This window comes from Gemmatimonadota bacterium, assembly GCA_022560615.1.
Classification (GTDB): Bacteria; Gemmatimonadota; Gemmatimonadetes; order Longimicrobiales; family Gaopeijiaceae; genus UBA1138.
Genome location: JADFSR010000026.1, coordinates 1 through 57,164, shown reverse-complemented (window position 1 = coordinate 57,164; position 57,164 = coordinate 1). Strand labels below are relative to the sequence as shown.

The 57,164-nt window shown below is 65.1% G+C and carries 54 protein-coding genes and 2 pseudogenes; 32 read left to right on the top strand and 24 right to left on the bottom strand.

The genetic code is table 11. The features are described from left to right. The first annotated feature begins 95 nt into the window (after nt 1-95). Entirely contained in the window at nt 96-677 is a 582-nt protein-coding gene (locus tag IIB36_14290) for a hypothetical protein (protein MCH7532908.1), read from the top strand. A gap of 41 nt (nt 678-718) precedes the next feature. On the opposite strand, the gene IIB36_14285 is transcribed toward IIB36_14290, so the two are convergent. Beyond that, the gene (locus IIB36_14285) at nt 719-3,325 is read right to left on the bottom strand and encodes a hypothetical protein (GenBank protein ID MCH7532907.1); all 2,607 of its coding nucleotides are present in this window, start codon (nt 3,323-3,325) and stop codon (nt 719-721) included. An 87-nt stretch (nt 3,326-3,412) separates the two neighbouring features. Here IIB36_14285 and IIB36_14280 point away from each other — a divergent pair, with 87 nt between their 5' ends. The 8 genes and pseudogenes from IIB36_14280 (at nt 3,413) to IIB36_14245 (ending at nt 12,636) form a co-directional block, all read left to right on the top strand. Beyond that, nucleotides 3,413-3,586, top strand: coding sequence for a DUF4396 domain-containing protein (locus IIB36_14280; protein MCH7532906.1), 174 nt, complete (start codon nt 3,413-3,415; stop codon nt 3,584-3,586). Nucleotides 3,587-3,691: 105 nt separating this feature from the next. After that, nucleotides 3,692-6,097, top strand: coding sequence for a GAF domain-containing protein (locus tag IIB36_14275; GenBank protein ID MCH7532905.1), 2,406 nt, complete (start codon nt 3,692-3,694; stop codon nt 6,095-6,097). 394 nt (nt 6,098-6,491) lie between these two features. Then, a pseudogene (locus IIB36_14270) lies at nt 6,492-6,773 on the top strand (hypothetical protein). A gap of 126 nt (nt 6,774-6,899) precedes the next feature. Continuing rightward, nucleotides 6,900-8,267: a hypothetical protein gene (locus IIB36_14265; GenBank protein ID MCH7532904.1), complete on the top strand. Its 1,368-nt coding sequence runs from the start codon at nt 6,900-6,902 to the stop codon at nt 8,265-8,267. 81 nt (nt 8,268-8,348) lie between these two features. After that, the gene (locus IIB36_14260) at nt 8,349-11,660 is read left to right on the top strand and encodes a glycosyl hydrolase (protein ID MCH7532903.1); all 3,312 of its coding nucleotides are present in this window, start codon (nt 8,349-8,351) and stop codon (nt 11,658-11,660) included. Nucleotides 11,661-11,728: 68 nt separating this feature from the next. Further along, nucleotides 11,729-11,947, top strand: a complete 219-nt coding sequence (locus IIB36_14255; GenBank protein ID MCH7532902.1) for a hypothetical protein — start codon at nt 11,729-11,731, stop codon at nt 11,945-11,947. Between the two features lie 57 nt (nt 11,948-12,004). Beyond that, nucleotides 12,005-12,232, top strand: a complete 228-nt coding sequence (locus IIB36_14250) for a hypothetical protein (GenBank protein MCH7532901.1) — start codon at nt 12,005-12,007, stop codon at nt 12,230-12,232. Then, nucleotides 12,229-12,636, top strand: coding sequence for a type II toxin-antitoxin system VapC family toxin (locus IIB36_14245; GenBank protein ID MCH7532900.1), 408 nt, complete (start codon nt 12,229-12,231; stop codon nt 12,634-12,636). Before IIB36_14250 ends, IIB36_14245 begins: the two co-directional genes overlap by 4 nt. 32 nt (nt 12,637-12,668) lie before the next feature. On the opposite strand, the gene IIB36_14240 is transcribed toward IIB36_14245, so the two are convergent. Further along, on the bottom strand, nt 12,669-14,927 hold the full coding sequence (locus IIB36_14240) for a M28 family peptidase (protein ID MCH7532899.1): 2,259 nt from the start codon (nt 14,925-14,927) through the stop codon (nt 12,669-12,671). Between IIB36_14240 and IIB36_14235 the strand changes: the two genes are divergently transcribed. The 8 genes from IIB36_14235 to IIB36_14200 all read left to right on the top strand — a co-directional run bounded on the left by IIB36_14235 (nt 14,926) and on the right by IIB36_14200 (nt 21,086). Continuing rightward, nucleotides 14,926-15,057 (top strand): DUF1905 domain-containing protein, encoded by a 132-nt coding sequence (locus tag IIB36_14235; protein ID MCH7532898.1) that lies wholly within the window; start codon nt 14,926-14,928, stop codon nt 15,055-15,057. The two genes, IIB36_14240 and IIB36_14235, sit on opposite strands and share 2 nt — an antisense overlap. 16 nt (nt 15,058-15,073) lie before the next feature. After that, the gene (locus IIB36_14230; GenBank protein ID MCH7532897.1) at nt 15,074-15,400 is read left to right on the top strand and encodes a hypothetical protein; all 327 of its coding nucleotides are present in this window, start codon (nt 15,074-15,076) and stop codon (nt 15,398-15,400) included. Continuing rightward, the gene (locus IIB36_14225) at nt 15,397-15,810 is read left to right on the top strand and encodes a PIN domain-containing protein (protein ID MCH7532896.1); all 414 of its coding nucleotides are present in this window, start codon (nt 15,397-15,399) and stop codon (nt 15,808-15,810) included. Before IIB36_14230 ends, IIB36_14225 begins: the two co-directional genes overlap by 4 nt. 111 nt (nt 15,811-15,921) lie before the next feature. Next, a complete protein-coding gene (locus tag IIB36_14220) occupies nt 15,922-17,556 on the top strand; it encodes a sodium-dependent transporter (GenBank protein MCH7532895.1) in 1,635 nt (544 codons plus the stop codon). 244 nt (nt 17,557-17,800) lie between these two features. Beyond that, a complete protein-coding gene (locus tag IIB36_14215) occupies nt 17,801-19,591 on the top strand; it encodes a creatininase family protein (protein MCH7532894.1) in 1,791 nt (596 codons plus the stop codon). 91 nt (nt 19,592-19,682) lie between these two features. Continuing rightward, nucleotides 19,683-20,339, top strand: coding sequence for a hypothetical protein (locus tag IIB36_14210; GenBank protein ID MCH7532893.1), 657 nt, complete (start codon nt 19,683-19,685; stop codon nt 20,337-20,339). A 32-nt stretch (nt 20,340-20,371) separates the two neighbouring features. Continuing rightward, on the top strand, nt 20,372-20,914 hold the full coding sequence (locus tag IIB36_14205) for an RNA polymerase sigma factor (protein MCH7532892.1): 543 nt from the start codon (nt 20,372-20,374) through the stop codon (nt 20,912-20,914). Nucleotides 20,915-20,921: 7 nt separating this feature from the next. Beyond that, nucleotides 20,922-21,086: a hypothetical protein gene (locus IIB36_14200; GenBank protein ID MCH7532891.1), complete on the top strand. Its 165-nt coding sequence runs from the start codon at nt 20,922-20,924 to the stop codon at nt 21,084-21,086. Here the strand turns inward: IIB36_14200 and IIB36_14195 are convergent. The 10 genes from IIB36_14195 to IIB36_14150 all read right to left on the bottom strand — a co-directional run bounded on the left by IIB36_14195 (nt 21,079) and on the right by IIB36_14150 (nt 32,394). After that, nucleotides 21,079-24,222 carry a glycosyl hydrolase gene (locus IIB36_14195; protein ID MCH7532890.1) on the bottom strand — a complete coding sequence of 1,048 codons (3,144 nt, stop codon included), beginning with the start codon at nt 24,220-24,222 and terminating at the stop codon, nt 21,079-21,081. The genes IIB36_14200 and IIB36_14195 overlap by 8 nt on opposite strands. Before the next feature lie 99 nt (nt 24,223-24,321). Continuing rightward, a complete protein-coding gene (locus tag IIB36_14190) occupies nt 24,322-25,524 on the bottom strand; it encodes a DegT/DnrJ/EryC1/StrS family aminotransferase (GenBank protein ID MCH7532889.1) in 1,203 nt (400 codons plus the stop codon). A gap of 23 nt (nt 25,525-25,547) precedes the next feature. Beyond that, the gene (locus tag IIB36_14185; protein MCH7532888.1) at nt 25,548-26,303 is read right to left on the bottom strand and encodes a 1-acyl-sn-glycerol-3-phosphate acyltransferase; all 756 of its coding nucleotides are present in this window, start codon (nt 26,301-26,303) and stop codon (nt 25,548-25,550) included. An 8-nt stretch (nt 26,304-26,311) separates the two neighbouring features. After that, nucleotides 26,312-26,557: an acyl carrier protein gene (locus IIB36_14180; protein ID MCH7532887.1), complete on the bottom strand. Its 246-nt coding sequence runs from the start codon at nt 26,555-26,557 to the stop codon at nt 26,312-26,314. Between the two features lie 49 nt (nt 26,558-26,606). Beyond that, entirely contained in the window at nt 26,607-27,884 is a 1,278-nt protein-coding gene (locus tag IIB36_14175; protein MCH7532886.1) for a beta-ketoacyl-[acyl-carrier-protein] synthase family protein, read from the bottom strand. After that, entirely contained in the window at nt 27,884-28,357 is a 474-nt protein-coding gene (locus IIB36_14170; protein MCH7532885.1) for a beta-hydroxyacyl-ACP dehydratase, read from the bottom strand. The genes IIB36_14175 and IIB36_14170 overlap by 1 nt, the downstream gene beginning before the upstream one ends. After that, entirely contained in the window at nt 28,354-28,947 is a 594-nt protein-coding gene (gene fabA, locus IIB36_14165) for a bifunctional 3-hydroxydecanoyl-ACP dehydratase/trans-2-decenoyl-ACP isomerase (protein ID MCH7532884.1), read from the bottom strand. Before fabA ends, IIB36_14170 begins: the two co-directional genes overlap by 4 nt. Further along, nucleotides 28,944-29,933, bottom strand: a complete 990-nt coding sequence (locus IIB36_14160; GenBank protein MCH7532883.1) for a ketoacyl-ACP synthase III — start codon at nt 29,931-29,933, stop codon at nt 28,944-28,946. The genes fabA and IIB36_14160 overlap by 4 nt, the downstream gene beginning before the upstream one ends. Before the next feature lie 2 nt (nt 29,934-29,935). Next, complete coding sequence (locus tag IIB36_14155; GenBank protein ID MCH7532882.1) at nt 29,936-30,886, bottom strand: SDR family oxidoreductase; 951 nt, start codon at nt 30,884-30,886, stop codon at nt 29,936-29,938. 98 nt (nt 30,887-30,984) lie between these two features. After that, nucleotides 30,985-32,394: an amidase gene (locus IIB36_14150; GenBank protein MCH7532881.1), complete on the bottom strand. Its 1,410-nt coding sequence runs from the start codon at nt 32,392-32,394 to the stop codon at nt 30,985-30,987. Between the two features lie 90 nt (nt 32,395-32,484). On the opposite strand from IIB36_14150, the gene IIB36_14145 reads away from it, so the two are divergent. Together IIB36_14145 and IIB36_14140 are read left to right on the top strand one after the other, a co-directional pair. Further along, nucleotides 32,485-35,715: a TonB-dependent receptor gene (locus IIB36_14145; protein MCH7532880.1), complete on the top strand. Its 3,231-nt coding sequence runs from the start codon at nt 32,485-32,487 to the stop codon at nt 35,713-35,715. A 1-nt stretch (nt 35,716) separates the two neighbouring features. After that, nucleotides 35,717-36,385 carry a hypothetical protein gene (locus tag IIB36_14140; GenBank protein ID MCH7532879.1) on the top strand — a complete coding sequence of 223 codons (669 nt, stop codon included), beginning with the start codon at nt 35,717-35,719 and terminating at the stop codon, nt 36,383-36,385. A 63-nt stretch (nt 36,386-36,448) separates the two neighbouring features. On the opposite strand, the gene IIB36_14135 is transcribed toward IIB36_14140, so the two are convergent. From IIB36_14135 to IIB36_14120, 4 genes are all read right to left on the bottom strand, one after another. Then, nucleotides 36,449-36,706: a DUF1028 domain-containing protein gene (locus IIB36_14135; protein MCH7532878.1), complete on the bottom strand. Its 258-nt coding sequence runs from the start codon at nt 36,704-36,706 to the stop codon at nt 36,449-36,451. Continuing rightward, nucleotides 36,707-37,207 (bottom strand): DUF411 domain-containing protein, encoded by a 501-nt coding sequence (locus tag IIB36_14130; GenBank protein MCH7532877.1) that lies wholly within the window; start codon nt 37,205-37,207, stop codon nt 36,707-36,709. Nucleotides 37,208-37,343: 136 nt separating this feature from the next. Then, nucleotides 37,344-38,738, bottom strand: a complete 1,395-nt coding sequence (locus tag IIB36_14125) for an amidohydrolase family protein (protein MCH7532876.1) — start codon at nt 38,736-38,738, stop codon at nt 37,344-37,346. 155 nt (nt 38,739-38,893) lie between these two features. Then, nucleotides 38,894-39,112: a hypothetical protein gene (locus tag IIB36_14120; GenBank protein ID MCH7532875.1), complete on the bottom strand. Its 219-nt coding sequence runs from the start codon at nt 39,110-39,112 to the stop codon at nt 38,894-38,896. A gap of 122 nt (nt 39,113-39,234) precedes the next feature. On the opposite strand from IIB36_14120, the gene IIB36_14115 reads away from it, so the two are divergent. Further along, nucleotides 39,235-40,344, top strand: coding sequence for a membrane dipeptidase (locus tag IIB36_14115; protein MCH7532874.1), 1,110 nt, complete (start codon nt 39,235-39,237; stop codon nt 40,342-40,344). A gap of 20 nt (nt 40,345-40,364) precedes the next feature. Beyond that, on the top strand, nt 40,365-41,276 hold the full coding sequence (locus tag IIB36_14110; GenBank protein MCH7532873.1) for a PD40 domain-containing protein: 912 nt from the start codon (nt 40,365-40,367) through the stop codon (nt 41,274-41,276). Here the strand turns inward: IIB36_14110 and IIB36_14105 are convergent. Next, nucleotides 41,273-42,298: a DUF72 domain-containing protein gene (locus tag IIB36_14105; protein MCH7532872.1), complete on the bottom strand. Its 1,026-nt coding sequence runs from the start codon at nt 42,296-42,298 to the stop codon at nt 41,273-41,275. The genes IIB36_14110 and IIB36_14105 overlap by 4 nt on opposite strands. Before the next feature lie 153 nt (nt 42,299-42,451). On the opposite strand from IIB36_14105, the gene IIB36_14100 reads away from it, so the two are divergent. The 3 genes and pseudogenes from IIB36_14100 (at nt 42,452) to IIB36_14090 (ending at nt 43,505) form a co-directional block, all read left to right on the top strand. Continuing rightward, nucleotides 42,452-42,799 (top strand): arsenate reductase, encoded by a 348-nt coding sequence (locus IIB36_14100; GenBank protein ID MCH7532871.1) that lies wholly within the window; start codon nt 42,452-42,454, stop codon nt 42,797-42,799. A gap of 97 nt (nt 42,800-42,896) precedes the next feature. Continuing rightward, a pseudogene (locus IIB36_14095) lies at nt 42,897-43,224 on the top strand (helix-turn-helix transcriptional regulator). A gap of 29 nt (nt 43,225-43,253) precedes the next feature. Next, on the top strand, nt 43,254-43,505 hold the full coding sequence (locus tag IIB36_14090; protein MCH7532870.1) for an SRPBCC domain-containing protein: 252 nt from the start codon (nt 43,254-43,256) through the stop codon (nt 43,503-43,505). Here IIB36_14090 and IIB36_14085 read toward each other — a convergent pair. The 7 genes from IIB36_14085 to IIB36_14055 form a co-directional block, all read right to left on the bottom strand. Then, entirely contained in the window at nt 43,502-43,912 is a 411-nt protein-coding gene (locus tag IIB36_14085) for a hypothetical protein (protein ID MCH7532869.1), read from the bottom strand. The two genes, IIB36_14090 and IIB36_14085, sit on opposite strands and share 4 nt — an antisense overlap. 42 nt (nt 43,913-43,954) lie before the next feature. Further along, a complete protein-coding gene (locus IIB36_14080) occupies nt 43,955-44,359 on the bottom strand; it encodes a MotA/TolQ/ExbB proton channel family protein (protein MCH7532868.1) in 405 nt (134 codons plus the stop codon). Beyond that, entirely contained in the window at nt 44,352-45,137 is a 786-nt protein-coding gene (locus IIB36_14075; GenBank protein MCH7532867.1) for a hypothetical protein, read from the bottom strand. Before IIB36_14075 ends, IIB36_14080 begins: the two co-directional genes overlap by 8 nt. Next, complete coding sequence (locus IIB36_14070; GenBank protein MCH7532866.1) at nt 45,134-45,487, bottom strand: helix-turn-helix transcriptional regulator; 354 nt, start codon at nt 45,485-45,487, stop codon at nt 45,134-45,136. Before IIB36_14070 ends, IIB36_14075 begins: the two co-directional genes overlap by 4 nt. A gap of 189 nt (nt 45,488-45,676) precedes the next feature. Then, nucleotides 45,677-46,393: a hypothetical protein gene (locus IIB36_14065; protein ID MCH7532865.1), complete on the bottom strand. Its 717-nt coding sequence runs from the start codon at nt 46,391-46,393 to the stop codon at nt 45,677-45,679. 148 nt (nt 46,394-46,541) lie between these two features. After that, nucleotides 46,542-48,590 carry an Ig-like domain-containing protein gene (locus IIB36_14060; GenBank protein ID MCH7532864.1) on the bottom strand — a complete coding sequence of 683 codons (2,049 nt, stop codon included), beginning with the start codon at nt 48,588-48,590 and terminating at the stop codon, nt 46,542-46,544. A gap of 28 nt (nt 48,591-48,618) precedes the next feature. After that, nucleotides 48,619-49,386, bottom strand: a complete 768-nt coding sequence (locus IIB36_14055) for a hypothetical protein (protein MCH7532863.1) — start codon at nt 49,384-49,386, stop codon at nt 48,619-48,621. 414 nt (nt 49,387-49,800) lie between these two features. On the opposite strand from IIB36_14055, the gene IIB36_14050 reads away from it, so the two are divergent. From IIB36_14050 to IIB36_14015, 8 genes are all read left to right on the top strand, one after another. Beyond that, on the top strand, nt 49,801-50,016 hold the full coding sequence (locus IIB36_14050) for a hypothetical protein (GenBank protein MCH7532862.1): 216 nt from the start codon (nt 49,801-49,803) through the stop codon (nt 50,014-50,016). Then, nucleotides 50,013-50,504: a hypothetical protein gene (locus IIB36_14045; GenBank protein MCH7532861.1), complete on the top strand. Its 492-nt coding sequence runs from the start codon at nt 50,013-50,015 to the stop codon at nt 50,502-50,504. The genes IIB36_14050 and IIB36_14045 overlap by 4 nt, the downstream gene beginning before the upstream one ends. A gap of 83 nt (nt 50,505-50,587) precedes the next feature. Further along, nucleotides 50,588-50,983 (top strand): BlaI/MecI/CopY family transcriptional regulator, encoded by a 396-nt coding sequence (locus IIB36_14040; protein ID MCH7532860.1) that lies wholly within the window; start codon nt 50,588-50,590, stop codon nt 50,981-50,983. Next, nucleotides 50,976-52,286, top strand: coding sequence for a M56 family metallopeptidase (locus IIB36_14035; GenBank protein MCH7532859.1), 1,311 nt, complete (start codon nt 50,976-50,978; stop codon nt 52,284-52,286). Before IIB36_14040 ends, IIB36_14035 begins: the two co-directional genes overlap by 8 nt. 67 nt (nt 52,287-52,353) lie before the next feature. Beyond that, a complete protein-coding gene (locus IIB36_14030; GenBank protein MCH7532858.1) occupies nt 52,354-53,772 on the top strand; it encodes an isochorismate synthase in 1,419 nt (472 codons plus the stop codon). Beyond that, on the top strand, nt 53,765-55,546 hold the full coding sequence (menD, locus tag IIB36_14025) for a 2-succinyl-5-enolpyruvyl-6-hydroxy-3-cyclohexene-1-carboxylic-acid synthase (GenBank protein MCH7532857.1): 1,782 nt from the start codon (nt 53,765-53,767) through the stop codon (nt 55,544-55,546). Before IIB36_14030 ends, menD begins: the two co-directional genes overlap by 8 nt. After that, nucleotides 55,543-56,382, top strand: coding sequence for a 1,4-dihydroxy-2-naphthoyl-CoA synthase (gene menB / locus IIB36_14020; protein ID MCH7532856.1), 840 nt, complete (start codon nt 55,543-55,545; stop codon nt 56,380-56,382). Before menD ends, menB begins: the two co-directional genes overlap by 4 nt. Further along, a partial coding sequence (locus tag IIB36_14015; protein ID MCH7532855.1) for a 1,4-dihydroxy-2-naphthoate polyprenyltransferase occupies nt 56,376-57,164 on the top strand: 789 nt, incomplete at its 3' end. The genes menB and IIB36_14015, both read left to right, overlap by 7 nt.

The window sequence follows — 57,164 nt, the reverse complement described above, 5'->3', positions numbered from 1 at the left end:
GAGTGCCTCTCAGCGTTGCGCCACTCTTGGCATTCGGCCCCACATCACTCGGGTCGGCATCTCGCCGAGGACGCCAATCCCGGAGCTAGCTGATCATGGATCCATACGAGTATCTGACCGTCTTCGTCTCAGTGATACTTGGCCTCGCCGTCGTTCACCTCCTTAGCGGCGTCTCGCTGATCCTGGACACGAGGGTCCGCGAACGAGTCGATTGGATTCATGCTGTGTGGACGGCCAACGTGTTCATTACGACGCTCTTGGTCTGGTGGTTCAACTTCAGCCTCACCGACGTCCAAGTGTGGACGCTGCTCCACTTCCTGGACCTCGTGGCGTACTCCGTGGTCCTGTACCTGATGAGCGGACTGCTCTACCCAGTGAGAGGTGCGGAGATCATCGACTTCCGCGCTCACTTCGAGAGTAATCGATCTCGGTTCTTCATGGTATGGCTGGTGTTTCAGGCGGTCGATTTCGCGAACGCTGTGTTGCAGCAGCGGGCGCTCGGCTCCGATTGGGACCCGCTCCGCCTGGCTTCTCTCGTGGTGTTTGCCGTGGCGTTTGCCATCGGGAGACGCAGCGACGATCGGGCGTTCCACGGCGCGTTGGCCATCGCTTGGCTATTAGTCTGCCTTTGGTGGGGCGTCGGGGGACTTCGGGAACCCATATTCGCTCCGTCATAGCCCCGGTCAACACGCGTCGCCCTGCTATGTCTCGTCGCTGTCTAGTACGGCAGCCCGAGAATGACGAAGAACTTCGTGGATTCGTCACTGACTCCGATTCCCGCGCGAACGATGTAGGGCTGACGGACTGGTTGAAACCAGAGACCTCCGCCAAGGCTGGTATGCCATCCTCCGGGTGAGGACCCAGCAAGGGACACGCGTCCCGCGTCGGCAAAGCCGAACACCCCTGTCCCGACGGGCACCAGGACCTGCGGACGCCAGAACCGGAGCCGGAGCTCGGCGCTGGCGAATGCGGCGGCATCTCCGGCGAAGCGCTGGTCGGCCCATCCGCGGATCGTCGAATTACCCCCGAGGAAGGCTGCTTCATACCACGGGAATCGACCCCAGACCTGCTCACCACCCGCCCGCAGAGCGAGCGAAATCCAGGGGTCGAGAGAGGGCGCCAACAGAGTGGATACCTCGGCGCCGGCCCTGCCGAACGTCCGCTCGACGTCGAGCAGGTCCGGGAAGGCCGTGCCGATGAGCGAGACGCGGATACGGTTGCCGGTGGTCTCGGAATCGATGAACGGGTCTATGACGAGGCTAGCCGTGGCACCGAGCTGGATGAACTGGCCGTTCCCGTAGATCGAGTCCAAAGTATTGTAGAAGCGCCCGGTGTTCTCGCCTGTGCTGAACCGCTCGAGCGCCAGGCCACCCGACAACACGAACCGGGAGCTCGGCGAGACCCCGAGCCCGAGCGCGAAAGAGGCTGCTGTCTGGTCGACCTTATGGAACGACTGTGCACCGGTGGGCGTCGTGTTACCAAGCCCGAAATAGTGGAGGACGTCCAGCCGTGAGATACGGCCCCCCAACGTCCAGAAGAGGCGGGAGTTCTCTTGGTTCAGGCGTCCCTCGATCTCGACCCGTCCTTTACGGAGGGTTGGCGTGTACCCGCCTCGGACGTCGAACGCCGATGCGTACGGTGGCTTCCGGAAGCCGTAGCGCTCGAAGTGGGCTCCACCCCCCAGGAAGAGTCCGAGATCGGACGAGTACAACGACCAGAAGATCGGCAGCGTACTGCTGCCCCAATCGCGGGGCTGATCTCGGTCCTCTTCCGTCCAGACCCACTCGTCGAACTCCTTGTCGTCGATCGGCTGAGATCCGCTGCCCGATACCTGGTTGACGCCCTCGTGATCGTAGAGTCGCACTCGCTGTCCATCCGACCCGAATTCATAGCGGTCGTCTCCTGCCCCGCCGATGATCCGGATCGTGATATTCGACCAGGCGCCTCCCCGCACCACTACCTGGTCATCGCCGCCCCCTAAGTAGATCCTGATCTCGTCCGTTTCCGTGGCGTCGAAGCGACGCTGAAAATACGCTGCTTCCAGATGATCGGGCGCGGTGATCGTCACTCCGACGCGACCCGACTCCGAGCGATCGACCACGACTACTTCGTCGGCGTTGGTGGCGTGGATGTCGACCTTGTCGGCGAGCAGTCGGTAGAACTCGTCCCACGCCTCATTGAGCAGGTCCCTCCTCACTCGCAGCGTGCGGGCGAGTTCCTCACCGCCGAGCGCGTGGATCTCGGGCGGCAGCTGTCGCACGGCTTCCTCGATCACCTCGTCCGTGAGTCGCGCCTGCAGTGCGGTCCCCACTGAGTCCCACACCTGTCGCTCGAGCCCGGACAAGAACCACCGGTCCAAGGCCCGCGCGTTCCAGTGCAATCGCGTGATGTTCGGGTAGCTTTCCTCGAAGCGAACGAACTGCGGCATGTACAAGCTCACGATTCGAGTCGCAGCGCCGTCGAACTTGGAGAACGCCTGGTCGCGATCGGTCGGCACGGGTAGCCATGTCCTGGGCTCCGCCTCGCTGTAGGTCGCCCACCGCCACTGTCCCCGGTGCCTATCCCAGTCGCCGAGAAAGACATCGACGAGTCGAGCAGTGAGAAACGCTCCGCTGTCGACCAGGTCACTGGGGCCCCGATCGAGGCGCTCGGTCAACGTCTCACTGGCGATCACGCGGGCAGTCCCTGCAAACGATGTGCGGTCACCCTGATTCTCGTCGGGACGTTCCTCGATGAGTCCCAGAACGCCGGCGAACTCCTCCCTGAACTCTCCGAGCGCAGGATCGTCCGGCATGAGCCTGAGCTGGGGCTCCACGTGCAGGACTCCCGCCGCTTCCAGGAGTGGCGCAGCGACCAGCGCGCCATAGGGGTGGGCCGCGCTGATCCCGTCCTGAACGAGCTCGTTGACGACCGTCCCACGAAGAAGTGGGTCGAGCACGGCCGAGGGATCCTTGTCGACGGAGCGGAAGCTGTACTCCCGGCCGTCCGCGCCCATGAACCTCAAGGATCTCGTCTGTAGCCCTCCCCCCGTCCGAAGTGGCTCGAGTCCCCCGGCGAACGACGACAGGTCGAGCAGCTCCACCTGGATGATCTGGGTCCACACATCGCGGTAGTGCCGACCCAGGATCCACCGATGGAGGGGCCCGGCGCGATAGCGCTCGCCTGCGGCCACCACTTCTCCATGGTCGGCGGCCTGTGCAAGCAACGAGTGTGCGAAGCACGTGACTAGGCCGATGACCGCAAGCAGTGTCCGTACCGTCCCAGCCGCCCGTGGTGGCACGGCGCGTCGCTTCCCATCTGCACTCATGCGAGAGGTGTCGAGCATGGACGTCCCTCCTGCGTTTTCAGATATGCGAAGGTCAACGTTGCCCAGGCGGGTCGCAAGCTCCCTGCGGAGGGGCTGAGCATCGCCGTGATGGAGGCGACCGAAGTGCTGGTGGAGCTCTATACGCCCGGAGTGATGGGCGCAGGATTGAGCAGCCCCATCTTCTGGCTGGGCATGGGTCTGGCCCTCTTGGCCGGCTTCATCGCGGCTTGGCCTGTGAACTATTGGCTGGTGGGGAAGGGCATCCGGCATATACACTAGTGGATCGCGAGCGGGGGTGGAGTCGCGGGATCCTCGGGCTCCGTCGGGGTATTGGGTTGTTCGCGGTGAAACCCGCGGCCCCACGCTGGGAGGTATCGGCCGATCATGTCCAGCCCTTCGCTGATCGAGGAGTTTCCGTTCGGGACACGCCTGAGCTTGTCGCACCTGATCGACTTCTGGGAGCGACAGGCTGGGGACCCGAGTTCCCTCCATGCGCCCTCGGCTCGCGTGATCGTAGAGAGGCTCAGCGAGGCTCCCGAGCTGCGGCAGATCATTGACGATCGCTCGGTGCTGGAGACGCACCGGGAGCTTATCGACCTCCTAATGACCGCCATGGTCCCGGCCGGTCGGGACGACGATTACTACGCCATAGCCGTCGAGCCCTTTGGGACCGTCCCCTTCTACGAGTCACCGGGTTGGCGACGACTCGGGTTCGGCGAGAGTGAGCGCTTCCACGAGCACCTGAACATCCCGCCGGACCAATTGCTCTTCGGGAAGCTCATGTGGGCCTACGAATTCCTGCTCGAGGAGTGGGTCGGAGTCGAGGCAGACCTCCAATACGCGATGGTCATGACCGTCCGCGATGAGGAGGTTGGGCTGGACAGGCACTTCTCGTTGAGCATCGATCCACGGTTCGTTTCGGTCCGGCTCGTTCGGGATATCGAAAAGCCGTCTTCGGAGGTCATAGCACGCCTGCTGGCCGAGCCGACCGACGTCGACCTGTGGACTGAGACTCTCCCTCCAGACGCCTTCGAGTTCGATGGGATGACGGTGATCACCGCCGTGGACGTGACACCGCACGAGGTGATTTCGCGACTCAAGAACGACCTCATCGAGAAGGATTCGATGGCGTCGCCCGAAAAGGTCGATCGGCTCCAGCGTCGCATTCGCAACCTCCTGGGTCGCCCGGAGCTCAGCCTCGGTCTTATCGCCTTCGACCGGCGAGCGGACGTTGATGCCATCGACGGTGCGAGGGCGGTGGGCAGGAGCCTGCTCCTCTGTGACGAGTGCGCCCCCACGTGCCCAAACCGGGCCAGTTCCCATTATGCAGCCGTCTTTCGCGGTACCGACCCGGTCATCGTGCAGGATCTGAAGAAGTCGAGAGTACGCACCGGCTACGAGCACCACCTTCGGAAGCATGGACACCGTAGCCTGCTCATCTATCCGCTTCACGTCGAGGGCAAGCTGGTCGGCCTCATGGAGCTCGCCTCCCCGAGGCCGGGAGACCTCAACGCCTTCAACGCTCGAAGACTGGTGGACGTCGTTCCCCTTTTCGCCACCACGCTCAAGCGCAACCTGGACGAGCTCGACGATCGTGTGCAGGCCCTGATCAAGCGGAAGTACACGGCGATCCACCCGGCCGTTGAATGGCGTTTCCGGGAAGCCGCGCTGAACTACCTGGAGCAAGGGGAGCGCGGGGAGGTGAGCCCCGAGCTCGATCAGATCGTATTCAACGACGTGTATCCACTCTACGGTCTGGCCGACATTCGCGGCTCGTCGCGGATACGCAACGAGGCCATTCGGGAAGACTTGAGGGAGCAGCTCCAGCTGGCGTTGGACGTAATCAATGCGGCGGGGCAGATCCAACCGCTGCCCGCACTCGAGGAAGTCGGATACTTACTGACGCAGCATCTCGACCAGATCGAATCCGACCTCCGGTCGGACGACGAATCGGGCGTCTTGGAGCTCCTCCGGCGTGATGTAGAGCCGCTCTTTGGAGAAATCGAGACCTACGGGAGTGATGTGGCCGAGCGCGTCGCCGCCTATCGCGAGGCGCTGGACGATGACCTGAACATCGTCTACCGGCGTCGCAAGGATTTCGAGCTGAGCGTGGCGGCCATAAACGACGCTATCTCGGCAACGCTCGATGCGGAGGAGGAACGTGCCCAGGCCATGTTCCCTCACTTCTTCGAGAAGTTCAGGACGGACGGAGTGGACCACAACATCTACGTCGGCGCCCAGCTCCGCGAGGACGGACTCTTCGATGAGCTCTATCTGCGCAATCTCCGGATCTGGCAGCTCATGACGACATGCCGGATCGAGTGGGAGCTTGCCCGTATGAAGGGCGACTTGCCCGTGCCTCTCGAGGCGACCCACCTCGTCCTCGTGCAGCATCAGCCGCTCTCGATCCGGTTCCGCGTCGATGAGAAGCGCTTCGACGTAGACGGGGCGCACGACATCCGATACGAGATCGTCAAGAAGAGGATCGACAAGGCCCTCGTGCGAGGGACAAAGGAGCGCGTAACCCAGCCGGGCCGGCTCACCATCGTGTATTCCACGGCCAGTGAGGGCGCCGAGTACAGGCGGTACGTCGATTTCCTCCAGAATAAGGGCTACTTCGCCCCGGGGCTGGACGAGCTTGAACTGGAGGACCTGCCCGGCATCTCCGGGCTCAAGGCGCTGCGAGTCACCATCGCCAGCGAGAGCACAAGCGAGAGCGGTGAGCCGGTCCCGCGGGCTCGACCCTCGGCCAGGGAGATCGAGAGGGTTCTTGCCGCGGACCAGGCTTAGCCGGGCTGGTCGCCGAACAGGCGGCAGTCGTTGCTGCGCACGTTCCCGCGATCGACTCGGATCGAGATCGGCTCCCGGTTCGTACCTCCCTCGACCGGAACGAGAACGCTGTAGGAGGACGTAGCGACGCATTATCTCTCAGTCGTGCGAGGCTCGTATCGATTCACGGCTGATACTCTCCGTCCAGCCGAAGTGCAGATCGGAAAGTTCGTCGGCGTTTGGCGCCGTCGAGACGGAGATTGGCGCCTGCACACGAATATCTCGAATAGCGACCAGCCGCCCCCGAGGCGGTCGCGCTGACGGCGTGCGTCATTGCCGGCACGGGCGCACAGGGTCCTGGCGACCGAGGCTGCGGCCGACGCCCTCCACGACGAAGGCCCGATACACGATGGCCTTCACGCAGCCGATGGCAGGGCTGTGGGGGCCGAAGGTGATGATCATCAACGAGAGGGCGGGGTCGGGGGGAGACCTGATGCCTTACCTGTTCCGCTTCAAGGAAGTCGGTCCGCTGGTGGGGACTAGGACCTGGGGAGGCCTCGTTGGCACTTGGGATACGCCACCGCTGATCGATGGTGGGGGGTTCGTGGCTCCCCGGGGCGGCTTCTTCGACGTGAACGGCGAGTGGGCCGTCGAGGGCGAGGGCATCGCGCCGGACATCGAGGTGAGAGGGAGGTAAGGCGGGCGAACACGCGGCACTCACCGACCTTCGACACCTCTTCGGGTTGCCCGCCACCGGGACAGCGCGTATCCTATCTGCTCTGCCCCCTGGGGGCCAGTCGCGCTATTCTAGATGGGAAATCTCATGGCCCAGCTGCAACCCCCCGTCGTCGTCGTGCCCGGTATTACCGCGACCAGCTTGCGCGATGAGTATCCGGTGGGTACCGAGGGGGTCTGGGGAATGCTCCGGAAGTCTTGGGAGCGTGTGGAACTACACCCGGACGACACCCGCTACGAGTTGAGGGAGCCCGCGCGCGTCGTAGTCGACAAAGTGTTCGGCTTTCCTTACGGCGACTTCATCGAGGATCTCCGGCACGACCTCTCGCCTACCGCGGACCGGCCCGTCCCAGTGTTCGCTTTTCCGTACGACTGGCGGCAGTCGCTGTCCGTGACCGAACAGGAGCTGGGCGACTTCGTTACTGAGGTCGTCGCTCGCACAGCCCTGCTTCGGCACTACCACGCGGCAGGGTACACGCGCGCAAACGGGACGGTCGATCTCGTGGGTCACTCGATGGGCGGAGTCTTGATCGCCGGCTACGTCGAAGCCACTCGAGGTGCACGGGTCAGAAGAGTTTCGACGCTCGGGGCGCCGTTTCGGGGTTCCTTCGAAGCGGTCATGAAGATGGCGACGGGGCTGAGCGAGCTGGGGAGCTCGGCAAGCCGTGAGCGAGAGGTCGCCAGGCTTACGCCCGCCTTGCACTACCTACTCCCCCGCTTCCGCCAGGCCGTCACCGCGGATCCCGGCCTGATCCGAGATCTCTTCCGTCACCGAGCTTGGCAGCCGTCGGTTGTCCAGACGATCTCCGAGTACATCCGGCTGCATGGACTTCAGGGTCAGGACCGAGCCGCGGACGAGCTGACCGCCATGGCCACGGACTTGTTCCAACGGTTGCTGTCGGAGGCGTCGGCCCATCGCGCCCGCGTGGGTCGACTGAGTCTGGCTCGGTGCGGGATGACGCGAAGCGACTGGATGGCGGTCGTGGGTGTGGGAGAGAAGACCCGGGTCAACCTCCATATCGAGAGTGACGACGGCGTTCCGCGATTCGATCTGGGCTCGGTGGGGCGGAAGCAGGGCTACCCCAATGGCTCCAAGGACGACAATGGCTTCATTACAGCGAGACCAGTCGACACCGGCGACGGAACCGTGCCCTATGAGTCGGCGCTTCCGTCGTTCCTTCGTGCCGAGGACCTGGTGTGCGTCACCGATGACGACTTCGGCTATTGGGAGCTCAGAGATCGACTACTTGAGCGAGGTGCCTTCGGCAAGAGCGTGAGCCTTCATTCGATGCTGCCCGCCATGAACGTCGTCGAGAAGCTCGTCGTGTGTCACCTGAAGGGAGAGGCCGGTCAGCCGGGGCCCAGTCACAGTGGGGTCTGGGGTCGCCGTGGTCCCGGCGTTCCCGAAGGCGATTGGCGGCCACCGTTGCAAGGACTGAGGGAGAAGAAGCCCTAGCGCTTCGGGCCCTTGCCGACCCGCGTAGCGCTGAGCATGGTCCCTGGGATCCACGCCTCCCTGTCCAGAAGTAGGTAGCCCATGCGTTTCCTCGCCCAGACCGTCGTCCTCGGCGCGCTGGCCGCCACGGCGATCGTCCCGGCCGCTGCCGCGGCTCAGGCCACCGCCCAGATTGCGGACGCCCTCGATTCTCTGAAACTCCGTGAGGTTGGCCCCGCCGTCGCCGGAGGCCGCATCGCCGACATCAAGGTCGACCCGGAGAACACGTCCGTCTGGTACGTCGCCGTTGGCTCCGGAGGTCTCTGGAAGACCACCAACGCTGGCACGACGTGGACCCCCGTCTTCGACGATCAGCCGAGCTATTCGATCGGCACCGTTGCGATCGACCCCACGAACCCTGAGGTGGTCTGGGTCGGCACGGGCGAGAACGTCAGCGGTCGCCACGTGGGCTGGGGATCAGGTGTCTACAGAAGTAGAGATGGCGGCGCGACCTGGCAGAACGTCGGCCTGGAATCCTCCGAGCACATCGGCAAGATCCTCATCCACCCGGGTGATGGGAGTACCGTGCTGGTCGCCGCCGAGGGCCCGCTGTGGGCATCCGGAGGAGAGCGGGGCGTCTTCAAGACGAGCGATGGCGGGGAGACGTGGAGCCACGTGCTCGACATCGACGAGAACACGGGGGTCACGGACCTCGAGTTCGACCCGAGCGATCCCGCCGTCGTGTACGCCGCGGCATACCAGCGGCGCAGGCACGTCTGGGGCCTGATGTCCGGGGGCGAGAGCTCGGGCATCTACAAGTCGACCGATGGCGGGGACAGTTGGCGAGAGGTGACAACCGGACTCCCGAAGGGTGATATGGGTAAGATCGGCCTTGCCGTGACGCTGGCCGACCCGGACCTCGTGTACGCCACCATCGAGGCGGACGACGCCGAGCGCGGCTTCTATCGCTCGACGGACAAGGGTGAGAGCTGGCAGCGCCGGAACGGCTACATCTCCGGAGGCACGGGCCCCCACTACTACCAGGAGATCGAGGCGTCGCCCACCGACCCCGACCTCGTGATCCAGATGGACGTCTTCTTCCAGATCACGCGCGACGGCGGGACGACCTTCGACAACCTGGGCACGGGGCGCGAGAAGCACTCGGACAACCACGCGCTCTGGATCGATCCGGACAACACGCAGCACATGCTTGCGGGCACCGACGCGGGGCTCTACGAGACCTTCGATCAGGGCACGACCTGGCGGCACTTCCCGAACATGCCCATCTCGCAGTTCTACAAGGTCGCTCTCTCCAACTCGGAGCCGTTTTACGAGATCCTGGGTGGGGCGCAGGACCTGGGCACGCTCTGGGGCCCGGCGCGCACGATGAACACCGAGGGCGTGCGCAACTCGGACTGGCACTTCCCCATGGGCGCCGACGGCTACGGCGTCCAGATCGATCCGTCGGATCCGGACGTCCTCTATCTCATGACGCAGCAGGGGAACCTGTACCGCACCGATCGCAGAAGTGAGGAGTCGATCCGGATCCAGCCGCAGCCAGCCCCTGGCGATCCGCCGGAGCGTTGGAATTGGGATTCGCCGATCATGATCAGCCCGCATGACTCCGACCGGCTCTACTTCGCCTCGCAGCGACTCTGGCGCAGCTCCGATCGGGGCGACTCATGGACTGCTGTCAGCGGTGACCTGACCACGAACACCAATCGATACGAGCTACCGTATATGGGCCGCGTCTGGGAGCTGGACGCGATGCACGACAACGGCGCGATGTCGCAGTACGCCACGGTGACGACGATCTCGGAGTCGCCCATCACAGAGGGTCTGCTCTATACGGGCTCGGACGACGGCCTGATCCACGCCTCCACTGACGGTGGGCAGACGTGGACCCGCGCTGCGCCGCTTCCCGGGGTGCCCGAGCGCTCGTTCATCAACAAGGTCGAGGCGGACCTGCATTCGTCGGGCACGGTCTTCGCGCTTGCCGACGCGCACAAACAGGGCGACTACAGCCCCTACGTGTTCGAGAGCACGGACAACGGGGCGAGCTGGACGTCGATCCGGGGGGATTTGCCGGACGGCACGATCCTCTGGGCCATCCAGCAGGATCATGTGATCCCCGATCTGCTCTTTCTGGCGGCTGAATACGGCATCTACTTCTCACCGAACCGGGGTGAGAATTGGCACATGCTGTCGGCCGGAGCCCCGACGATCGCGTTCCGCGATATCAAGATTCACCGCCGCGACGACGACCTGGTCGGCGCCACCTTCGGGCGTGGCTTCTATATCCTGGACGACTACAGCCCGCTTCGGGAGATCGCGAACGGCGCGCTCGAGGGCGAAGGTGGCGTCATGCCCGTGCGCGATGCCTGGTGGTACGTGCCGTATGCGACCAACCAGGCCCAGGGGCGACCCACGCTGGGCAGTACCGCCTACGCCGCGCCTAACCCCGACTTCGGGGCGACCTTCACGTACTACCTGAAGGAGGCAAGCCAGAACCCGAGCGACATGCGGGAGACCACGGAGCGCGAGCTGAGGGAACGGGGCGGCGATGCGCCGTTCCCTGGCTACGAAGTGCTCCGTGCGGAGGCGGCGGAGAGCGGGGCCAGGGTGCTGCTTCAAGTTTCCGATGCGGCAGGCGATCCCGTGCGTTGGGTCGAAGGCCCTGCCCGCGCCGGCTTGCACCGTGTCACGTGGGACCTCAGGCGTCCCGCGCCGAATCCGATCGACCTCTCCACACCGAGCTTCACGCCGCCGTGGGTGACCGACCCCTTTGGTCCCCTAACAGCTCCAGGCACGTACTCGGTGCAAATGGTGTTGGTTTCCGCCGATGGCGTCGAGGAGATCGGTGGCGTGCAGAGCTTCGAGGTGAAGCCCGTGCCAAACGCGCCTCCGGGCACGGACTTCGTGGCCGTAGCGGACTTCCAATACCAGACGAGCGAGCTGTCCCGTCGGGTGAGTGCGGCAGGCGGTGAGATTACACGCGTGCGGGAGCGCCTGCGCTACATGCGGGCCGCGCTGGTTCAGACCCCGCGCGCGGATCCCGCACTGTTCGGTCGCATGGACGAGATCGGGCGGACGCTGGATGGTCTGTCGCTGCGGCTCCAGGACGACCCGATTCGCGGATCGCTCAACGAGTCGAGCGTGCCTACGATCTCCAACCGGGTCGGAAACGTGATCGGAGGGCACTGGTCGACGCGCCAGAACCCCACCGCGACGCAACGGATGAACATCGAGATCGCCCAGCGGGACTTCGCGGTGCTGGAGCTGGAGCTCATCGAGCTCATCGACGGGAGGTTGTTGGCAGTGGAAGAGGCGTTGGCGGAGTCGGGAGCGCCTTGGACGCCGGGGGCTCATTTAGCCATCCGCTCGCTCCCCCGACCGCGTATCATTCTTCCTTGACCACGCCCGGAGGCTGCGGCGGGCCGACCGCCCTAGTCACCGGTGCCGGGAGAGAAGGGGAGACGCTCGTGACCGTTCGTTGGAGGAACGTGAAGATCCAGGAGTTCAAGCTCGATCGCCTCAAGGAGGTCGTCGAAATGGAGAGCGACTGGGAGGCGGTAGACGAGGCCATCAACCGCGTCCTCTTCACGGAGGAGATCCGTTCCATGCTCGACGAGTCCGACGAGACCGGCGACGAGCCTGTCTCCGCGGCTGACGATGACACGGGACTGCCGTGGGACGCCTAACGCTAGCCGGCGGCTTGCACATGTGTCGCGCATGTGCAAGCCTCGAGCATGTCTGTGATGATCCAGGTTAGAAATGTCCCTGAGCCTCTCCACCGCGAGTTGGTGCGCAGGGCGAGCCTACGCGGTCAGAGCTTGACCGCGTACGTCCAGCAGATTCTGGAACGCGAAGTCCGTCGGCCGCCTCGCGCGGAAGTCGTGCGGCGAATCATGGAGCTGGAGCCCGTCAAGCTCGATCTGCCGATCTCGGACCTGATCCGGGAAGAACGTGACGCGCGCTCGGGATGATGCAGGCGGTCGTCTTCGATGCCTCAGCCATCGTCGGATTCATCTTGGACCCACCCAGTCACCCGCTGGTGGTGGAGATGGTCGAGAACGAGGCTTGCGAGATTCTCGTACCGCATGTCTGTGATCTCGAGATTGTTTTGGCCCTACGCAGTGTCGTCCGCCGTCGGCTAGCGGATGCCGACCGGGCACGAGCCGCCCTTCGTCATTATATGGAGCTCCCGATCGAGCGCCTCTCTCACCTCCCGTTTCTCGACCGCGTGTTCGAGATGCGCGACAACTTCTCCGCATATGATGCCGTGTACGTGGCGCTGGCGGACGCCTTCGAGGCGCCGTTCCACACGGCCGATGCACAGCTCGCCCGCGCCGTCCGCGAACACACGGGGGTCCAGGTCGCAGAGGTGTGAGTTCCGCTCGCGATCCACCCCGTAGTTGAGCCCTAGCCGAGCACCTCCACCGCCTCCTCCAGCCCATCGCTCACCCGGTCCAACGCCGCGGCGATCTCCCGTACGAAGAGCCGCACCTCCTCCCACTCCCGCTCCTCGATGCCCTCCCGCACGCCAGGAAGCGTCTTCACGCCATACCCGGTCCAGAAGCCCGGCGCGTAGATCATGTGGCGGTACCAGGGGCGCCGCGGCAGCCCCTCGCGGCGCGTCATGCGCTGCTCCATTCCCTGCAGGATGTCATTCAACCGGTCGGCCACGTCCCTGTCCACGCCGCTTTGGCCCCAGTGGCCCATCGTCGAAGCGAGTCGTTCGTCGTACTGGGCGGCCGCCCCTTCCAGACGCGTGATGGCGTTCTGGAGGGGAGCGAAGTTCAGGTAAGGTACGGGCTCCTTCCTGTCGGGGGGCACGTAGGTCTTGGTGGGGTCGGCGGCCAGGACGAAGGCCCCTTCGTCTACCAGGCGGTTATGGCGTACCGTTTCGGTCCGCATGGTCTCGGCCAACTGCTCCACTTCGTTCAGGTACGTGCGCACGTTGTCGGCGAAGTTGCCGAATCGCAGCGGGATCACGTCCGCGTTGGCCAGGCGCAGTGTGGCCCGCCCGGCCGTCTCGGCGAGCGCGACTCCATACTCGAACGTGGGATCGCCGAAGCGCGTGTAGTGATCGAAGGAGTCGAAGATGGAATGGTACGATCCGCCTCCGTTCTCACCGCCGTACCCGATGTTCAACGATGCGATACCCAGGTGCTGGAGGAATGGAGTGTAGTCCGACCCCGACCCGAGCGGAGAGATAGGAAGGTCGGTGCGAGCGGCCGCTTCGCTGTCATCGCTCACCAGAATCCGGGCCCTCAGCCGCTCTCGCACCGAGACGCCAGTCTGTGGGTCCTGCACGTCGGGGCCGATCTGGTTTACGAAGCGTTCCAGTGTGTGAGACCCACCGACGCCCAAGAAGCCGCGGCCGTTCCCGTCAGTATTGATGTACGCCACGGCCTTGTCCTGCAACTCGTCCCGGTGGTGCTCGGCCCATTCGGTCGACCCCAGAAGTCCGGGCTCCTCAGCATCCCACGCTGTGTACACGATGGTTCGCTTCGGCCTCCATCCCGATCGCGCCAGCTCTCCGACCACGCGGGCTTCCTCCAGGAGGGCGACCATGCCGCTCAAGGGATCCCCAGCGCCGAACACCCATCCGTCGAAGTGGTTTCCACGGATGACCCACTGATCGGGGTACTCCGACCCACGTAGGACGGCGATCACGTCATAGGCGGGCGTCAGGTCCCAGTTGAACGCCACCCTCATGTGAACCCGTGCGGGGCCTGGACCGAGGTGATAGGTGAGGGGCAGAGCCCCCCGCCACGACGCGGGCGCGACCGGACCCTCCAAGGCCTCCAGGATTGGCTTGGCGTCGCCGTAGGAGATGGGGAGCACCGGGATCTTCATGATCGTGGGGGACTCCTCCACGGTGTACCGCTCGGCATCGGCAGTGGCGCCTACGCCGGGGGTGAGCGGATCCCCGGGATATTGGGGCATGTCCTCGACCGAGCCTCGCTGGACACCGTGCTCCATGCGATAGGGGCCGTCGGGATACACATCGCCCTGGAAGTATCCGTCATCGCGGGGGTCGGAGTAGATGAGCGTGGCGATGGCGCCCCGATCTGCCGCCACCTTCGGCTTGATGCCGCGCCATGATCCGCCGTAGCGCGCGAGTACGATCTTGCCGCGAACGTCGATCCCGCGGCGCTCGAGCTCCTCGTAGTCGCCGGGAATTCCGTAGTTCACGTAGACCACTTCCGCCTCGACGTCGCCATCCGCGGAATAAGCGTTGTACGGGGGCAGCCGGTCCTGGGTCACACCCGACGTGGCGTCGGCTTCCAGCACGGGCTCGGCGAGCCTGAGCATGTAGCGTGTGGGAGCCACAAGCTCCACCATACGCTCCCGGGGCGTGGGGAAGAGGACCTGATACTCGTCGATCCGTGTGTCGAAGCCCCAGGACCGGAACTGCTCGGCGATCCACTCGGCGTTGGCTTTTGCGCCCGGCGACCCGACGTGGGTGGGATGGCGGCTGAGCTGCCGCATCCAGTCTCGAAGGTTGTCGGCGTCGAGTTGCGCGTCGAAGCGCGCCTCGAGATCGCGCTGCACGCGTGTGCTCTCGGCGGTGAAGCCCAGTAGCGTGTCGTCGGCGCTCTGGGTGGGAGTGAACGCGAGCGTGGCGACGCCGGTCAGGACAGCCAGGCTGAGACGTACGTGAACGCGGGGCATCGATTCCTCCACACAGGGTGGTCCAGCAAGTGGTCCCTCCGTCACGGAAGGCTGGGGCCGCACACCCGTCGTCGCAACGGTTGACGGGCACACGTGGAAGACCAGCGCTGGCCTTGACTGGATACACTGATCACGTATCATGATTCATGAAGCACTATCATGATTCCAAGTCCCGTCCTCCACGGGCGGCCGAACCGGTGCAGGTGTACTTGCGTTCGGAGGAACGGGAGCGCCTCGCCCGGCTCACCAAGGAGTTGGACACGACGAAGTCCGATGTGCTGCGCCGTGGGCTCGAGGCGCTCGAGCGACAGATGACCGATCCGGAACAACATCCCGCGCTCTGCGTCATCGGAATCGTCGGACCCTCCTCGGCAGTCCGGGCAGGTGGAGTAGATGAGGCTCGAGAGCACGACCGCGTGCTGGCGGACGATGAGGAGGCATCCTGGCGTTCGGCTGGAGCCGAGGATCAATGAGGGGCCCACTTTTCGTCGACACGAGCGCTTGGTATCCCTTGGCCGACTCCTTGCACTCGGACCATGAACTGCTCGCGGCCGCTCTGCGGGCGCGGGTGCATGCGGGGGCACGGATCGTGACAACGAACCTGGTGCTCGCGGAGACGCACGCGCTGCTCTTGCGCCGGGCTGGTCGGGACATAGCGCTCACGTTCGCGCGTACCGTGCGACAGCCTCCCAACTCTGTGGAGTACAGCACGGCCGAGCGCGAAGAGGCGGCACTCAGCAACTGGTTGGAACGGTTCAGCGACCAGCGCTTCTCGCTTACAGACGCGGTGAGCTTCGTCGTCATGGCTGAGTTGGGGATCCGTGAAGCGTTGGCCCTCGACCAGCACTTCGCTACGGCCGGTTTCGTGTTGATCTCCGACTAGCGGGCGACCGCGTCTTCCCCTTGCCCGACCCGCCGGGGAAGTGGATCATCCGCGTCGCTCGGTCTGGCGCTGCGGACACCGAGAGAAGAACACCCAGTCACGGAGAGGCGAATGACGGGAAAGAAGGAGCGGTGGGGGTCCCGATTGGGCGTCATCCTGGCGGTCTCGGGCTCGGCGGTCGGGCTCGGGAACTTCCTGCGCTTTCCGGGGCAGGCCGCCGCCAACGGGGGAGGCGCGTTCCTCATCCCGTACTTCTGCGCGCTGATCTTCCTCGGCATCCCGATCTGCTGGGCCGAGTGGGCCATGGGACGGTATGGCGGCCAAAAGGGCTTCCACTCCGCGCCCGCGATCCTCGGCGTGATCGGCAAGGGCCGAATCGCTCGGTACCTGGGCGTGACCGGCGTCATGATTCCGCTCGCGGTCTCGTTCTACTACACGTTCATCGCCGCCTGGTGCTTGGGTTACTTCTACGCTTACGTGACGGGCACGATCGGCATCGACGGCACGATGGCTTTGGCGGAGCAGACGTCCGCCTCGACACGGTTCTACAACGACTTCACCGGTACCGCCGGCAACGGGCTCATGTTCGGCGCGGGCCGCGTGCCGACGATCGTCTTTTGGGTTCTGACGTTCGGGCTGAACGTCTACCTCATCCTACGTGGACTCTCGAAGGGTATCGAGAAGTTCGTTTCGTTCGCGATGCCGATCATGGCCGTGTGTGCGCTTATCGTGCTGATCCGAGTGCTGACACTCGGCACGCCAAACCCGGAGCTGCCGGATCAGAACGTGATGGCTGGCCTCGCCTACATGTGGAATCCCGACTTCGGTGCGCTGCTCCGCCCGCGGACGTGGCTCGCCGCGGCGGGGCAGATCTTCTTCAGCATCTCGGTGGGCTTCGGCATCATCATCAACTACGCGTCGTACCTGAAGCGCAACGACGATGTGGCGCTGTCCGGGCTCACGGCGGCTGCGACCAACGAGGCGTTCGAGGTCGGCTTCGGCGGCCTGATCACACTCACGGCTTCGTTTGTCTTTCTCGGCCTGACCGGCACGGTCGCGGCCGTGCAGACGGGCACGTTCGGCCTCGGTTTCCAGACCCTGCCTGTGGTCTTCGCCCAGATGGGCACGATCGGCCCGGCGGTGGGCGCCGTTTGGTTCTTCATGCTCTTCTTGGCCGCGGTGACGAGCTCGTTGTCGATGTATCAGCCGGCGGTCGCCTTCCTTCAGGAGTCCCTCGGCGTGGACCGGAAGCGCGGCACGCTCTACATGGTCGGGCTCTGCCTCGTTGGCTCCTTCATGGTCATCTACTTCACGGAGGGCGCGGTCTTCTGGAGCACGATCGACTTTTGGGTAGGCACCTTCCTGATCTTGATCATGGCGCTGGTCGAGATCATCTGCTTCAGCTGGATCTTCGGGATCGACATCGGGTGGGACGAGATCCATCACGGCGCTCAGATCCGGATTCCGGCGGTCTTCCGCTTCATCATGAAGTACGTCGCGCCGGTATATCTGCTGGTGGTGCTCGTCATGTTCTGCATCACCGACCTGCCGGCGTCGATCGGCCAGATCGGTGAGCAGCCATTGGCACAGCTCGCGCTCGCGCTCATCGCGGTGACGATGATCGTGCTCGTGGCCTGCGTGAGGGTCGGCGAGAAGCGCTGGAAGGCGGCCGGACTCGATTTGGATGGCAAGGAGATGTTGCCTGAGTGGACACCAGAGGCCGCGGCCAGGGAGGCGGTAGAATGACGATCGGTGGATGGATTCTGATGGTTGGCTCGCTGAGCTTCGTGTGGGGTCTGGTGGGGTGGTGTTATTGGAAGGTTTTGAGGACGCCGGACGGGGGGGAGTAGGGCGAGAGCGGCGTTGCTCGTCCGCGACCCCGCGTTTGCCCGTTCAGCCCAAAGGCTGAATACTCAACAGCGCTGAATACTCAACAGCTTCGTAACCACACCTGTCTGGAGCGTCAAAGACCGACCTCCCGGAGACGACCATGAAGACCCTCCTCTTGACCGTCAGCTTCGCGCTCGTGCTGAGCACGCCTGTTCTCGCACAGCAGCGGCGGGCTCCCGACCCCCGCGACCTGGGTGGTGGGCGGTGTGAAGCCAACGTCTACAACTGCGCGGACACCCCGAACCCACTGCCCACGGCGACGACGGTTTGGGTGGAGGAAATGACGTGGATGGATGTGCGCGACGCTCTGGCCGCCGGGAAGACGACGGTGCTGATCCCGACGGGCGGCATGGAGCCGAACGGTCCGTGGTTGGCCACCGGGAAGCACAACTACGTGCTGCATACCAACTGCGAGGCGATCGCCCGCCGGCTCGGCGACGCCCTGTGCGCTCCCATCATCCCGTTCGTGCCGGAAGGCGACATCGAACCCCCGAGCGGTCACATGAGGAGCCCGGGCACGATCAGCACCCGCCAGGAGACGTTCGAGGCCGTGCTCACCGATGTCGCGCACTCCTTCAGGATGCACGGCTTCAAAAAGATCATCTTCTTCGGCGACTCCGGCGGGAATCAAGGCGGCCAACGCGCGGTGGCGGACCGGCTCACGGAGCGGTGGGGTGGCAATCCGGTCGTGGCCCACGTCCAGGAGTATTACGACTACGCGAGCGTGACGCGGTACATGGAGGAAGAGCACGGCGTGATTTGGGGTGAAGCGGACAATCTGCACGACGACCCGATCATCTCGCTCAACATGTTCATCGACGACCCGAGCTCGATCCGCTGGGCCGAGCGCGTGGAGGCTGGCCTCGCCACGATCAACGGCGTCTCGATGGCCGATCGCGTGAAAAATCTGGAGCTGGCCCGCGCGCTCGTCGCGTTCCGGGCGAGCCATACCGTGAGCGCGATCAACGCTGCGATCGAAAACGGAGGGACGGTGCCTCCTCCTGTTCGCCCCCAGCGAGCGGGCGGTGGCGGCCGGGGTGCGGCTGGTGGTCGGGGCGGTCGAGGCCAGCGCCCGGCGCCCGATCCGCGCACGATGGGTGGTGGGGACTGCCGTCAGAACACGTACAACTGTTCGGACACGCCGAACCCGTTGCCCGAAACCAACACGGTGTGGCTCGGGGAAATGACGTGGATGGATATCCGCGACGCGCTCGCCGCTGGAAAGACCACTGCGATCATCGCGACCGGTGGCATGGAGCCGAACGGTCCCTGGCTCGTCACCGGTAAGCACAACTACGTGCTCGACGCCAACTGCGAGGCGATCGCGCGCAATCTGGGCAATGCGCTCTGCGCCCCGATCGTGAAGTGGGTTCCTGAGGGCGATATCGAACCCCAATCGGGCCACATGCGCAGCCCGGGCACGATCAGCCTTCGTCAGGAGACCTTCGAGGCTCTGCTGACCGATATCGCGCACAGCCTCAAAGTGCACGGCTTCGAGAACATCATCTTCATCGGCGACTCAGGTGGTAACCGCTCCGGCATGAACAACGTCGCAGAGACGCTGACCGCCCAATGGGCGGGTGAAGCCAAGGCGATTCACATCCCCGAGTACTACCGTGCGCCCGAAGGTTCGCGGAATGTCCTGCGTGAGAGGGGTCTGGTCACCGACGCCATGCCCGATGATGGGCTGCACGACGGCCCAGGGATCACCCTCAACATGATGGCCTCCGATCCCGCGTCGGTCCGGTGGGCCGAACGCATGGAGACGGGCCAGGCAATAATCGATGGCTTTTCGCTCGAGGACCTGGAGCGCGCTCTCATGCTGGGCCGTGAGATCTCCGAGGCGCGCGCGGCACGTACCGCGGATCTGATCCGGGAGCGCACGCGGTAACGGTATCCCGTAGCCCGACGGGGGCATGCAACCCTATCACCCCCCTGTGTCACTGTGCAGCACACGAGCACACGGCACGGGGGGGGGTGCGATGCGGACGATCGGGATGCTTGCGGTCATGCTGACAACGGCGGGTACGCTTTCCGCGCAGAGTGTGGAGAGCGGTCGAGCGGGCGCGCGCGAAGTACTTCCGCGCACCCTGGAGATGGATCTGGCACGGAGCGCCGCTCCTCCGACGGTTTCACAGGAGGCCACCGTTCTGCTGTGGAACGGTAACGGCTTCGACGTGGGCCACGAGGGCTCGAACGGCGTGACGTGCTACGTCGCGCGCAGTTGGCCAGACAGCCTGGAGCCGCATTGCTTCGACGAAGAAGGTGCGCGCACGATCCTGCCGATCCACCTTCGGCAGATGGAGCTCTGGGACCAAGGCAAGAGCGGCGAGGAAATCGAGGCGGTAGTCGCCGAGGGTCTGAGGACCGGCGAATTTCGGCTGCCGAGCCGCCCCGTGATCTCCTACATGATGTCGGCCGGACAGGAGCTGATCAGCGATGAAGGCCAGCCAGCCGGAGCCTGGCGGCCCCATCTCATGATCTACTTCCCGTACCTGACCGAAGAGGCGATTGGGCTGAGTGGGCCGCCGTCTCCCGAGGCAGCGATGATCGTGGACCCTGGGACGCCCCTCTCGAACATCCTCGTGGTAGTGGACGACTTTGCGACCGTGACAGCCGAAAGCACCGTGCGTCGATGACGTGCGGCGCATGGTGAGCGGGGGTTGCTGTCGTGAGCGTCGCCGACGTCGAGGGGGTCGACGAGGCGGCGCTGATTCGGGAAGTCGTGCGCGGCAGCGAGCAGGCGTTCCGGCAGATGTACCGGGAGCATTCGCCCGCGCTCTTCCGGCTCGCGCTGCGCATGACCGGCGGTTCGGAGTCCGCTGCGGAGGACGTGCTGCAGGAGGGGTGGTGGCGAGCCGTACGCGGTCTGAAGTCGTTCGAGGCTCGGTCGTCTCTGCGCACCTGGCTGTCGTCGATCGTGGTGCGTTGCGCGCTGGAGCGGATTCGGTGGGAGCAGCGGGACGGAGAGGCACTACCGGAGGAGCTGCCGCCGTCTCCAGACTCGCACGACATGGCAAGCAAGCTCGACCTCGAGCGCGCATTCGAAGCGATGCCGTCCGGGTATCGGACGGTACGGGTTGAGGGGGCGTGGCGCGCTCCACCGATCCAACACGACGCTGCGGATGAGGATGCTCCAGGCGGCTGCCGCTGTAGTGCTGTTCGTGTCTGGATGGGGCACGGCGCAGATCGGTCGGGGCGTGCCGGTCGATGAGCGGTACATGCTTCTGCTCTGGGAAGGGCCCGAGTTCCGAGCCGACCAGAGTCTGGCCGAGGAGTACGGCACCTGGGGTCGGACCGTGGGCGAAAGCGGTATCCCCATCTCGGGGGATGAGCTCGGGCCGTCGCGCCGGTGGTGGTGCGCTGACTACGTTCCCCTCAACTGATCGGCCCGCGGCGCTCGAGCGGTCCGATGATCGCTCCGAAGCCGTACTGCCCGAGCAGATCGTTGAACGCATCGAGCCTCGGTCCGAGCAGGTCTTGCACCGTCGAACGGTGCCGAGTCCACCGTATGCGTAGGTCCCCGAGCACGTCGTGCGAGCCTCGCGTCACGCCCGCCTCCGCGCGCTCGGCGTTTCCGTGCAATACGATGTACTGGAACTTGAGGCGAGATGGGAAGTTGATCACGGTCTGTCCGTCTACGACCCGTGCCTGGTAGAGCGAGTCTGCGACGGCTTCCAGATCGGCGGTGAGTTCGTCCGCGGCTTCCCCGACTACGTCGGCGCCTTCCCGGCCCTCGATACGGCCGACCAGCGTGCCGATCTGCTCCTCTACGTCGTTCACGTCCATGGCGGAGCGGTGGATCTCGGTCAGCTCGGCGGCGACCTGCGCGACGAACTCGTCCTGCTCGATGAACTCGGCCAGGTCTGTGTCGACGCGTGGATCCATGCGCACCTCGAGTGGCTGGGTCATCGTGACGTCGCCTGCGGTGAGCCGGACCTGGTAGGTGCCTGGCACCACGCGCCTGCCGGCGAGTGATCCGAAGACGTACGCACCCGGGATGTTCGGGATCTGCTCGTGGCGGAGATTCCATACGACTCGGTTGTGTCCGGCGCTCAGCGACATGGGCTCGGCACCCGGGCTGAGGTCATCGTCGGGATGTGTCGAGTAGGTTCGAATGACGTCCCCGCCGGTGCCGAGGATCTCGACGGCGACGGTGTCGCCCTCCGCGGGTTCTTCTGCCAGGTGGAAGTTCAGCACTGCGCCGTTCGGCGGATTCTGCCCGACGTTGTTCGCGGAACCACCGGAGCCACCGCTCGCCAGGCGATAGGCGTGGCGCGGCGGCAGCAGATGCGTCTCGCTCGGCTGGACGTCCAGCGCGGTCTGCAAAGGGGTCAGGTCGTCCAGGATCCAGAAGCCCCGGCCGGACGTTGCTGCCACGAGGTCGTTCTCGCGACGCTGGATGATGAGGTCGTTGATGGGCGTATTTGGCAGGTTGAGTCGCAGAGACTGCCACTGCTCCCCACTGTCCCACGATACGTAGATCCCCGTCTCGGTTCCTAGGTACAACAAACCGGGCCTCACCGGGTCTTCGCGAACGACCTTCACCCAATCTTCCTCAGCGATCCCGTTCGTGCGGTCGTCCCAGTTCTCTCCGTAGTCGTTGGTGACCAGCACGTGCGGCGTGAAGTCGTTGAACTTGTACCGCGTGTACGCGACGTACGCCGTCGCGGGATCGTGCGGTGAGACTTCGATGGCGTTGATCTGGCCCTCGTCGAGCCCCTCCGGGGTTACGTCGGTCCAGGTCGCGCCGTCGTCGCGGGTCAGGTGGATCAGCCCGTCGTCGCTGCCCGTCCAGATCGTACCGCGCTCGTGCTCGGACTCGATCATGTAGTAGATCGTCCCGTAGATCTCGCCCCCGGCGCCCTCGCCCGTAATCGGGCCACCGCCATATCCCTGCTTGTCGTCCTCGTCGCGGGTCAGGTCCGGGCTGATCTCCTCCCACGTCATGCCGCGGTCGCGCGTGCGCACGAGGTGGTTCGACGCGTGGTAGATCGTGCTGTAGTCGTGCGGCGACGCGACGATGGGCGCGTTCCAGTTGTACCGGTATCTCATCTCGCGGCTCTGGAGGGCCGCGGGCACCACCGGATACACGCCGACATCCCTGGAACCGGTGGTTCGGTGGTCGTACTCACTGATGATGCCCATGTAGCATCCTGCATAAACGAAGCGCGGGTCGTCGGGATCGAAGGCCGTGTAGGCGCTCTCACACCCTCCCACCGGGTACCAGTCCTTCCACGTGATGCCGCCGTTGCCCATGCTCGCGATCGCGACCGAGCTGTTGTCTTGCTGGCCGCCGTAAACGTGGTAGGGGAAACGGTTGTCCACGTTGACGCGGTAGAACTGCGCGGTCGGTTGATTCCGTTGCGTGGACCAAGAGTCTCCGCCGTTGAAGGAGACGTTGGCGCCGCCGTCGTTGGCGTTGATCATGGTCTCGCTGTCGTTCGGATTGATCCACAGATCGTGCGTGTCGCCGTGCGGCACACCGACGACGGTGAAGTTCCGACCGCCGTCGATGGATCGCATCATCGGGGCGTTGAGCACGTAGACAGTCTCTTGGTCCAGCGGATCGGCGAAGATCTCGATGTAGTACCACGCGCGGGCGCGCGCCGACCAGTTGTCACTGACGAGTTCCCACGACTCGCCTCCATCGTCCGAGCGGAAGATGCCACCGCCCGGATCGGCCTCGACGATGGCGAACACCCGGTCGGGGTTCGCTCGCGACACGTCGATCGAGGTCTTGCCCATCAGCTCGGGCATACCGTTCTCGATTCGATTCCAGGTGTCTCCACCGTCCGTCGACTTCCAAAAACCGCTGCCCGGGCCGCCGCTCTGCACCTGCCAGGGTAGCCGACGATGCTCCCAGAACGCGGCGTACAGGATACGCGGATTGCTCATGTCCATGGAGAGGTCGGACGCGCCTGAGTTCTCGTCGACGTAGAGAATCTTCTCCCACGTCCCCCCACCATCTTCCGAACGATAGATGCCGCGCTCCTCGTTCGCGCCGTACGGCGCGCCCTGCGCCGCCACGTACACGAGGTCGGGATTGGTGGGGTGGACGCGTATTCGTGAGATTGCCCGTGTGCGATCGAGTCCCGCGTGGGTCCAGGTCCGGCCGGCGTCCGTCGAGCGGTAGACGCCGTCTCCGTGGGACGTCATCACACCACGGATCGCGTGCTCGCCCATCCCGACGTAGACGACGTTCGGGTCGGACTCCGCGACCGCGATCGCACCGACCGAGGAGGTTGCGAGCTGGCCGTCGGAAACGTTGTCCCAGGTGATGCCCGCGTCGGTCGTCTTCCACACTCCACCGCCCACTGTGCCCATGTAGTACGTCATCGGCTCCGACGCCACGCCCACCGACGCCACCGAACGACCACCCCGGAATGGGCCGATCGAGCGCCACTCCATCTCCTGGAAGACGGAGGGGTCCACTACGGGCTCGGTTCCCTGTGTCCTCGCGGGCTCAGGGATCCCGACCAGGACCAGAGCGAACCACAACAGCCGGGGTGTCCGGAACATCGATCTCTCCACGGGGAGGAGTAAGTCGCAGTGTGAGGTGGCACACCATTCGGGATCACCGAGGGAGACGCAAGGGAACGGGGCGAGAAAGCCAACAGCCTAGGCTGGAATGGATGCCGTCTTCGCCACAGCGGTCACGATCCTTCCCAGGCGCCGCAGCTCGTGCGCGGGCATCTGAGGATCGAAGGGGAGATACACGCTCTCGGTGACGAGTCTCTTCGCGCCCAGTGGCGCGGCATCCGCGTCGGCGCCGTCCGTGACCACGTCGAGACGGCCGGACATCGGGTAAAAACCCTCGCTGCGAAGCTCTCGAGCCAGCGCGTCGCGGTCGGAGGTGAGGACCGGCAACAACCAATAGCTGTGGACGTCGGCGTCGCGCGTGGGTAGGTCGACTTCCGGTCCCAACGCCGCGCAGAGCGTGCGGCCCAGCTCGGTGCGTCTCGAGATCGCCGCGTTCCCTTCGCAGAGGCGTCGCTCGAGCAGCGCCAGCAATGCCGCGCACGGCTGGCGACGGATTGTGGTGAGCAGATCTTCGTTCCTCACGCTGCGTGTGAGCCCGTGAATGAGCTCCTCGTGGTCGATCCGCAGTGCGCCCAGCGCCGCGATGAACATGCCGAACAGATGAGGATTGGTGGAAGCCTTGAGGGCGCCGTACGTCATCAGCCGCCCTAGGTACTCGCGAGTGGGTTGTACCGGATCACTCTCCAGCAGCGAGCGCATTCGTTCTCGTACCTCCACATCCCTCACGCGCACGATCCCTCCTCCGACCGCGGTCGCCGTCTTCAGGGGGCCGAAGGAAAAGAGGTTGAGGTCCGCTTCGGCGTGCCCGGTCCACTCCGGGCCCGCGTATGCCTCGGCGCAGTCCTCGATCACCATGATCCCGTGACGCCGAGCGACCTCGACGGCGGGCTCGATGTCGAGTCGGGCTCCATAGAGATGTGTGAGCACCACGGCCCGCGTGCGTGGACCGATCAGTGCCTCGAGCTCAGCGACGTCCCACACTGTTGTGAGCGGGTCGATGTCCAACGGCACAGTGCGCAGACCATGGTGGTGGGCGAGGACCGGCATGTCGGGTACCGTGACGGCCGAGAAGATGATGTCGTCGCCCGCGTCCCACTGCATCGATCGCAGGAAGAGGTCGAACGCGGAGCGCACGGTGAGGCAGGCGATCGCGTCACCCTCTTCGGACCAGAGCCGCTCGACCCGGGCACGCACGGTCTGGCGGCGAGGAGGGGTGAGCGAAGACTCGAGCGCGAAGAACCAGTCTTCCCAACTGAAGTCGAGGCCCTTACACGGCCACATCACGGGTGCCCCTCCGACGGCGTCTAGACCGTCGCCCGCTGTCGTGCGAAGTACTTCTCCTCTAGCTGCACCAGGCGGTCTGCGATCTGGATCGCGAAGTCACGCGAGCGGCGCATGCCGGAATTCTCGGACTCGGGGCGGAACACTTCGAAGTCCACGTAGAACGAATCGCCCCGCTTCGGGATCGTCGACCACCTGTCCTGCCGGTCGCCACGCAGATACACGCATAGGGCGTGACAGTCGGGGATGGAATTCACGATCCTGCCCATACCGTGTGCGATCGTCTCCATCTGGATGCGGCCGGTCCGGCTGCGACCACCCTCCGCGAAGATGATTGCCGTGTCGCCGCGCGAAACGACGTGCTGGATGCGCTTGAGCACCTTCGAGACCTGTGCGCGCTCACCGCCGCGCACGATCGGGATGCACTTGGTCGCCCACGCGGCCATTCGGCTGATCCACACCGAGGCGAAGTTGTGGTACTCGGGTAGGTTCCACGGCACCCAGCGGTAGTGGAACACCAACCACCAGGGCCCGCCGAGCGCCCACGTCACCAAAGCCGAATCGACCATGGTCAGATGGTTGGGGCAGATCAGGATCGGCTTGTCGGTCTCCTTGACGAGCCTGCGGAAGCGTCGGCGAAGCTCCCTGACGTCTCGAATGCGATACCGCATGACGACGCTGAGCACGAAGATGGCCGAAGGAACCCAGACGACCGACCACAGCCTCCCGACCTCTCGTTGCAAGAAGAGGTTGAAGCGCGTTGCGGCAGGCAGACTCATCTCGACGCTCAGAGCTTGGCCGCGATGAGGGAGACGGCGTCCCCAATGGTATTCACATTGTCGGCGTCTTCGTCTTCGACCTCGATGTCGAAGGCGTCCTCGAAGTCGAGGATGACGTCTACCAGCCGCGCCGAGTTCACCTTCAGGTCCTGAAGGATGTTCGTTTCGTCGGTCGCCGACGCCAAGGCGTCTTTGTCTTTGGCATAGACGGCGATGATTTCAACGATCTTAGCGCGGATCTCACTCTGATCCATGGGCGTGGTAGCTCCTGTGAGTTCGATATTGGGGTCGTAAAGACTAAGGTCAGTCGGACCACTTACGGAAGAGCACGCATACGTTCACGTCGCCGAAGCCGAAGCCGGCCTTGATGATCGTGCGTAACTCGGGCGTTTCCGCGACCTCGTGGGGGATCGAGGCGGCGTACGGCTCGATCTCGGGGTGCACATCCTCGCAGTTGATCGACGGGTGCACGAAGCCACCGTGCAGCATGAGGATGCATGCCACTGATTCCATCGCTCCGGCGGCTCCCAGGCCGTGCCCGATCATGGATTTCGTCGAGCAGATGAGCGGCAAGTTCTCCGGCGTGCGTTCGAGCGCGACCGCCCAGGACTCGACCTCGTATGGGTCGGCTCCCGTGGCCGTGAGGTGGCCGTTAATGGCGTCGATCTCGTCAGACTCGATACCCGCATCCTCGACCGCCTGTCGGATACAGCGCCGCACGCTCGTTTGGTTCGGCGCCGTCATGCTGCCGCCCTGCCGGTGTCCGCCGCAATTCAGCGAGGCGCCCAGCACTTCGGCGTAGATCCTCGCACCTCGCGCCTGGGCGCTCTCGAGGCTCTCGAGGTGGACGATTCCGGCACCGCTGCCCGGCACGAAACCGGCGGCAGAGGCGGAGAGCGGTCGAGAAGCCTTCTCTGGCTCGTCGTTGAATTTTCGGGAGAGCACACGCATCGCGTCGAAGCCCGCCCAGATGTAGTGGCTCGACCCCTCGCTCCCGCCGCACAACATGCGGTCAGCGAGACCGCTCTGGATGCGCTGGTACCCTCCCACGATCGCCTCAGCACCCGTGCTGCACGCGCTCGAGTTGGACGTGACCTGGTTGCCGAGCGCAAGCAAGCCAGAAACGCGGGCCGAGACTCCGCTGCCCATGATCTGCTCGACGATCGTGCTGCCGAGGCGGCGCACCTTTGCGGCATCCGTCAGGGGGATCAGCTTCGCGCCCGCGGTATCGAGCCCGCCGATGCCGGTGCCGATCACCGCGCCGGCCTCCCAGTAGACGTGATCGTCTCCGTGCGCCGGTCGCTCGAATCCGGCGTCGGTCCACGCATCCACCGCCGCGATGCAGCCGAAGCGGTGATTGGAGTTCATTGCGAGCAGCTCGTCCTCGTCGAAGTACGCTTCGGCGATCGCGTCCGTTTCCTGGGGCACACCAGCGGCGGTGCAGCCAAAGTTGAGCTCCTCCAGAAGAGGAAGGTGACGGATCCCCGAAGCGCCCGCGCGCAGCGCGGCTTCGTAGGCCTCGAGTCCATTGCCGTTCGGGGCGACGACGCCCAAGCCTGTGATGACCACACGTCGATTCACTACCGGGGCACTCCCATGCCAGAGATTGTTCCTGAGCAGACGACGGTGCCGTCGTCGAGCGTCATTTCGGCCTTCGAGCGGATCTTTCCCCGCCGGAAGAAGACCTTCGTCGCGCGGATGGTCACGCGGTCACCCGGGCTCACGAGACCGGTGAACTCGACGTTGGCGTCGGTGAAGAGCGCCAACGCGTTGAGTACTGCGTCGCGGCCCTGATCCCACGCGATCAGGTACAGGCCGAGTGCGACAACGCCGACCTGAGCGAGGCTCTCGAGCAGGATCACGCCCGGGGTCACCGGGCGATGGGGGAAGTGGCCACGATAGAAGTCGTGATCATGGCGGAACGTGAAGCGGGCGACGATGTGGTCGTACGAGACTTCCAGGACCTCGTCCACGAAGAGGAAGGGGTCTTTCTGTGGGAGCAGCTCGAGCACCTCCCGGGGCGTGAGTACGACGCCTGTGCAATCGTCGCTCATTCGTGTTCCATCTTGCCGCCGCGCGAGCGCTCGCTCGGGTACGGATAGTCGGGATAGTCGATGTCGAGGAAGGCCCCGACTTTGGCGCGCTTGATCGTGTAGATCTCCTCGCCGTCTACCATCACGCGGGCGTCGCCGATGGCGATCGCGGAGCCGGATTTGGGTAGGGCCTGGTAGCGGACGATGTCGACCTCGTAGCGCACGACTTTGTCGTGCGGGCGGATCTGCCCGAAGAACTCGATCTCGCCGGCGCCGAGCGCGCGTCCCGTACCCATCGCTCCCCGCCACGTGCAGTAGAGGCCGATGAGCTGCCATACCGCGTCGACCCCGAGGCAGCCGGGCTGCACGGGGTCGGCGGTGAAGTGACACTGGAAGAACCAGTCGTCCAGGCGGATGTCTTTCTCGCCCACGATACGACCTTTGCGCCCGTTCTGGGTCATCTCGACCACACGGTCGACCATGAGCATAGGGGGCGCGGGAAGGCGGGTCTTGAAGTTCTCGGGCGGGTCGTCGATCAGACGTCCGTAGGACATGGCCAGAATCTCTTCATGCGTGAGATATGGCCGAGCCAGAAAGTCCTCGTAGGTCACGAAGCCTCCCCGAAGCGATAGAGGTGCCCCGACCAGGTGAGGCCCGAACCGACGCCAACTAAGGCCACGTCGTCGCCTGGCTGCCACTCCTCCCAACGCATCGAGACCACGCCCGGGGCGCCGGCCGCGCCCGTATTTCCGAAGTCCACGACATTGCTGTGGTGGAGTTCCTCGGAGATCTCGCACCGCTGACATACGGCGTCGAGCATCCTCAGGTTGGCCTGGTGCCCCACGAAGTGGAGGCGCCGGCCGGGGTCGGAAAACTCCCGCTGCAGCCTCTTGAGCACGCGCACCGTCTTCTTGATGGCGAACATCTGGACGGTCCGGCCCTTCTGGCGAAAATGCTCGTTGGACCCGATGGTGACCTTGTCCCACCCGGCCGGACTCGACTCGAGCGAGTTGCCGAGGATCTCGATGCGGGAACGCACCTTGGTCGAGATGATCGCCGCTGTCGTGCCGTCTCCCCAGAGCACCGCTCCAGCCCGATCCGAGTAGTCGACCGAGCACGTCACCGTCTCCGGCGTCACCACGAGCACGAACTCTGGAAGCGCCTCGGGCCTCATCATGCCCAGCGTATAGAGCGCGACGTGGAAGCTCGTGCATGCCGAGTTGATGTCGAACGACGGCGCCTCGATGCCGAGCTGCCCCGCGATCGTGCACGCGTCGGCAGGGGACATGAAGTCGGGCATGCAGCTTCCGGCGATGACCATCCCAATGTCGCTCGCCCGAAGCCCTGCACGCTGGAGCGCCATCTCCGAGGCGAGCCTGCCGGTCTCGGCGTGCGTGTAGGCGGACGCTTCGGCGGCCTGGCTGAAGTCGCGGTTCAGCGTCTCCTTGATGTAGTCGAGCGACATCACGGTACGGCGCGACTGGATGCCGACGCGCTCTTCGATCCACTCGGCGTTGGTGCCGATGTCCAGATCGGTGAGGAACTCGTTGGTGATCTCGTTCTCGGGGTGGAAGTGCCCGAGCCCGTGCAGGTACATGCTCATCGTGACAGCCCCGAAATCGCTTCGCCGCCATCTACGCGAATGATCTCGCCATTGATCCATGCGGCCTCGGGCCGGGACAGGAGATAGATCACGTTGGCGACATCCTCGGGTGTGGTGAGTCGGCCGAAGGGGTTCCGCGTCACCGCCTGCGCTTTCAGGTGCCCGCTTCCGGGGATCATGCGTAGCGCGGGCGTATCCGTGACGCCCGCTTGGATGATGTTCGACCTTATCCCGAAGTGCGCCATTTCTACTGCGATGGATCGGGACACGGACTCCAGCGCGGCTTTGGCCGCGGCGACCGCCGCATACCCCTTCCACGCAACGGTGTTGCCCTCGCTGGTGAGTCCGAGCACGCGCGCGTCGTCCGCGAACATGCCGCGTTCGCGAAGCCGCTGAGTCCAGCCGAGCAAGCTCGTGCCCATCGAGTGGATGGTGCGCGCCATGTCTTCTTCCTCGATGAACGCATCAGCGGAGTACACCGGTGCGGTGCTGATGCCCTGCAGGCCATACACGTCCTGCTCGAAGAGTTCGTCGACGGTCTCCGCGAGCTGTGGGGGGTCGACGTCCATCGCGGAAGCCAAACGCTCCCGCGCGTCGTTGTCGGAAGCGCTTTCCGGGCCTATCAGCTTGAGGTTGCCGAAGGCGATGGAGTGCAACATCAGGCGTACTTCGCCAGCGGCTCCGAGCGCCTCCGCGAGGCCTTCCAGGATCTCGTCGCGTTTTTCCGCGTTCAGCGCGTCTGCGTTGAACGTGAGTAGTGAGACGCCTCTTCCGCGTATCGCTTCGAATTCCGGCTCTATGCGCTTCATGGCGCCCCGGCGATCGCGATGCACGACACAGAGGTTGAAGCCGTGCCGAGAGAGCTTGTGCGCCGTGGCGAGGCCGAATCCGCTCGAGCCTCCGAGGATCAAGGCCCAGTCGTGCGAATTGGAGTGTGTGGTCGACATCAGGCGGGCGTGTTCCCCTGTCCCCAGACGGTTTTTGATAGAGCCTACAACGATACCCAAGAGCCCGATCTCGGGCTAGCAATCAGGGCGCAGGCGCGTCAGCCTGCGGCGAGGTAGGGCGGCCGTCCGAGCCGGACCTCAGCGGTCCCGAGCACTCGTTCGACCGCGAGCGCAGCTCCCAGCAGCATCTCGTCCTGACCTGCCGGCGCGACCAACTGCAAACCCACCGGCATATTGGCCTGGTCGAGCCCTACGGGAAGTGTGATCGCGCACAAGCCGAGCATGCTGACCGGACATGTGGGCCGGAGCGCCGCGTTGTTCGTCTCTCCGTACCGATCGAGGTCGTGCAAATCCGAGACGAGCGGGGGCGTGATGATCGCGGTAGGCAGCGCGAGCAGATCGGCACCGTCGAAGAGCGTTTTCGCACGGCCCATCAACTGCTTGCGCTCGGCTATCGATGTGGCGTACCGCTCCGAGTCGTGTGCGGGCGCGTCGGCGAGGCGCGAGCCCACCGTCGGGTGGAGGATCTCCAACCAACCCGGCAGGTCTCGCTCCAGGAAGGCCCGACACTCCGCTCCGGCGATTCCACCGGTCAGGTACAGCCTCTGCGCTTCGTCGAGCAGCGAGCCGTCCACGACCAGGTGACTCCATCCGTGCGCATCGAGGTCATCGAGCGCACGCTCCAGGACGTCGGCGATGTCGGTCTGGCAGTCGGCCCAGATGTCACATTTCGGCACGGCAATGCGGTGGCCAGCGGGGGCCAACGTGGAGAGATGTCGAAGCAGCGCGTTTGCTTCGCCCCACGCGGGGTCGATCGCTCCGAAGAAGTAGACGCTGTCCTCCACGGTGCGCGTCAGTCCGCCGACGCTGTCGAGCGACGTACTCAGCGGCACGACCCCGGCCACTGACCAACGGTCGTGCGTAGGCTTGTGGCCGACCGTCCCGGTCATGGACGCCGGGATACGGATCGAGCCGCCTGTGTCGCTACCGAGCGCGACCAGGGCTGAGCCCTCCCAGAGGCTCACGCCCGCTCCACATGACGACCCTCCTGGAATGCGAGCTTTTTCGGCATCCCACGGGTTTCGGGGCGTGCCCCAGTGCGGGTTGATGCCGACTGCGCCGTACGCGAGCTCGACGGTGTGGGTCTTGCCCACGAATACTGCGCCCTGTCCCCGCAGTTGGGCGACCAGCCACGCGTCCCTCTCCCACGAAGGCGGCAGCCGGCGCGTGGTGCCCGCGAAGGTCGGCATGCCCTCAACCCCAAAGAGGTCCTTGACGGACACGGGGATACCGCAGAGCGGTCCACCCGACCCGCTCGCGAGCAGGTCATCGGCGAGGCGCGCAGCACTCTTTGCGGCTGGCGCGTCTACATGCTTGTAGGCGTGTAGTCCGGCACCCCGACGCTCATGTCGCGAGAGGGCGTCATCCACGAGCTCCGCGCTGGAGATCTCTCGTTTCAGGAGCGCCTCGGCGATCCTAGCAAGAGGCTGCTCGATGAAATCGGTCATGTTCGGAGCTTACCTGGCGTTTGCGTCCCCGAACAGATAGGTAGACGACGACCGCGCTTTCCCCTGCAACGTAGGCCACTCCGACGCAATATGCGTAGATCTCTTCTCGCATTCACCGCTTTCGCGGCGCTCGCCGCAGTCGCCCCGTCCTCCGTGCACGCGCAGTCTCGCACCACCGCCGCGATCCGTGGATTTGTGTACGGGGCCAATGAAGTGCCGTTGGTGGGCGCCACGGTCTCGGTGCGACAGGTCGACACCGGCGCTGAGCGCACAGGGTTTACGAACCGGCAGGGTGCTTTCCTGATCCTGCTGCTCGCACCGGGCGGCCCGTACACGGTGACCGTCCGGATCCTCGGGTACGCGGAGAGCCGAGTCGAGCAACTCGTGCTTCCCGTGGGTGAGACGTTCACTATGGAGATGTACCTCGAGGAACAGGCGGTGGAGCTCGCGGGCATCGACGTCGCAGTCGACAGGGCTACGATCTTCACGCCGACGCAGGTGGGTCCGGCCACCAGACTGACCCAACGGCTCATCGACGCCATGCCCATCCTTTCCCGAGACGTGACGCAGCTGGCGGTTCTCTCGCCGCTCGTGAGGACGACCGAGGGCGGCGGCTTCTCGGTGGCTGGACAGAACGACCGCTACAACGCCATCCTGATCGACGGGCTGGTGAGCAAGGACATGTTCGGGCTGACCGCCGGCGGTGTGCCGGGAGGTCAGGCGGGCGCTAAGCTGATCCCAATCGATGCGGTGGCACAGTACGAGGTGCTGATCGCGCCGTTCGACGTGCGGCTCTCGGGCTTCACCGGCGGGGTGATGAACGCGGTCACCCGGGCGGGTACCAACGACTGGCGCATCCGTGTGGGGGCCGTCCACCGGGCGGAAGCTCTCATGGGTGATCTGTCGCTGCCGACGGGTCCGGTCGAGGCGTCGGGCGTGAACCGGAGCCTCGTTGCGTTTTCCGTCGGTGGGCCGATCATCGAGGACAAGGGACACTTCTTCGTTGCGGGCGAATTCGAGCGCCGGAAACAACCCCCGATGGGTTACAACCTCTTCCGGGACCCCGCGTCGCTCGTGCGGGTCTCCGAAGAGAGCATGGACTTGTTCAGCACGTTGATGCACGACCAGTTCGGCGTCGACACCGGGTCGGCCGGGATCTATTCACTGGGACGGCAGCTCTCCAATATCTTCGCTCGTTCGGACTGGAATCTCGGGGGCGGTGATCGTCTCACGATCCGCAACGTCTTCTCCAACGCGAAGAACGACGAGTCTCCCAATCGTTCCGCGTTCCTGCCGTACGAGCTGGGCTCCAACGCCGTGTTCCGGAGCTCGACGAACAACATCACGTCCTTCCAGCTTTTCTCCGGGTTCGGTGATCGCTACGCCAACGAATTGGACGTGACGCTCCAGGTCAGCTCGGACGTGACCAGGCCCGCGGTCGAGTGGCCGCAGCTGGAAGTCGACGTGGCGAGCTCAGTGGACGGTGTCGGATTCCGGCGCCCCGTGCGCGTGGGCGGTCAGTTCTTCGCGCAGCAGAACGCGCTCGATCAGAAGAGCCTGCGCATCACGAACTCTCTGGACATCCGCAGCGCGGGCGACGACGTCGTGACGCTCGGCGTGACCGGCTCCTACTACGACATTGCGCACACCTTCCTGCCCGGTGCCGGGGGGGAGTACTACTTCCCGAGCTTCGGCGATCTCGAGCGCAACGCGCCGCACCGCTATCAGCGGACGGTGCTCGCCGAGGGGCAGGATCCCGCAGTGCGATTCGAGGTGGCCGAGTTGGGCGCGTTCGTTCAGCACCAGATAAACGCCGGCAGTGGACTGACCATGCGTTTCGGTCTGCGCGTGGACGTGCCGTACGTGATGGGCGCGCCGCCGCAGAATACTGGCGTGCTCGACTACTTCGGTTACGACACGTCGAAGCTGCCGTCGGGCAACTTCCTCATCTCCCCGCGCTTCGGCTTCAACTGGCAGAGCGAGGGCGCGCGCATTACGCAGGTCCGGGGTGGTTTCGGCTGGTTCTCGGGGCAGGTTCCGTACGTGTGGCTGGCGAACGCCTTTCACAACGACGGTCTGCGTTCGGTGACGTACACGTGTGAGGGCCGGTACTATATCGAGCCGGCACCCGCCCGTCCCGCTCCGCCGTTCAGCACCGGGACGCCGCCCACGTCCTGCTACCGCCCGGATCTGGAAGTGCAGCCGAGCTTCAACGAGCTGCGCAGCGTCGTCGTCTTCGAGCCCGGCTTCAGGTATCCGCAGGACCTGAAGTTCTCCGCCGCCGTCGACCACGAGTTCAGCAACCGTACGAACTTCACGATCGGCTTCCTCTTCAACAAAGCGCTGAACCAGATCGGGTTACAGGAGCTCAACATCGAGGGCGGCAACACCAACCTGGCCGAGCTCGGTGGCACCGAGCGCCGTTACTACCACCGGCTCGGAAGCGATTTCGAGCAGGTACTGCTCGTCACCAACGAGGGAGAGGACTGGGCCACGTCGATCAGCGCTGAGCTTCGCGGCCAGATCGGCGACCGGCTCAGCTATCAGCTCGGGTACGCGTTGGCCAGGTCGTGGGACCGGATGAGCCTGGTATTCCAGGACATGCACTCGAACTTCGGCTTCAACCCGAGTGAGTTCGACGTGAACCGGCCGCCGCTTCGCACCTCGAACTTCGACAGGCCGCACAAGATCGTGGCGACGGTCTTCGGCTCGCCGTTCCCGGGCTTGCCCGACACCGAGATGTCGCTGCTGTACACCGGCCAGTCGGGCTTGCCGTTCTCCTACGTCTACAACGGCGACGTGAACGGAGACGGATATCCGGGCGTCGGCGGAGCGCTGGATCGGACGAATGACCTCATCCACGTGCCGGAGAACCCGACACAAGCACCGCTCTCGCTCATCACCAAGATCCTCATGATCGACGCGATCAAAAACAACAAATGCTTGTCGGACTACCAGGGCACGCTCGTGCCCCGGAACGGATGCAGGGCGCCGTGGGAGCATCGGTTGGATCTGCGGCTGGCGCACACGGTGAGCTTCGGCGGGCGCGATATCCGCTTCGAAGGCGACTTGATCAACGTGCTCAACCTCGTGAACTCTTCCTGGGGCCAGGTGGAAACCGTGAGCCCCGTCGTGCCGCTGCTCGACCTGTGCGAGGTCGGTTGCGACGGCCCGCTACCGGCGAGATGGGGTGCTGCGGTGTTGCCGACCCGCGACGACTCGGGCGCGTTGCGGTCGCCCGATCCATGGACCACGGTGACCCCGGACTCTCAGTGGCAGATGCAGTTCGGGATGCGCGTCACTTTCGGGGGGAATCGCTGACATGACGGCGAGAGTCGAGATTCGTGCAGGGCGCCGTTGGGGCTCGAGCGCCTTGGGCGTTGCGCTCCTCGTCGCGCTCGTGATGCTCGCCTGCCAGGAGACGACCGGTGTCCAGTGGGTGGACAGCTTGAGGCTGGAACCCGACTCGATCTATCTGGTGCCCGGGGAGTCCAGCAGTTTCCGTGTGGTTCCCATGGATCAGAACGACAACCCTCTGCCCGACCGCGCGAGCCGCGTCGAGTGGCTTGTGAGCAACCCCGGAGTGGCCACGCTCGAGACGACGGAAACGGGCGCGACGGTCACGGCGATCACACCAGGCGCAACCTTCGTTCGCGTCGAGTTGGGGCGCGGGTCGGGGATCGGAGCGGTCTACGTCGAACCGGTTGAGCTCTCGGAGATCCGCATCGAGCCATCGCCGGTGGAAGTGGACTACCAATCGGGCAGGGTGACGGTGAGAGGGGTGCTCGTGGATCTCGAGGGCAACGAGGTGCCGGCAACCGGCTTTCGGGCATCATGGAGGATCGGTGACATCCAGGTCTTCATCATGGTCGGCGGGCAGGAGGTGATTACCGGCATATCCAATAGCGTTTTTGGCCGGAACCGGGGCACGTCGTCGCTGACTTTGGTAGTGGGTGACCGTAAGGTGACGACTCCAGTTATCGTGCGCTGACAACACGTCGGAAGGGGCGCTCTTTCCAGCCGGGCGAGTCCTACCGCCGGACCGGTGCCCTGCTCAGAAGCCAGGTCCCGCACCGGTGTGTTGTGCCGATGAACCGTTCAGGCAATGACCCCCACCTGGCGTCGCTCGGCGTACTCGTCCGCGGCCGTCGCGCGCTCCAGCGTCTCCCGGGGGCTCAACTCCTTGCTCGAGCATGTCGAGGAGCTCGTCGCCGTATGCCGTGCGCGTGGACGCCTGCGTGGCGACCGCACCGACACCCGCTCGCACCCACGGGACGCCGTTGCCGACGCATGGCGGCCAGCGGGACCTCAATCACGGGCTGCCTGGATCGATCTCCGCAAAGACGGCGGCGTTGCCTTGGCTGTCGAAGGAGAGAATCTGATACGGCTGCGGGTTGCGACTCTCCATGCCGGGTGATCCGGCCGGCATCCCCGCGACCGCGATACCGACGAGATCCGGGCGCTCAGTGAGCAGTCGCTTCATCTGCTCGGCCGGCACGTGCCCCTCGACCACATACCCGTCCACGAGCGCCGTATGGCAGGACGACATCGCCGTCGGTACCCCGGCGTCGATCTTGATCGTCATGAGGTCCGTCGTATTGCGCGCATCGACCGTAAAGCCGGCCGCTCTCAGATGCTCGATCCACGCGTTGCAGCATCCACACGTCGGCGTCTTGTAGACGAGCACGGAGGGGAGGTCCGAAGATGCTTCGGCGAGAAGTGGGAGCGGTTCCGCGGATTCGGCGGTTTCTGTACCGCCACACGCCGCGGCAATGAGCGTGCAGGTCAGTAGGACCGGTCTCAAGAGCTTCATCGAGCAATCTTCCATCGCGGTAGGGACGAGGATCTGACGCATTCAAGTTATTGCAATCCGCCGACGATGCCATGTGGTGCGAGCCCTTGAAACGGTCCGCTGGTCATGCCGTAGGGTTGTGCGACCTCCCAACCCGCTAACGGTTGCCGGCCACCTCTTCCAGCATCCGGTCTAGCGCATCGCGGTCGTACCATTGGCCACGAAGCATCACGCCCACGGGCCGCCGAAGTTGCGAGAGATCCAGCAAGGGATTCTCGTCGAGCAGGATCAAGTCTGCTCTCGCGTCGCGCGTCACAGTGCCGAAGTTCGCATTCTCGTCAACGAACTCCTGCACGAAACGCCCCGCGTTGCTCGTCGCGGCCTCGAGCGCGTCGAAGCTCGTCAGGCCGGCTCTGGCCAACGCGTCGATCTCGTCATGAAGAGAGAAGCCTGGAACCATGACGGGCTTCCCAGCGTCCGTGCCTGCGAGCATCGGGACGCCCGCACGGGCGAGCGCGCGAAGCATCTGCGGGTGGAAGTCCAACATCGCGCGGATCCGGGGGCGCTCTGAGGAATCCTTGTCCGTATAGGGGTTCGGGCCCGCCCACCGGTCCCTCAAAGATTGTGGGGCGTACCTCACGGCTCGGGAGGCGAGTCTCGTCTCGAGCCCCGCGATCGAGCCCCACTGCGTCTCGTTGTTGGCGAAGGTCGAAATCGTAGGCGTTACCCACGTGCCCGCTGCCGCGATCTCCGATGCGACGCGCTCGAGGTCCGACGGATCGAGCGTAGGGAAGCTCGCATAGATCAGCTCTTCGGCGTGCACAATGGACGCCTGACCGCTCTCGAGCACCTCGCGCAGCGACAGGTTCCTCGGCGCGTGTCCGACGATCGGGATCCGTACCTCTTCACCGACCTCGGTGAGCCGCTTGTACGCGTCCGCGGAGAGGTTGCCGTGAATCTTCACGAAGTCGTACCCGAGCCGGGCCTGCTTCCGTACCTCATCTTCGGCCTGCTGCGGCGTTTCTACCCTTGGCTCGTTGGTGAAGGGACCGGACGTGTACATCGTCGGGCCCAACACCTCTTCGGAGCGGATCCGGTCACGGAGCTCGAGGTGGCGTGGCTCGCCCTCCAGGTTGAAGACCGTCGTGACGCCGTTCGCAACGAAGAGCTCAAGCCACTGCTCCGCATCCTCTTCCAAGTGCACGTGCGCGTCGGTGAGTCCGGGCATCAGGTACTTGCTGCCGTCGCCCGGGATGATGAGCGCGCCGGGCGGGGGCTCGATTTGCCCGACTGGACCTATACTCCGAACGAAGCCGCCCTCGACGATCACGATCTGATTCTGGAGGACCCGGTCCCGATCCATAGGTAGGACGTTCACGTTCACGAACGCCACCGCGCTGCTCTCGACCGCCGTGGTGACGGAGCCTCCACCGTCGGCGACCGAACTCGGGTGCTTGGAGGCATGCCCGTCCGGTCCGATGTGGACGTACAGGACACCGAGCGTGCCGGCGACCAGGAGTAGGCCGACGGTGTCTTTGGGCGTAAGCTTCATTCGTGCGCCGCAGATGTGCTGGATTGGCTACCAAGCTACAACACGTCGGGCAAATCGCCCAAATCACTGCTCGCTCGGGACCGGCGATCTGACGCCTACGCGGGAGTGTCGGCCTCCCGGGTCCAGCGGCTGAGCAGTTGAACCATCGCTTCTACTCAACGCATCGTGTCGTGCTGCTCCGCGCGGGCTTTCGCTTTCTCCGCGACTGACAGTGCGCCTCTCACGCCGCTCGCTCCAGGAACCGGCAGGTTCCCGACGATGCTGTCCTTCTGCGCCTGGGTGAGCGTATCAGAAGCGGTTAGCGCGTCGCCAGAACCGCTCCCGCAAGCACCACCAGCGAGCAGCGCGATGGTAACGATCGTGAGTCTCTTCATGTGGTTCCTCCAGCCAGAGACATGAAGCGAGTCGTTGGAATCGGGTCCTCGCCAAGACGTACCCTTGCCGGTCGGAAACCCCGACGCAAGTTGAGCCGAGGACGACCACCGGAGGGTAACCCATGGACCGAAGGCGATTCCTGAGGTCGAGCGCTGTCGCCGTGCTCTCGGGAGCAACGGCGCCGGACGTGCTCGCGGCTGCGAAGCGCCCTGGAGCGGGAGACCGCGTGAGCACAACCTCTCGCCGCGATCCTCGAGCGCTCATCATGGACGCGATGGGCGAGCTGCGTCCGGTCTACGAGCCGCCGCTCGTACGTGAGATGCTCGCGAGCGGCATTGATTCTATCACGGTCACGCTCTGCGACCCGAAGTTCCTCGGCGCGGAGGCGCTGGATGTCGCTGTCGATGGGCTCATGGAGTACGACCGCTACCTCCGGGAGAATCCCGAGCTGTTCGTGAAGGCGTTGTCTGTGAAGGACATCGACGAAGCGCGCCGGTCGGGCCGCATGGCGGTCTTCTACTTGTATCAGAACTCCGAACAGTTCGGGGACGATCTGGACCGCGTCGAGATGTTCTATCGTCTGGGCCTCACGAGCTGTCAGGTCACGTACAATACCCGCAACCGGGCGGGGGTCGGGTGCCAGGAGGACGGGGACGACGGCGGCCTGACCGACTTCGGCAGGGAGTTGATCGACCGCATGAACGCGCTCGGTATGCTCGTCGACCTTTCCCACGCCAACATGCGGACGATGGCGGACGTGGTCGACTACTCTCGCGTTCCCGTCATCGTCTCGCATACCGCATGCGCCGCGGTACATACCCACGTGCGCAATACCACCGACGAGAACATGCGCTCGCTCGCGGACCGTGGCGGCGTGGTGGGCATCTGTCAGCTACGCCCGTTCCTGACGACGAAAAAGGAGGACAACCTGCATGCGTACTTCGACCATATCCGGCACGCGGTTCAGGTAGCCGGCATCGAACATGTGTGCATCGGCAGCGACCGCGATCATCGGGTCATCGAGCTGACCGAAGAGTACCTCGCGGAACTGCGCTCGGAGGAGGGCAACATCGATGTCAACGAGATGCCCTGGTTCATCCACGACTTGAACGGACCACGCCGCATGGAGGTGATCTGGGACGGACTCGTGAGTCGAGGGTATTCCGAGGATCAGGTCGAGAGGATCATGGGCCAGAATTTGTATCGCCTCTACGCAGAGGTGATCCGATAGGACCGGGGAAAGGGAATTCGATGCGTCGTTCGTCGTACGTAGCTGGTCCTCGCTGGATCGGGCCCCTGGCGACGTGTGTGGGCCTCGTGGTGTCGGGCTGCGGAGGTGAGTCGGAGATACAGCCCGCTCAGACGGAGCCCGAGGGGCCCGAGGTCGACTTCATCCAGGAGGCGGTTTGGTCGCCGAGCGGGGACCGGCTTCTAGCGGCGTGGCACCAGGGAGGCCGGTACCGGCTGTACGGTGTGCTCGGTCCGGATACGACGGGCTCGGCGCTCGAGCCAGGCTCGGGCTTGCGTGTATCTGACGGACCCGACCTCTGGCCTACATGGTCGAGGGATGGGCTTTGGGTTGCGTTCAGCTCCTCGCGCGACGGCCAGTCGGAGATTTACCGAATGCGGCCCGACGGCATGCAGGTCGAGCGGCTCACCGACGACCCGGCCGAAGATGCGCATCCCGCGTTTTCTCCCGACGGTCGGAGCCTCGCTTTCATCTCGGACCGGACTGACGGCGCCCCCCGGCTTCATATCATGGACGCGGACGGTTCGAACGTGCGGGTGGTCGGAAGCGGTCCCGGTACCGGGCATCATGCGCCGGCGTGGTCTCCAGACGGGACGCGTCTGGCGGTTCAGGTCACCATGGAGGACGGCGAGTACGTGTATTTGGCGACCCCCGCCGGGGGGTGGGGGCGCGTCAAGGCGGGCACGTTCCCCGCGTGGGCGCCGAACGGCGACGACATCTACCTCACCCGAAACGACTCCCTGCTGGTCACGCGTGCGAGCACGGGGTCAATACGTCTGGTGCTTGCGGACGGCTTCGCTCCCAGGCCGTCTCCGGATGGTCGTTGGCTGGCCTTCGTCCGGGGCGAATGGCCCATTTCCGCGCTGTACGTGCTAGATCTCGAGACCGGTGTCGAGCGGCGGCTGACGCGCTAGGCGCCGCCCTCGGAGCGGGTATCCCACTCGGCGATGCGCTCCGCGAGTCGGAAGATGGAGAGGGGCGCCGAGCCCTCCGCCTTGTTGTTGGCGATCACGAACACCTCTTTCTCGGCGATGAGCGCGTCCAACGCGGCGATCGCGATACGCTCTCGTGTCTCCGCGTCCTCATCGACGATGGCGTCGAAGGGTTCGTAGCGTTCCTTGGCGACCTCGTAGCGCAGGCCCGAGCGCAACATCCAGCGCACGAGGAGGGCCGGTTGTCGATACGCCTGCACCGAGTCCAGTTGCCGCTCGAGCGAAGCCATCGCGGGGTGCACCGAATAACAGTGCGCCGCACCAGTGGCCAGAAGCGCCGTCGAATACGAATCGGTCAGGAACGCCGCGGTGCGCAGCTCGACCGCGTATAGCGGACCCTTCGGCAGGGCGTCGAGAAACCCGTGCAGCCGTTCCATGAAGGGGCCGCGTCCACCGACGAGGTTGGGAGGGATCGGTGGGAACTGAAAGAGCAGGGGACCCGCTTTGTTCCCGAGCCCCTCCATCATCGGCCCGATCACCTCGTTCGCCGCGTACTGCGGGTCCAGGAAACGAGGGTTGGGCCCTCGAACGCCATATCCTTCCGGGTCGGTGGGCGAGGTGAGCAACCGATCCGCTTTCACGAGGAACCTGAAGTCCTCCGGTACCGCGTCCGCGTAGGCGCGGAACGCGTCGGAAGTGATCGGGCGGTAGAAGGTTCGATCGACACCGACGGTGCGTAGGAGCGGGTGCTGCGCGTATGCCGCAAGCCCGTGACTGGCAAGCGTCTGCTGGGACACCCGCCGGTCATAGACGATTCCCTCCCAGCCCGGAAAGCTCCAAGACGACGTGCCTAATCGCAACTCGACTGGCAGCTTGTTCGCGATCTCGGACTGTCGCTGGGAGTGATCGACGGCGGCGACCGGCGCCGACGCTAACCGCGGCGCTTCGTCGGGGAAGAGGCCGAGCTGTAGATCCATGGCCCCCAATATATCTACGACTTTCATAGGGGAGGCCGGCGAGGGCAGGGATTACTCCGCTCACCTACCAGTGTCCCGTCCCAGAAGTTCGCGGGCATTCGGGCACCGATGTATCCACCCTGGCTGCGTTGCTCCTCCTCGCGGTTCCTGGCGTGCCGCCGCCGTCATATTTTGGCGGTCATGGACGTCCAGATCTTCGGCGTGAACAACAACGCCGACGTGCGCAAGGCACAGCGCTTCTTCAAAGAGCGCCGAGCAGGAGTCCACTTCATGGACTTCAAGCAGCGCTTGCCATCCAAGGGAGAGCTCCGCCGTTTCTTCCAGAAGTTCGGCGAGGAACAGCTCATCGATCGAGACGCGAAACGCTTCAAGGCGTTGGGGCTGCAAACGGCCTACTACGGTGACGATCGCTGGCTCGAGATCGCCTGCGAAGAGCCGCTGATCCTGCGAATGCCGCTCGTGCGCAGGGGGAATGACCTGACCGTAGGGTCCGCTGAGGCGACATGGAAGGAGTGGGTGGCGAAGTAGCGTGCCCTCGGCCCCTAGCAGCCCGCGGCCGCGCACGCCTCTTCGACTCAGGGGTCGCGGGTCTTTCGTCGGGTAGCCGAGTCAGGGCCGCGACCCAATGTCGTCTGCGAGACGTGCGCGGCCACGGACGGCGCACCCGATTCGGCGTGCGATCCTGACGCGCCTCGTGCAGGGAGAGTCCGCCTCGGTGAGCGGAGCTGGCACAGCCGTTCGACGTCTCGCTCATGGCCGTCTCGAAGCACTTGAGGGTCATGGAAGAAGCGGGGCTCATCCGGCGGGAAAAGGACGGCCGCGTGCATCGGTGCTGGTACGATCCGGACTCAATCGGTATCGCGAGCGATTGGATCGAGATGCACCGACGGTATTGGCAGCAGCGGCTGGACTCGCTGGCAGCCTATTTGGAACAGGCGAAAGGGAGGGGATGAGCGTTGCCAATCGAGACAGGAGACACCTGATGAGCGTAGGAACATCGAACGAGTTACGAATGACCCGCACCATCAAGGCGGACCGGATCGTCTACACGTGGGACTGGGAAGACCCCGAGACCGCGATGGGCGAGACGGTCGTCACGGTCGACTTCCTGGCCAAGGGCGATTCGACCGAAGTCGTGCTGGTGCACAGCGGCTTCCCGGCTGTCGAAGCGAAGGAGTCCCACGAGCAGGGTTGGGGTGCGTGCATCATGCGCTTCGAGGGGCTCTTCGACTAGTCGAGAGGGCCGGGGTCTGCTGCCTGCGCTTCAGCAGCCTCCAGCAGGCGCCACCTGAACTGCAGAACAAACCAGGCCAAGGACGAGCCAGCCAAGATCAGCACGCCGAACGTCACGCCCAGCATCGAGACCCGGACGCCTCCCCAGAGCACGCTGGCGGAGACGGCGGCGGCCTGGGCCAAGCGCGTGGCGGTCACGATCCCCACCAAGGTGCTGAGCACGCCAGCGACCGTTGCGAAGGCGCCCCATAGGAGGATTGCGTCGACTACGGCCTTGCTCATCGGATCCGCGAGCGCTCCGCGCCCGAAGAGCCGCGCTGCCGAGTAGGACGCCAGGCCGACAACGGCCGCAGATGAGAACACGAGCGGCCACCGAGCGAAGCCGATTTCACCGAACATGTCGACCATTACGATGCCTCCTGTCCGCGTTGCGCCGTACGGGGCCGCCTCTCATGCTGCGAGCTCCTCCGGTGCCGCCGACGCCTCGAGCAAACGCCACCTGAGCTGCAAGGCGAACCACACCAGTGACGAGCCGGCGAGAATCAGGACCCCGAACACGGAGGTCAGCAGCGCGAGCTTGATACCGCCCCAGGCGAGCGTCGTCGAGACGCCACCCGCCACTTCGATCGATTGAGCGGCGACCACGACTCCGATCAGCGTCCCTAGCACGCCGATGATCGCGGCGAAGCCACCGCCAAAGAGGATGGCGTCGATGAACACCTTGCTCTTCAGATCCGCCCACGCGCTCGGCCTGAACAGCCGCACGCTGGAGTAGGACGTGAGTGCAAAAATCACGAAGCAAGTGAATGCGAGCGGATACCCCATGAAGCCCATGCTTACCCACAGCTCATACATCGTCCTTCCTCCCCAGTTTGTGGGTCGTATTGTCGATTCCGAGTACTTCCCTCTGATCGCCTTCGGCGACCGCGAGCCATCGCCGCAGGATGAACCAGCCCATGACGCCGGTGAGTGCGATCATGAGTGACGCCGCCGACAGGGCCGCGTCTCGAACTAGCCAGACCGGAGTCAGCGTGCTCGCGAGTTCCGGCGAAGACTCGAGCGTGGAAGCGAGCCGGTAAAGGTCCAAATTGAGCCCCACGAAGCCGGTCAGCACCGTCGTGCACGCCAGAGCCAGGATCGCGTTCAGACCTCGCCACGGGACCGCGTGGTCCCGCTTGATCCAGAGTTGAAACGCTTTGGCCAGCATGGCCGCGAGCAGGAGCGCACCCTGCGCTAGCACCGGCCACAGGAACGGAGACGCCTCATCCAGAAGATCGGCCTGTAGCAGCGCGACCCCGCCCATGAGCAAGACGGTGGAGGTAGCGAGCACGAGCGCCCAACGCTCCCCGACCTTCAACCGCTCCGGCGTGATGTGCGCCGTGAACCGCTCGTACAGCGGTGCGTGGACCCGCTCAAGCGCATGGAGCGCGCCTGCGTCGGGGACGAGCGCCTCGGACGCGCGCCGCCGAGCCTCGTCCATCGGCAGGCCTTCGGCGACGAAACGCTCGCTCAGCGCTTCGAGGTCGTACGCCAGCTCACGCAGGATGAGCACGCGTGCCGGGAGCGGCACCGCGAGACCACTTCCGACTTCCCGTAGCACCTGTGTGAAAGCGCCACCCCCCCGCGCTGTCATGCTGGTGCCTCCCCGGGGCGACGCAGCACGACCATGAGTCGCGACACGATCTCCTGCACACGGTCCGTTTCACCGCTGAGATGCCGCTCCCCGGTCCCGGTGAGCTTGTACACCTTGCGGCGCCGACCGCCTTCCTTCGTCCAGGAGCCCTTGATGAGACCCTCTTCCTCGAGGCGATGCAGGATCGGGTACAGCGTACCGTGTCGGAATCGAAAAAGACCGTTGCTCTCGGCCTCGACGTCCAACGCGATCTGATAGCCGTGCTTCGCGCCGGCTCGGAGCGTCGACAGGATCAGCAGCTCGTTGATGTCCCGGGCGAATCCCTGGACGTCGAAGTCTTCCCTGGTCACGTCGTCCCCCTCACGTCACAGACGTTCAGAGCGTCTACGTATCGTCTGTCTTTATATCGACACTCTTTATATACGTGTGCAGGAGAGGCTCCGCAAGCTTTCCTCGCGGGGTGCTACCGGGAGTTCAGGCGGATGGAGCCGCGCGCCTCAATCGGCGAGTCCCACCGCACGGGGCGGACGACCTGTGGCTCAGCCGGAATCGGTGGAGCGACCCCTGATCACTCCCGCCGACAACTGGACCGACCGGGCGGCGGCCTCGACGGCGCGCCTGGGATGGCCGGCCTCCAACTCGTGCTTCGCAACGTTCAGTAGCCGCCGAGCACGCCGCAGCGCCTGTGCCTCCTCCTCGGTCGGTGCGTCGCCCACGGCCTGGATCCCGGCGCGCAACGACCGCACCGCGTGATGGATCCACTTCCCGGCCACGTATCGCGGCGAGAGGTGTCGCAGGGCCTCCGCTGCAGCCAGCGCGTGATGCAGTGCCGCAATCGCTTCGCCCGCGTCGAGCTTCGCCTCTGCCGTCGCTACGCGCTCCGCGATGCGCGCCACCTGCGCGGCGATGCGCTCGGAAACGTCGCGGCCGTCGAGATGTCCCTGGATGCGAGCCAGTCCGGCCGCTGAACCCGCCACCGCTTCTGCGGCGACGTCGGGTCCGAGTGCGGCCATGATGCCTTGGAGCGTGTGACCGTAGCTTCGGTTGGAGAGCCGCCTGGCGGCGTCTTCGTTCCCGGCTTCCAGCGAGTCTTCCGCGGCCATCGCGAACCGACGCGCGGCGTGGAAATAACGGACCGCGGTCGTGTTCCCCTCGTCCGTTGCGTGGATCGCCTCACGGGACGCGCGCAGCAGCGCGCCAAGGGAAGGCAGCCGGACGTCGCTCGCCTCGGAGACCTGCTTCGGCGAATTGGGCAAGCGAGGCGTCGTCGACGGCGTCCAGCGTCGGGCCGGTCGATTGCTCACAACCCGCAAACGCGATCGCCAGCGCAACGAGGATCGGGCCGCGGAATCTCATATCATCCATCCGGAGTTGGTCGCTACGAGTCGGCTTACGGGCGCCAACCTACGAGATGGGTCGCTGTCTGGGTAACAGCTTCACGCTCCAGAGACCCGAGTTGGTGTCGCTGAAGAAGACGTGGCCTTTGAACGGTTGCGTGCCCCACACCATGGTGGCGTTCGCTGTGTAGCCTATCGGAGACGCCGACTTGAAGACCGCGATTTCTCGGCCCTGGGTATAGAGGTTGCCCATCAACTCGCCGCTGATGTCGACGACGCGCATGCCGCCTTCGTAATACGACTGGTACAGCTTGTCGTCCTCGACCCACAGGTTGTGCGTGCCGAACTCGGGTACCTCGTAGCGAGCCACCATCTCCGGGTTTTCGGGATCGGTGAAGTCCACAATCTGGACATAGCCACGTGTTACGAGCGGGAATCCGCCCGTGCCCGTCTCGGGGTCGTACTGTCGCTGGTAGGAACCCCACGATTGCGGGTAGCCGGCCCAAGCCAACCCCCGGCGGTTCATGATCTCGTCACCGAGGAATAGGTATGTCTTTCCTGTCGACTCCTGGAAGTAGGGAAACGTGGCGTGAGTGCGTCCGGAGGGCGTGGCGTACGACGTCACGAAGACGGGATTCTCAGGTGAGCCGCCCCAGCGGCCGTCCCCGACATCGACCACCACCACGCCGGTACCCCACTCCGAGGAATACGCCAGGCCGTTGTGGACCCACACGTCGTGCAGACGGCTGTCCGGATGGTTGTACTCCGAGACGTACTTCGGGTTGTAGATGTCGGTGACATCGATGATGACGTACTTGTCTCCGTTCGAGAGCGCGTACAGGTAGTCGTTCTCCGCGAACATGTTGTGCACGCCGCCCGTGATGCCGTCATCGTACAGTGCCGCGATGGTCGGGTGCCTCGGGTCGGCCATGTCGAGGATGACGAGCCCGTCGCGCCGGTTCGTCGCGCCTTCGCGGGAGAGCACCGCGTAGCGACCGTCGGGTGACGCCTTGACGTCGTTGATGGTGCGAGCGTCGACCTGGATCGAGTCGATCTTGGTGATCACAGCCGGGTCGGTGACGTCGTAGAAAAACGCGAAGCCGCCTGAGACCTTCGACCCCGTGATCGCGTAGTCGCGTCCGTCCACTCCTTCGAAGACCCATAGGTCCGTCGTTCGGTACCAGTCCTCGAGTCCGTGACCGACGACCTCGAGCTCCTGCACGACATCCCGTGGCCTAGCTTCGAACGACCAGCGAGCCGAAAGCGGGCCGGCGGCCGCCGTCACGGTGTGAATGCCCGGGACGTCCGCCACGAAGGCTCCGAGCCTCATTTGGCCAGTGGCTGGGATGCCGAGCATCCCGTCCGTCGCCGTGTACGCGTGCGACCAGTTCACAGGGGCGTCCTCGACGATCGCACCCGTAGCGTCACGTACTACCGCCTCGAAACGGAGCACGTCACCGGTTCGCACTGAACCGTCGGGTCCACCGAGCAGCTCGATGTCGGTGCCGGGGAACGTGGCCACCTCGTGTATGAGGGAGCTGGTCACGCCCTCGAACGAGGCGCTGATCGTGACGATCCCCTCAGCGTGTGCGCTCACGCCCCCGTACGCATCGACCGTGGCGATCGATGCATCGGACGAAGTCCAGATGAAGATCGGGTCCGGCCGCGCCGAACCGTCCACGCTGAACGCTCGAGCCGAATGGGAAACGGTCGTGCCGGCGTAGAGCGTCGCCGCGGGCTCGATCAGCACTCGGTCCACGGCGGGCCACGTGACGACGATGGGCACGCTGAGGGACGGGGGGCGCGCGGTCGAGCCCGCCGGCATCACCACGCTGACGTTGATGGTATACTCGCCTGGCACGATCCCGGTCACGACGCCGTCCCCGATTTCGATCGAATTCCGCGGGCCTGTGATGCGAAGCTCCACGCGTACGACTGCACCGCTCGCGTCCAGCGCCTGTACCGTGAATGGCACTTGATCGCCCCTGGCGACGGTGAGTTCCGCGGCGCTCGCTACCAACCGGGTGACCGTGGTCGCGTCCTGCTGCGCGGCGAGGGGGACTGTCCCGAAGGCAATCAGGAGAGGTAGGACGGGTGTGACGAGGCTGCGCGGCATGGTTCGGTCCGGATGTGTATGCGTGGGTCTAGAATTCTGCGACGATCGCAATGTGAGCCCCATTGGGACTCACTGCGAGACGTGAAATCGTCATTCCGATGTCGGCGAAGTTCGCGACTTCCGTCCATTCGGAGCCCGAGCCCGGTTTCCAAGCCACCAGCGAAGAACGGTGGCCCATGAGCAGGACGCCGTCCGGCGTCCACGCGTGGAAGTCTCCGCCATCCAGTGTGGCGATGAGCAGTTCCGACTCCCCGGTGCCCGGACGGAGTCGCATGATGGACGAAGTACCGTCCTCGTGTCGCTGGACGTAGCTCACGTCACGCGAGCCCGGGATGGGCTGGATGGAGCGACCGACGTTGTGGGCAGCGACCGGGAGCAGGCCCAGGTTCTCGTTCCAGATCTGCAGCGTCGCGGGATCGCCGAGCACGAACATCACAACCGTGCGGTCGTCAGCCCATTTGTGGTAGCCGACTCCGGCAACGTCCGGAATGAGAACCGCGGCGTTCCGTCCGTCGGCGTCGAAGCGCCACAGACGCTGGGTCGAGTCGGCCTCGACGCGAATGACCGAAATTCCGGACCCATCCGGTAGCGGTGTCGCTGAGTACTCACTCTCCGGCGCCGACTGCGTGACTTGGGCCACGCCGGCCGACGCGATGTCGTACCGCCAGATGTCTGCCTGACCCGAGTGGTCGTCGACCGCCGTGAACCAGAATCCCGAGCCGTCGGGCAAGAAGTACGGCTGGTTGTCGTAGCCCGGACGTTCCGTGACGTTCTCGGGCCTGCCGATACTCGGCATGCCCTCCGGCGTGCTGGTCAGGGTCGCGAGCCAGATGTCGGTACCCGGCGGGCCGGGGGGCAACGGCCCGGAAGACCGGGATTCAGGAGGCGCGTCCGAACCACACGCGGCGAGCCCCAGCGCTACGGCGAATGCCGAGACGAAGCGCACGGGAGACCAGGGCAGGGGGCGCGGTGTCGGCCGCGAGCCCGGCGGCGTGGCATCGGCGTTGCTCATCATACAAGCAAGATGGGCCAGGAGTGGCGCAGGGCGAAAGCCCTGCTGTGGCGCGCCTGGGGGCGGACGTCGACGTGATGTCACTTCCGTGCGCCTCCATTCGTTATATGAGGTGGCAACGGGAATCAGGGGGGGAGGCGGCGTGCGCAGCACCGTGTGGAAGACGCTGGGAATCTTGGCGATGGTCGGCCCGATGGGTTGCATGCCCCGATCGCACCGGCCACGCGGGAATTGCTGGAGAGTGCCACGACGTACCAACTCCGGTCGTCCGATGACGGTACAACGACGATCATCGAGTACGCACAAGCGATCTTCGGATTCGATTCCCAGGGGCTCAGCGTGAAACAGGATGTGCTGGTCTTGAGCGATGGCTGCTGCGACGGGTACGTCTACAGATTCGAGAGGGCTTCGTGAGCAGGCGTGCCTTGACCCTCCGCTTCGTCTCCGGGTTCCCGCAGGCCGCGCTCGCGGTGGCAATGACCCTTGCGTCGGCGGCTTGTTTCGACTTGGGCCCGAAGAGCCAAGTCGATGAGCTCGAAGAGGCCCAGGAGCTGTGGCGGTCCCAGCGCCCCCTCCGATACGTGTACACGATCCAGCGCCAATGTTTCTGCACGGAGGACGCTCGGGGGCCGGTCCGCGTGACGGTCGACGGAGAGATCGTCGTCTCGCAGTTCTATGGCGACGGCCGGACGGTCGACGCCGCGGCCGCAGGTTGGTTTCCCTCGGTCGACGGCCTTTTCGCGGTCCTGCGAGATGCGTTCGATGAGGGCGCATACGAGATTCGCGCAACCTACGACCCTCAACTCGGCGTCCCGGTCGACTTCTGGATCGACTACTCCCAGAACACTATTGACGAAGAGCTCGGCTTCACGGTGACCGAAGCCGTGCAACCGATTTCCTAGTCGCGGATTCACGGAAGAGGCAACCGCAGGACCGGCTACAGGCGTCGTACGGGGCGACGACGACGTGGAAAACGGAGCGACCCGTGCATGATACCGTAGATCTTACCGGTCTTCAGCTATCGATCCTCGACGTGCTGTGGGACCGCGGGGAGGCGACGACCCAGGAGGTGTGGGAGCACCTCAACCGTGAGCGCAAGCTCGCGAGGACGACCGTTGCGACGTTGCTCTCCCGGCTCGAGCGGAAGTCGGTGTTGATCCACCGAAGGGAAGGGCGCCAGTACGTCTATCGTGCGACGGTTACGCAATCGGAAGTGCGCCGCTCCAAGGTTCGTGATCTCACCGCAACACTGTTCGGAGGCGACGCGACAGCGCTACTGAGTCATCTGGTGCGGGCGGACGACGTGGAGGCGGACGAGCTCGAGCGCATCAGAGAGCTGATCGACGCGGCGGTGAGCCAGAACGGGGGCCGCGATGCTTGAGGCCGTGGGAGGCGTCGCCGCGCTGGGCACCGAGTGGCTTCTCACCTACCTGGTCCACAGCTCGGTCCTGATCGCGGCCGCCTGGTTGGCGGTGCGCACCGGTCGTGTACGCGCCCCGGTATCTCAGGATCTGCTCTGGAAGTTCACGGCGCTCGCCGGGATCGTGACCGCGACCGCGGCGGTACTGCCGCGGTCTGCCCCTCAAGAGATCCAGGTGACCGCAAGATTCGATCGCATAGCCGAGCTCGCGCGCCCCGAGATGTCGAAGCTCGGCACTGAGGGGTTCGATATCGGGCGATCCCCTGTTGAAGGCATGCGCGTCCTACGGCTGTACGGGGGCGCGAACACAGAGCTGTTCGCGATGAGGGGCGACGTCGCTGGACCGTCGCCCGAGTGCCGAGCAGCGCTTCGCTCAGGTCCGGGCGCGGGAACGGGCTGGGTCGACCGCCTCAGGACCGCCTGCGGAGATAGCCCCACCATCGCCTGGTACCATGTCTTGATGCTTCTTTGGGGCGCCGGCGCCGGCCTTGGACTGCTCGTCCATTGGCGACGACGCCGGGATCTGGCCGAGTTGCGTCGATCGCTAGTGTCGGCTTCGGTCTGCGCGGACCAGGCATTGGCCGCCGTCGTGCGTGGCACAGACGTGCGCCCCACACTTCGCGTCTCCGCGGCGCTGGATGCGCCGTGCGTGATCGGCTATGACACCATCGCACTGCCCGACCGGTGTGACCGAGAGCTTCCGCACGACGAGCTTCGCGCCGTGTTGGCGCATGAAGTGGCTCATGTTTGCCGCTCAGACGTGATCTGGCTTGCCGGACTCCGGCTGGTCGCCGCCATTCTGTGGCTGCAGCCGCTCAACCGAGTGGCGCTCAAGGGCTTCGTGGATGCGGCCGAGCTCGTGTGCGACGACTGGGCGGTGACCCGCACTCGTCAGCCGCTCGGGCTGGCCCGTTCTATCTTGCGTGTCGCGGAGTGGGCGCTGTCCCCGCGGACTCCCATCGAAGGTGTCGTCGGGATGGCGGGTGGCGACGGTCGCACGCTGTCGGGCCGTATCAGGAGGATCCTCTCGGGTCGTGACGTCCGTGAGCCGGCCTCGCGAATCCGTCGCGTCTTTGCTGGCTCGGCGCTACTGCTTCCGCTGATGTTGCTGCCGAGCGTGCCGGGCCCTGTCGTTCGTCACGCGGTGATCTTCGTCGAGCAGGTGGCGGTGATAGACCGGGTGGTCCAAGCAGGGAACGGGACTCACGAGGATGCGATTCTCATGTCGCGATTCGAACGGGAGGGCGTCAACTCAGGGTCGTAGGCGCCACGGGTTGCTATATTGCGGGCTCGGTCTGCAAACCGTTGAGTCCGCTCGCCTTGGAGCCCCTGTGAAGCAAACGCCGGGCGCCCGTCGCCTCGCCACCGTGACGATTCCCGCGCCGGATCTGCGTCCTGACCACTTTCTCCGGCACGCGTCTGGAGAGGCCCGCGGGTTTTGGGCGCGCGGCGATAGGTGGGTGGCGCATCGGGGAGTGGCTGCCGAGCTCAGACCCGACGCCCGGACAGGTACGGACCGCTACGGACTGGTCGCCGCGTTGGCGCACGAGGTCGCGTTGGACCCGCTTCTCCCGCCCGGGGCGCCAAGAGCACCTCGGATCCGCTTCTACGGGGGTTTTTCGTTTCGGGCAGACCACTCCCAGGAGGGGGTCTGGCAGGCGTTTCCAGCTTGGCTGTTCCACGTCCCGGTCTTCGAGCTCGAGGGCGACGGATCGGGTGATGCCTGGCTGCGCGTTCGTTCGTTCGTCTCGTACGACGAATCGGACGATGTCTTTGTGCGGCTCCGTCACCGCGCGGAGGCGCTCCGCGCTGAGCTGACCACGCTCATGGACACGCGGGCGCCCGTGCCGAGCTCGGTGCCCGGCCGGCGCACCATGACCGACCGCGGCGATTGGGAGCGCTCGGTCGAAGAAGCGCTCGAGGCGATCCGCGAGCGGCGTGTCTCGAAGGTCGTACTCGCGCGTACTGTGGACGTCGATCTCGACGAACCGATCGATGCGGTCGACGTCGTGTCGCATCTGTGGGACTCCAACCGCGGAAGCCACGTCTTCATGTTCGAGCCGGAGCCGAAGTCGGCGCTGGTGGGTGCAGCCCCGGAGACTGTCGCGACGCTACGGGACGGGGTCTTCCATGCGACCGCCGTTGCCGGCTCGATCCGACGCGGTTCGACCCCACGCGAGCAGGCGGAACTGGCGACCCAACTCCTGGCGAGCGAAAAGGACCGGGTTGAACAGCGCATCTCGCTGGATGACATGATCGCGCGGCTCGAGACGGTTGGCCATCAGATCCGCGCGGACCCACAGCCCCACGTGCTGACGTTGGCCCGCATCCAGCATCTCGAGACCGAGATACGCGCGAGCGTGCCAGCGACTGTCGGGGTCCTGGACCTGCTTCGGCTTCTGCACCCCACACCTGCGGTGTGTGGCCTACCCCGTGATGCCGCGATGGCTCTTCTGGCGGACGAGGAACCGTTCGACCGTGGGTGGTATTCGGGACCCGTCGGTTGGTTCGACGCGGAGGGGAACGGGATCTTCGCCCCGGCGCTCCGGTCGGGTGTCTCGGCAGGGCACGGTTGGCGTCTCTTCGCAGGGGCGGGCATCGTCGAGGGATCGGTTCCCACGCTCGAGTGGGACGAGACCGCCATCAAGTTCGAGCCGATGCTCGGCGCGCTCGAGTCGAGCGGCGCCGAGTTGGGTCGGGACAGAGGCATCGAGTCCGCCGTGGAGGTGCCCGGCACCGGTCATGAGTAGCGGCGCCGACACCACCCTCTGGATTCGGGCCTTCTGCGACGAGTTGGCGCGTGCGGGCGTATACGAAGTCGTGGTAGCACCGGGCTCGCGTTCTACCCCGTTAGTGCTGGCGTTCGACGCAGACGACCGCTTCACCGTGCGGGTCCATCTCGACGAGCGATCAGCCGCCTTCTTCGCGCTCGGCATCGGCAAAGCTTCGGGGCTGCCCGCCGTGCTTGTGACGACCTCGGGCACCGCGACAGCGAACGCTTTTCCCGCAGTGATCGAAGCCGCGCAGAGCGAAGCGCCGCTGCTCGTGCTCACAGCCGATCGGCCGCACCACTTGCGCGACTCGGACGCGAACCAGGCGATCGACCAACTGCGACTGTTCGGTCCGTACCCAAGGGCTTTTTTCGAGGTCGCGCCGCCCGCCGTGGAAGGTCCCGCGCTACGGCATCTCCGCACTCTCGCGGCGCGCGCGGTCGCGGCCGCGAGGGGCGCTCCCCCGGGGCCTGTGCACGTGAACTTCCCGCTCGATAGGCCGTTCGAGCCGATCGAGGGGCATCGGGACTTTCTCGAGAAGAACCCTTTGGCGGGGGCTGGGAGGTCGAGCGGGGAACCGTTCGTGCGGGTCGACTCGGGTCGGCACCAGGCGTCTCCCGAGGCGCTGGACGCGTTGGTCGGCGCGCTGGACACGTCTCGTGGTGTGATCGTGGCCGGGCCGAGCTCGGATCCGGTGAAGAGCGGTGAGGCCGTGCTACGCCTCGCGGCCGCGACCGGCTTCCCTCTCTTGGCGGACCCGCTTTCCGGGGCCCGATTCGCTCCGTCGCGCGGGGCGCACGTTGTCGCCGGCTACGATCTGCTCTTGCGGGACCCCGACGTGCAAGCGGCACTCGCTCCATCTCTCGTGCTACGCGTGGGCGCGTCGCCCACCTCCACGGCGCTGCTGGCTTGGCTGCTCCACAACAACGGTGTGCGGCACATCGTGATCGACGGGGGAGGGCGCTGGAAAGACCACGGCGCCACTGCGACCGACTACGTGCATGCCGATGCGGCCGATACGCTGGCTGCGTTGGCCGAGCGCGCAGGCCCCAGCGCAGGCGACGACTGGCGGGAGCTGTGGATATCGGCGGAGTCGGCGGTCCGGGTAGCGCTCCAGTCGGCGCGAGGCGAGCCGCACGAGGGAGACGTGCTTGCGACGGTGTCGGCGGCGGTCCCCGAGGGAGCCAACCTCTTCGTCTCGAGCTCGATGCCGATTCGCGACCTCGACGCATTCGGCGTTCCTCGCGACGAGACCGTGCGCGTCTTCGGCAACCGCGGAGCGAGCGGCATCGATGGAATCGCCTCGACGGCGTTCGGTGTCGCGGCGGCGACCGGGCGACCGACCGTGTGCGTGATTGGTGACGTCGCTTTGTTCCACGACCAGAACGGCCTGCTCTGGAGTCGTGAGCCCGATGCGCAGGTCGTGTTCGTCCTGATCGACAACGACGGGGGTGGCATCTTCCACATGCTCCCGATCGCCGAGCACGATCCGGCGTTCACGAAGTACTTTGCTACGCCTCACGGCCTGGACTTCCGTCACGTCGCCGAGATGCACCACATCGTTTTCTGCGACGCAGAGATCGACGGGCTCGACACGGCGCTCGCCGTTGCGCTCGAATCGGGCCACACGCGTATCGTGCGGGTACCGACGGACCGAGAGACGAACATGCGTCGACATCGGGAAGTCTCGGATGCGGTGACCAAGGCCGTCCGCAAGGCGCTCACGATACCTCTGACACCACGCCGCCCATGAGCAAGCCCGACTGGAAAGAGGTCAAGCAGTACGAGGACATCACCTACCACAAGTGCGACGGCGTAGCGCGCATCGCGTTCAACCGGCCCGAGGTGCGGAACGCGTTCCGCCCGGATACGCTGCTCGAGATGCAGGAGGCGTTTCGCGACGCCGGCGAGGACCCGGAGATCGGGGTCGTGCTGATGACGGGCAACGGGCCGTCGAAGGACGGCAAGTGGGCGTTCTGCGCAGGTGGCGACCAGAGGGTACGTGGCGAAGCCGGATACGTCGGCAAGAGCGGAGTGCCCCGTCTCAACGTGCTGGAGCTGCAGCGCTACATGCGCTCGATGCCCAAGCCGGTGATCGCGCTCGTTGCCGGCTACGCGATCGGGGGCGGCCACGTCCTACACGTAGTATGCGACCTGACGCTGGCTGCGGACAACGCGGTGTTCGGCCAGACCGGACCGATGGTGGGCTCGTTCGACGGGGGCTTCGGCACCTCGTTTCTCGCACGCATGGTGGGCCAGAAACGAGCCCGCGAGATCTGGTATCTCTGCCGCCAGTACTCGGCGGCGGAGGCGTACGAGATGGGCATGGTGAACAAGGTCGTGCCGCTCGAACAGCTCGAGGACGAGGGCTGGGCGTGGGCCCAGGAGATTCTGGAGAAGAGTCCGCTCGCGATCCGCTTGCTCAAGAGTGCGTTCAACGCTGACCTCGACGGCCAGGCCGGGCTTCAAGAGCTCGCGGGCAACGCGACGCTGCTCTTCTACATGACCGAGCAGGGGCAGGAAGGAAGGCGGGCATATCTAGAGAAGCGAAAGCCCGAGTTCCGGAAATATCCGTGGTTGCCCTGGTAGGGGGGCCGTTATCGGCCGCCCCTGAGGTCACCAGGGCACAGGCCTGGTTACTGGCGGCTCGACCGAAGACGCTGACAGCGGCGCTGGCCCCCGTGGTGGTCGGGACCGCCTTGGCCACTCACGACGGGGTGCTCGCCCCGTTGCCGGCGTTCGCCGCGCTCATCGGCGCGACTCTGATCCAGGTCGGGACCAACTTCGCGAACGACTACTATGATTTCGTGCGCGGAGGTGATGCCGCGGATCGTGTCGGGCCGCCGCGCGTCACTCAAGCCGGAATCCTGGCGCCGGAGACCGTGAAACGCGGCATGTGGACCGTGCTCGGCGCGGCGATGCTCGTCGGCAGCTATCTGGTCTGGGTCGGCGGTTGGCCGATCGTGTGGATCGGACTGTCCTCCCTCGCGTGCGCCGTGCTGTACACGGGTGGACCATTCCCGCTCGCGTACCACGGACTCGGCGACGTCTTCGTCTTCGTCTTCTTCGGACTCGTCGCGGTCACTGGGACCTACTACGTGCAAGGCCTGTCGTGGCCGCCGGACGTTGTTCTCGCAGGTATGGCGCTGGGCGCGCTGAACACCGCGATTCTGGTGGCGAACAACTTGCGTGACATCGAGACCGACGCGAAAGTGGGCAAGCGCACGCTCGCAGTGCGGCTCGGCACGCGCGGCTCGCAGGTCGAGTATCTCATGATGCTGTTGGTCGCATTCATCGTTCCGGTTGTCGGGTGGCGCTCGTACGGCTGGCCCGCGGCTTCGCTCGCCGCGCTGCTGGTCGCTCCGCTCTGC

What these genes read in the sequence shown, in the direction of transcription:
- IIB36_14215 (MCH7532894.1), top strand. Translation starts at nt 17,801, where the DNA reads ATGAAGACCCTCCTCTTGACCGTCAGCTTCGCGCTCGTGCTGAGCACG.
- IIB36_14145 (MCH7532880.1), top strand. Translation starts at nt 32,485, where the DNA reads ATGCGTAGATCTCTTCTCGCATTCACCGCTTTCGCGGCGCTCGCCGCA.
- menD (MCH7532857.1), top strand. Translation starts at nt 53,765, where the DNA reads ATGAGTAGCGGCGCCGACACCACCCTCTGGATTCGGGCCTTCTGCGAC.
- IIB36_14115 (MCH7532874.1), top strand. Translation starts at nt 39,235, where the DNA reads ATGGACCGAAGGCGATTCCTGAGGTCGAGCGCTGTCGCCGTGCTCTCG.
- IIB36_14240 (MCH7532899.1), bottom strand. Translation starts at nt 14,927, where the DNA reads ATGCCCCGCGTTCACGTACGTCTCAGCCTGGCTGTCCTGACCGGCGTC.
- IIB36_14125 (MCH7532876.1), bottom strand. Translation starts at nt 38,738, where the DNA reads ATGAAGCTTACGCCCAAAGACACCGTCGGCCTACTCCTGGTCGCCGGC.
- IIB36_14250 (MCH7532901.1), top strand. Translation starts at nt 12,005, where the DNA reads ATGATCCAGGTTAGAAATGTCCCTGAGCCTCTCCACCGCGAGTTGGTG.
- IIB36_14180 (MCH7532887.1), bottom strand. Translation starts at nt 26,557, where the DNA reads ATGGATCAGAGTGAGATCCGCGCTAAGATCGTTGAAATCATCGCCGTC.
- IIB36_14225 (MCH7532896.1), top strand. Translation starts at nt 15,397, where the DNA reads ATGAGGGGCCCACTTTTCGTCGACACGAGCGCTTGGTATCCCTTGGCC.
- IIB36_14170 (MCH7532885.1), bottom strand. Translation starts at nt 28,357, where the DNA reads ATGAGCGACGATTGCACAGGCGTCGTACTCACGCCCCGGGAGGTGCTC.
- IIB36_14075 (MCH7532867.1), bottom strand. Translation starts at nt 45,137, where the DNA reads ATGACAGCGCGGGGGGGTGGCGCTTTCACACAGGTGCTACGGGAAGTC.
- IIB36_14265 (MCH7532904.1), top strand. Translation starts at nt 6,900, where the DNA reads ATGGCCCAGCTGCAACCCCCCGTCGTCGTCGTGCCCGGTATTACCGCG.
- IIB36_14110 (MCH7532873.1), top strand. Translation starts at nt 40,365, where the DNA reads ATGCGTCGTTCGTCGTACGTAGCTGGTCCTCGCTGGATCGGGCCCCTG.
- IIB36_14195 (MCH7532890.1), bottom strand. Translation starts at nt 24,222, where the DNA reads ATGTTCCGGACACCCCGGCTGTTGTGGTTCGCTCTGGTCCTGGTCGGG.
- IIB36_14210 (MCH7532893.1), top strand. Translation starts at nt 19,683, where the DNA reads ATGCGGACGATCGGGATGCTTGCGGTCATGCTGACAACGGCGGGTACG.
- IIB36_14150 (MCH7532881.1), bottom strand. Translation starts at nt 32,394, where the DNA reads ATGACCGATTTCATCGAGCAGCCTCTTGCTAGGATCGCCGAGGCGCTC.
- IIB36_14160 (MCH7532883.1), bottom strand. Translation starts at nt 29,933, where the DNA reads ATGTACCTGCACGGGCTCGGGCACTTCCACCCCGAGAACGAGATCACC.
- IIB36_14130 (MCH7532877.1), bottom strand. Translation starts at nt 37,207, where the DNA reads ATGAAGCTCTTGAGACCGGTCCTACTGACCTGCACGCTCATTGCCGCG.
- IIB36_14185 (MCH7532888.1), bottom strand. Translation starts at nt 26,303, where the DNA reads ATGAGTCTGCCTGCCGCAACGCGCTTCAACCTCTTCTTGCAACGAGAG.
- IIB36_14155 (MCH7532882.1), bottom strand. Translation starts at nt 30,886, where the DNA reads ATGTCGACCACACACTCCAATTCGCACGACTGGGCCTTGATCCTCGGA.
- IIB36_14245 (MCH7532900.1), top strand. Translation starts at nt 12,229, where the DNA reads ATGATGCAGGCGGTCGTCTTCGATGCCTCAGCCATCGTCGGATTCATC.
- IIB36_14140 (MCH7532879.1), top strand. Translation starts at nt 35,717, where the DNA reads ATGACGGCGAGAGTCGAGATTCGTGCAGGGCGCCGTTGGGGCTCGAGC.
- IIB36_14060 (MCH7532864.1), bottom strand. Translation starts at nt 48,590, where the DNA reads ATGCCGCGCAGCCTCGTCACACCCGTCCTACCTCTCCTGATTGCCTTC.
- IIB36_14085 (MCH7532869.1), bottom strand. Translation starts at nt 43,912, where the DNA reads ATGGTCGACATGTTCGGTGAAATCGGCTTCGCTCGGTGGCCGCTCGTG.
- IIB36_14105 (MCH7532872.1), bottom strand. Translation starts at nt 42,298, where the DNA reads ATGAAAGTCGTAGATATATTGGGGGCCATGGATCTACAGCTCGGCCTC.
- IIB36_14200 (MCH7532891.1), top strand. Translation starts at nt 20,922, where the DNA reads ATGCTTCTGCTCTGGGAAGGGCCCGAGTTCCGAGCCGACCAGAGTCTG.
- IIB36_14080 (MCH7532868.1), bottom strand. Translation starts at nt 44,359, where the DNA reads ATGTATGAGCTGTGGGTAAGCATGGGCTTCATGGGGTATCCGCTCGCA.
- IIB36_14100 (MCH7532871.1), top strand. Translation starts at nt 42,452, where the DNA reads ATGGACGTCCAGATCTTCGGCGTGAACAACAACGCCGACGTGCGCAAG.
- menB (MCH7532856.1), top strand. Translation starts at nt 55,543, where the DNA reads ATGAGCAAGCCCGACTGGAAAGAGGTCAAGCAGTACGAGGACATCACC.
- IIB36_14285 (MCH7532907.1), bottom strand. Translation starts at nt 3,325, where the DNA reads ATGCTCGACACCTCTCGCATGAGTGCAGATGGGAAGCGACGCGCCGTG.
- IIB36_14275 (MCH7532905.1), top strand. Translation starts at nt 3,692, where the DNA reads ATGTCCAGCCCTTCGCTGATCGAGGAGTTTCCGTTCGGGACACGCCTG.
- IIB36_14260 (MCH7532903.1), top strand. Translation starts at nt 8,349, where the DNA reads ATGCGTTTCCTCGCCCAGACCGTCGTCCTCGGCGCGCTGGCCGCCACG.
- IIB36_14230 (MCH7532897.1), top strand. Translation starts at nt 15,074, where the DNA reads ATGAAGCACTATCATGATTCCAAGTCCCGTCCTCCACGGGCGGCCGAA.
- IIB36_14090 (MCH7532870.1), top strand. Translation starts at nt 43,254, where the DNA reads ATGAGCGTAGGAACATCGAACGAGTTACGAATGACCCGCACCATCAAG.
- IIB36_14120 (MCH7532875.1), bottom strand. Translation starts at nt 39,112, where the DNA reads ATGAAGAGACTCACGATCGTTACCATCGCGCTGCTCGCTGGTGGTGCT.
- IIB36_14035 (MCH7532859.1), top strand. Translation starts at nt 50,976, where the DNA reads ATGCTTGAGGCCGTGGGAGGCGTCGCCGCGCTGGGCACCGAGTGGCTT.
- IIB36_14290 (MCH7532908.1), top strand. Translation starts at nt 96, where the DNA reads ATGGATCCATACGAGTATCTGACCGTCTTCGTCTCAGTGATACTTGGC.
- IIB36_14190 (MCH7532889.1), bottom strand. Translation starts at nt 25,524, where the DNA reads ATGTGGCCGTGTAAGGGCCTCGACTTCAGTTGGGAAGACTGGTTCTTC.
- IIB36_14220 (MCH7532895.1), top strand. Translation starts at nt 15,922, where the DNA reads ATGACGGGAAAGAAGGAGCGGTGGGGGTCCCGATTGGGCGTCATCCTG.
- IIB36_14055 (MCH7532863.1), bottom strand. Translation starts at nt 49,386, where the DNA reads ATGCCGAGTATCGGCAGGCCCGAGAACGTCACGGAACGTCCGGGCTAC.